General features: G+C 34.8%; 40 protein-coding genes and 1 pseudogene (1 of these 41 running past the window's edge). 19 read left to right on the top strand and 22 right to left on the bottom strand.

Annotation, left to right across the window (positions count from 1 at the left end; genetic code table 11):
• Both LUU93_RS19135 and LUU93_RS19130 read left to right on the top strand, forming a co-directional pair.
• Positions 1–1,186: the final stretch of a nitrate reductase gene (locus tag LUU93_RS19135; protein WP_232682753.1), read on the top strand. It extends 2,333 nt beyond the left edge of the window; only the last 1,186 of its 3,519 coding nucleotides appear in the window; its start codon lies beyond the left edge, outside the window; the stop codon is at positions 1,184–1,186.
• Positions 1,187–1,296: 110 nt separating this feature from the next.
• Positions 1,297–2,739, top strand: coding sequence for a rubredoxin (locus tag LUU93_RS19130; protein WP_232682752.1), 1,443 nt, complete (start codon positions 1,297–1,299; stop codon positions 2,737–2,739).
• An 11-nt stretch (positions 2,740–2,750) separates the two neighbouring features.
• Here the strand turns inward: LUU93_RS19130 and LUU93_RS21740 are convergent, their stop codons facing one another.
• Complete coding sequence (locus tag LUU93_RS21740) at positions 2,751–2,879, bottom strand: hypothetical protein (protein ID WP_255669558.1); 129 nt, start codon at positions 2,877–2,879, stop codon at positions 2,751–2,753.
• A gap of 295 nt (positions 2,880–3,174) precedes the next feature.
• Here LUU93_RS21740 and LUU93_RS19125 point away from each other — a divergent pair, with 295 nt between their 5' ends.
• The gene (locus LUU93_RS19125; protein ID WP_232682751.1) at positions 3,175–3,813 is read left to right on the top strand and encodes a hypothetical protein; all 639 of its coding nucleotides are present in this window, start codon (positions 3,175–3,177) and stop codon (positions 3,811–3,813) included.
• Positions 3,814–4,027: 214 nt separating this feature from the next.
• On the opposite strand, the gene moaA is transcribed toward LUU93_RS19125, so the two are convergent.
• The 17 genes from moaA to LUU93_RS19040 all read right to left on the bottom strand — a co-directional run bounded on the left by moaA (position 4,028) and on the right by LUU93_RS19040 (position 21,728).
• Complete coding sequence (gene moaA / locus LUU93_RS19120; protein ID WP_232682750.1) at positions 4,028–5,035, bottom strand: GTP 3',8-cyclase MoaA; 1,008 nt, start codon at positions 5,033–5,035, stop codon at positions 4,028–4,030.
• Entirely contained in the window at positions 5,022–5,936 is a 915-nt protein-coding gene (gene moaCB, locus LUU93_RS19115) for a bifunctional molybdenum cofactor biosynthesis protein MoaC/MoaB (protein WP_232682749.1), read from the bottom strand. Before moaCB ends, moaA begins: the two co-directional genes overlap by 14 nt.
• Before the next feature lie 9 nt (positions 5,937–5,945).
• Positions 5,946–6,377 carry a molybdenum cofactor biosynthesis protein MoaE gene (locus LUU93_RS19110; protein ID WP_007807486.1) on the bottom strand — a complete coding sequence of 144 codons (432 nt, stop codon included), beginning with the start codon at positions 6,375–6,377 and terminating at the stop codon, positions 5,946–5,948.
• A 232-nt stretch (positions 6,378–6,609) separates the two neighbouring features.
• On the bottom strand, positions 6,610–7,680 hold the full coding sequence (moeB, locus tag LUU93_RS19105; protein ID WP_232682748.1) for a HesA/MoeB/ThiF family protein: 1,071 nt from the start codon (positions 7,678–7,680) through the stop codon (positions 6,610–6,612).
• Positions 7,681–7,689: 9 nt separating this feature from the next.
• Positions 7,690–7,929, bottom strand: a complete 240-nt coding sequence (locus LUU93_RS19100) for a MoaD/ThiS family protein (RefSeq protein WP_232682747.1) — start codon at positions 7,927–7,929, stop codon at positions 7,690–7,692.
• A 2-nt stretch (positions 7,930–7,931) separates the two neighbouring features.
• The gene (cobA, locus tag LUU93_RS19095) at positions 7,932–8,720 is read right to left on the bottom strand and encodes a uroporphyrinogen-III C-methyltransferase (RefSeq protein ID WP_232682746.1); all 789 of its coding nucleotides are present in this window, start codon (positions 8,718–8,720) and stop codon (positions 7,932–7,934) included.
• 6 nt (positions 8,721–8,726) lie between these two features.
• Entirely contained in the window at positions 8,727–9,299 is a 573-nt protein-coding gene (locus LUU93_RS19090; RefSeq protein ID WP_232682745.1) for a molybdenum cofactor guanylyltransferase, read from the bottom strand.
• A gap of 216 nt (positions 9,300–9,515) precedes the next feature.
• On the bottom strand, positions 9,516–10,262 hold the full coding sequence (locus LUU93_RS19085) for a sulfite exporter TauE/SafE family protein (protein WP_232682744.1): 747 nt from the start codon (positions 10,260–10,262) through the stop codon (positions 9,516–9,518).
• 166 nt (positions 10,263–10,428) lie between these two features.
• Positions 10,429–11,601, bottom strand: coding sequence for a molybdopterin molybdotransferase MoeA (locus LUU93_RS19080; protein ID WP_232682743.1), 1,173 nt, complete (start codon positions 11,599–11,601; stop codon positions 10,429–10,431).
• Between the two features lie 162 nt (positions 11,602–11,763).
• On the bottom strand, positions 11,764–12,012 hold the full coding sequence (locus LUU93_RS19075; protein WP_053470284.1) for a DUF6755 family protein: 249 nt from the start codon (positions 12,010–12,012) through the stop codon (positions 11,764–11,766).
• A 25-nt stretch (positions 12,013–12,037) separates the two neighbouring features.
• A complete protein-coding gene (locus tag LUU93_RS19070) occupies positions 12,038–12,550 on the bottom strand; it encodes a QcrA and Rieske domain-containing protein (protein ID WP_232682741.1) in 513 nt (170 codons plus the stop codon).
• 9 nt (positions 12,551–12,559) lie between these two features.
• Positions 12,560–13,129, bottom strand: coding sequence for a 4Fe-4S dicluster domain-containing protein (locus LUU93_RS19065; protein WP_073484995.1), 570 nt, complete (start codon positions 13,127–13,129; stop codon positions 12,560–12,562).
• An 18-nt stretch (positions 13,130–13,147) separates the two neighbouring features.
• Positions 13,148–15,364, bottom strand: coding sequence for a molybdopterin oxidoreductase family protein (locus LUU93_RS19060; protein WP_232682740.1), 2,217 nt, complete (start codon positions 15,362–15,364; stop codon positions 13,148–13,150).
• 169 nt (positions 15,365–15,533) lie between these two features.
• A complete protein-coding gene (locus LUU93_RS19055) occupies positions 15,534–16,583 on the bottom strand; it encodes an MFS transporter (RefSeq protein ID WP_232682739.1) in 1,050 nt (349 codons plus the stop codon).
• A 29-nt stretch (positions 16,584–16,612) separates the two neighbouring features.
• Positions 16,613–18,205: a magnesium transporter MgtE N-terminal domain-containing protein gene (locus LUU93_RS19050; protein ID WP_232682738.1), complete on the bottom strand. Its 1,593-nt coding sequence runs from the start codon at positions 18,203–18,205 to the stop codon at positions 16,613–16,615.
• 19 nt (positions 18,206–18,224) lie between these two features.
• Positions 18,225–19,697, bottom strand: a complete 1,473-nt coding sequence (locus LUU93_RS19045) for an MFS transporter (protein ID WP_232682737.1) — start codon at positions 19,695–19,697, stop codon at positions 18,225–18,227.
• Positions 19,698–20,255: 558 nt separating this feature from the next.
• On the bottom strand, positions 20,256–21,728 hold the full coding sequence (locus tag LUU93_RS19040) for an MFS transporter (RefSeq protein WP_232682736.1): 1,473 nt from the start codon (positions 21,726–21,728) through the stop codon (positions 20,256–20,258).
• Between the two features lie 960 nt (positions 21,729–22,688).
• Here LUU93_RS19040 and LUU93_RS19035 point away from each other — a divergent pair.
• From LUU93_RS19035 to LUU93_RS18995, 9 genes and pseudogenes are all read left to right on the top strand, one after another.
• The gene (locus tag LUU93_RS19035; RefSeq protein ID WP_232682735.1) at positions 22,689–25,814 is read left to right on the top strand and encodes a SusC/RagA family TonB-linked outer membrane protein; all 3,126 of its coding nucleotides are present in this window, start codon (positions 22,689–22,691) and stop codon (positions 25,812–25,814) included.
• 18 nt (positions 25,815–25,832) lie between these two features.
• Entirely contained in the window at positions 25,833–27,305 is a 1,473-nt protein-coding gene (locus LUU93_RS19030) for a RagB/SusD family nutrient uptake outer membrane protein (RefSeq protein WP_232682734.1), read from the top strand.
• A 30-nt stretch (positions 27,306–27,335) separates the two neighbouring features.
• The gene (locus tag LUU93_RS19025) at positions 27,336–29,258 is read left to right on the top strand and encodes an arylsulfatase (protein ID WP_232682733.1); all 1,923 of its coding nucleotides are present in this window, start codon (positions 27,336–27,338) and stop codon (positions 29,256–29,258) included.
• A 351-nt stretch (positions 29,259–29,609) separates the two neighbouring features.
• Complete coding sequence (locus LUU93_RS19020) at positions 29,610–30,677, top strand: sterol desaturase family protein (protein WP_232682732.1); 1,068 nt, start codon at positions 29,610–29,612, stop codon at positions 30,675–30,677.
• Positions 30,678–31,150: 473 nt separating this feature from the next.
• A pseudogene (locus LUU93_RS19015) lies at positions 31,151–31,348 on the top strand (cysteine synthase A); the annotation flags it as partial.
• Positions 31,349–31,452: 104 nt separating this feature from the next.
• A complete protein-coding gene (locus LUU93_RS19010) occupies positions 31,453–32,373 on the top strand; it encodes a family 2A encapsulin nanocompartment shell protein (protein ID WP_232682731.1) in 921 nt (306 codons plus the stop codon).
• Complete coding sequence (locus LUU93_RS19005; RefSeq protein WP_232682730.1) at positions 32,357–34,291, top strand: family 2A encapsulin nanocompartment cargo protein cysteine desulfurase; 1,935 nt, start codon at positions 32,357–32,359, stop codon at positions 34,289–34,291. The genes LUU93_RS19010 and LUU93_RS19005 overlap by 17 nt, the downstream gene beginning before the upstream one ends.
• 328 nt (positions 34,292–34,619) lie before the next feature.
• Entirely contained in the window at positions 34,620–37,598 is a 2,979-nt protein-coding gene (locus LUU93_RS19000) for a SusC/RagA family TonB-linked outer membrane protein (RefSeq protein WP_232682729.1), read from the top strand.
• Positions 37,599–37,608: 10 nt separating this feature from the next.
• Entirely contained in the window at positions 37,609–39,003 is a 1,395-nt protein-coding gene (locus tag LUU93_RS18995; protein WP_232682728.1) for a RagB/SusD family nutrient uptake outer membrane protein, read from the top strand.
• A 158-nt stretch (positions 39,004–39,161) separates the two neighbouring features.
• Here LUU93_RS18995 and LUU93_RS18990 read toward each other — a convergent pair whose 3' ends face one another.
• From LUU93_RS18990 to rocD, 4 genes are all read right to left on the bottom strand, one after another.
• Positions 39,162–39,755 (bottom strand): hypothetical protein, encoded by a 594-nt coding sequence (locus LUU93_RS18990; protein ID WP_232682727.1) that lies wholly within the window; start codon positions 39,753–39,755, stop codon positions 39,162–39,164.
• A 28-nt stretch (positions 39,756–39,783) separates the two neighbouring features.
• Positions 39,784–46,701, bottom strand: coding sequence for an RHS repeat-associated core domain-containing protein (locus tag LUU93_RS18985; protein ID WP_232682725.1), 6,918 nt, complete (start codon positions 46,699–46,701; stop codon positions 39,784–39,786).
• Between the two features lie 7 nt (positions 46,702–46,708).
• Entirely contained in the window at positions 46,709–47,158 is a 450-nt protein-coding gene (locus tag LUU93_RS18980) for a T9SS type A sorting domain-containing protein (protein WP_232682724.1), read from the bottom strand.
• A 274-nt stretch (positions 47,159–47,432) separates the two neighbouring features.
• A complete protein-coding gene (rocD, locus tag LUU93_RS18975; protein ID WP_232682723.1) occupies positions 47,433–48,686 on the bottom strand; it encodes an ornithine--oxo-acid transaminase in 1,254 nt (417 codons plus the stop codon).
• 745 nt (positions 48,687–49,431) lie between these two features.
• On the opposite strand from rocD, the gene LUU93_RS18970 reads away from it, so the two are divergent.
• The 7 genes from LUU93_RS18970 (at position 49,432) to LUU93_RS18940 (ending at position 57,489) form a co-directional block, all read left to right on the top strand.
• A complete protein-coding gene (locus LUU93_RS18970; protein ID WP_232682722.1) occupies positions 49,432–49,884 on the top strand; it encodes an Lrp/AsnC family transcriptional regulator in 453 nt (150 codons plus the stop codon).
• A 19-nt stretch (positions 49,885–49,903) separates the two neighbouring features.
• On the top strand, positions 49,904–51,382 hold the full coding sequence (locus tag LUU93_RS18965; RefSeq protein WP_232682721.1) for a M20/M25/M40 family metallo-hydrolase: 1,479 nt from the start codon (positions 49,904–49,906) through the stop codon (positions 51,380–51,382).
• 13 nt (positions 51,383–51,395) lie between these two features.
• The gene (locus tag LUU93_RS18960; RefSeq protein WP_232682720.1) at positions 51,396–52,247 is read left to right on the top strand and encodes a cyanophycinase; all 852 of its coding nucleotides are present in this window, start codon (positions 51,396–51,398) and stop codon (positions 52,245–52,247) included.
• A 2-nt stretch (positions 52,248–52,249) separates the two neighbouring features.
• Positions 52,250–54,448, top strand: coding sequence for a penicillin acylase family protein (locus tag LUU93_RS18955; RefSeq protein ID WP_232682719.1), 2,199 nt, complete (start codon positions 52,250–52,252; stop codon positions 54,446–54,448).
• A 99-nt stretch (positions 54,449–54,547) separates the two neighbouring features.
• Positions 54,548–55,321, top strand: coding sequence for a dienelactone hydrolase family protein (locus tag LUU93_RS18950; protein WP_232682717.1), 774 nt, complete (start codon positions 54,548–54,550; stop codon positions 55,319–55,321).
• Between the two features lie 170 nt (positions 55,322–55,491).
• Positions 55,492–56,460, top strand: a complete 969-nt coding sequence (locus tag LUU93_RS18945; RefSeq protein ID WP_232682716.1) for a DUF3667 domain-containing protein — start codon at positions 55,492–55,494, stop codon at positions 56,458–56,460.
• 6 nt (positions 56,461–56,466) lie between these two features.
• The gene (locus LUU93_RS18940; protein WP_232682715.1) at positions 56,467–57,489 is read left to right on the top strand and encodes a M28 family peptidase; all 1,023 of its coding nucleotides are present in this window, start codon (positions 56,467–56,469) and stop codon (positions 57,487–57,489) included.
• The last annotated feature ends 182 nt before the right edge of the window (positions 57,490–57,671 follow it).

Here is a 57,671-nt window from a genome sequence, read left to right as displayed (position 1 = left end):
AGCCGGCGTTGCGATTGATAAAATAGATACAGCCAGCAAAATTATAAAAGACAGTTTAGGCGAAACGCATACTTTCGATTCCTTAATTCTGGCAACCGGAAGCCGTCCTTTTATTCCAGAAAATGCACAGCTTCATCTTCCTGGCCGTTTTACCGTAAGACGCAAAGAAGATGCAGATCGCTTGAAAAAACATTTAGACAGTACCAATCTTCCAGCCGAAGAGCAGCATGTTGTTATTATTGGAGGAGGTTTGCTAGGATTAGAATTGGCAGCTGCTTTAAAACATAAAAAAGTAAAAACAACCATAATTCAAAGAGCTTCCCGTTTAATGGAACGTCAGCTGGATTTAATTTCCAGTAAATTATTGGCCGAAGAGGTTCAGCTTCGTGATATTCAGATTTATTTTGATAATGAAGTCAGCACCGTTTTTGAAACCGATAATCCAAACGAAATTGAAATTGCACTGAAAAGCGGCAGGATCATTACCGCAAATGCAATTGTATATACTATCGGAACAATTCCAAACATAGAAATTGCCCGAGAAAGCGGTCTTTCCTGCGGACGCGGCGTAAAAGTAAATCAGTATCTCCAAACCTCAAATCCAGATATTTTTGCTATTGGAGAAATCGCCGAATTCAACAATAAACTATTCGGAATCACCTCTGCCGCTGAAGAACAAGCTGATATTCTGGCCAACTTTTTAGCAGGCGATATCAGCAGTTATTACAAAGGTTCGGTCTTAATGAATATTTTAAAACTCGAAGATTTAAATCTTTGCAGTATCGGCGATATTGAAATCCCGGAAAACGACGATTCATTTGAAGAAATTGTTTTTGCCGATTTGAAAAAACGTTATTACAAAAAATGCATCGTAAAGGATGATTTGCTTGTCGGAGCCATCTTAATGGGTGATAAAAGCGAGTTCGCCGAATTCAAAACGATGATCGAAAGCAAAATCGAATTATCAGACAAACGAAATTTACTTCTTCGTGGAAGTTCAACCGCAAAACCGGTTTTAGGAAAATTAGTCTGCTCCTGCAGTCAGGTTGGAGCCGGAAACATCGAAGAAACGATTAAAAGCGGTGTCAGCAATTTCACCGATTTATGTAAGAACACAGGCGCCGGCTTAGGCTGCGGAAGCTGTAAAACAGAAGTTAAAGAGATATTAGCGAAGTGTAAAGTTTAGTGGTCAGTGTTCAGAGTTTTAGTGATCAGTAAAAAACTGAATACGAAACCCGAACACTAAACACTGCAAACTGAACACTAAAAATTCTGAACACTGAACACTACAAAAAAATGGAATTGACAAGATTAATAGTAAAAGGAGGCGTTATTTCGCCGGGAGAGTTGAGAGAAGTTGTTAATATGGCAATGGATCAGGGTTTGGAATCTATTTCATTTGGCTCCAGACAGGATATTATTTTCCCGAAAGATTTTAAATCTTTGGATAAAAACGCTTTAGGAAAACATCATTTTGTTTATCCCGATCAAAAAAGTGGAAATAATATTGTTTCGTCTTATGTTTCGACTGATATTTTTAGAAATACAAATTGGCTTACCGGAAATAAATTCCTATATATATTGGAGCTTTTTAAAGAACAGCCAAAACTTAAAGTCAATATAAACGATCCGAAACAACAGCTGGTACCGTTGTTTACGGGACATTTAAACTTCATTGCTTCAGAACACGAAGATTATTGGTATTTATACATTCGTTTACCAAAATGGGAACGTATGGAAGTTTATCCCGTTCTGATTTACAGCTGGGATATTGCCAAATTCTATTACGAAATCGAAAAAATTACCGCCGAAGAATCTATCGGAATTGACTTGATTTTTAATTTGGTCAGCGAAGCTTTAGACACCAATAACAGAACAATTGACAAGCCTTTAAATATTCCGTTTTATCCGTTTCCTTATTATGAAGGAATGAATAGAATGGGAATCGATCAATACTGGCTTGGTCTTTATTGGCGAAATAACTTGTACGATCTTGATTTCCTGAAAGAAATGTGCGATTTATGTTTCGATTGTAAAATTGGGAAAATCTGTATTACGCCCTGGAAATCATTCATCATAAAAGGAATTCCAAAAGACCGAAAACTAGAATGGGAAAAATTCCTAGGCAAAAGAGGGATCAACGTGCGTCATTCTCTCTTAGAACTTAACTGGCATCTGCCTGTTGCAATGGAATGGGCTTTAAGTTTAAAAACTTTTTTAGTTCGAACGCTCGATCAATTTGATATTAGTACTTATGGTCTAACATTTGGATTATCAGAGTATAATCGCGACGGACATTATTTTACTTCAATTGTTGTTGAAAAAAACGAACTTCCAGCAGCTTTAGAATCAATTAAAATCCGTGATACTTATAATGTTTTGTTTGCGAAGAATTTCGACCCAAATACACGTGAATATATCGTTCATTCACAAGACATTGACAAACTTGAACTGCCAACTATTCTAATCGAATTAAGCCGAAAATATTTCGACGAACTCGGAAATACAGCGACAGAGACTACAGAAAACCAGCAGAAAAAAGAAAAACCACAGCAGGATATTTACCAATGCCAGGAATGCCTGACACTTTATAAATCAGAATACGGAGATGAAAGTCAAGGTATTCCAAAAGGTATTTTGTTTACAGATTTAGGCGAAAATTATTGCTGTTCCTTATGCGGAGCACCAAAAAGCAATTTCAAAATTCTGGACACGAGCGATAGCGAACTGACGAAGTAAATTGCAGAGAATTAAACATTTACCATAATAAAATTATTAGGGGCTAATCTCATTGTCCTTCTAAATCCTTTGTGCCAGTCCTGATAGCTATTCGGACTGACACAAAGGATTTTCTCTTCCATCGGGGTTATGGCAATCATTTTTTAAAAGAAATATCAGTAAAATGCATTTTACAGCCCGCCTTTTACATCTCACTTTTTACAATATTTCACATTTATACAGCAATTTCTTCTATTTTTTCATGTAGAATTGTTAAGAGATTTGAAGTTTAAATTTTATTAAAAAAACTAAACATTTCACTTTCAAATACTTAATGTTAAATTTTAACAAAAAACTTAACATTGGGAAACTTGTTTTATAGTTATCTTTACTTAACCATAAATTAACAATTTGATTACATTGTTATTAATAATCCTCATTTAAAAGCACATTTATATGGAAAACAAGAACGAAGAAATTACCCCAGAGAAAATTGATTCACCTACAACTGAAAATATTCAGCCAGCAGCAGAAAATGTAAAGGCTGTAAATGCAACACCAGTAAAAGCACCAGTTCGTAAAGCTGCTCCAGTTAAAACTACTGCAACGGCTAAACCTGCTGCAACAGCTGTAAAACCAGCAACTGCAACAAAAGCCCCGGCAGCATCTGTTACAAAAACAGCAGCAACTACACCAAAACCGGCGGTACGAAGAACTCCTGCTAAAAAAGTACTAACTCCAGCTATTAAACCCGAAGCAGTAAAAACAGTGGTTACAGAAACTGCTGTTACTAATGTAAAAAAAGAAAGCACAAATGAAGTAGTTAAAACTGAAGAAGCTGCTAAAAATAAATCTGACAAAAAAGAAAAGAAAGTGAAAGACAAAGAAAAGGACAAAGCGAAAAAGCAATTAGCTAAGAAAAAAGAGAAAGCTAAAAAAGACAAACAGAAAGAAAAAGCTAAAAAAGCAAAACTAAAAGCCGCAGCTAAGAAAAAAGAAAAAGCGAAAAAAGCTAAAGATAAAGCAAAAGCAAAAAAAATTGCAAAGAAGAAAGCGAAGTCTCAAAAAAAGGCAAAAGCTAAAAAGAAAAAATAATATCAAAGAAAGGTTTGACTTTAAAAGTTGAACCTTTTTTTGTTTTAACGCACAGTTTTGTCATTTCGACGAAGGAGAAATCGCACTAGAAGCTCCGCAAAGTGAAGAGCAAATCTTTGTCGATTTACGAGTGCGATTTCTCCTTCGTCGAAATGACAAGATTATGTGAAAAAAGGCTTCGACTTCGCTCAGCCTGACAATTAATAATTAACTCCTAACCCCCAATCGCAATCATACTACGATTGTCAAAATGTTTTTTCGGATCGTCCATTTCATCCATCGTAACCATTCCGGCACGGACTTTCTTTTTATTTTGAACAGATTGAGAAATCAAATTTGTAATTGATTCGCCATTTCTATAAGGCGTTAAAAGATCTGTTTCAGAATTGGAAAAAAGGCAGTTTTTTATTTTTCCATCGGCGGTTAAACGAATTCGGTTGCAGCTGTCACAAAACGGATTTGTAATCGAACTTATGATTCCGAAATCGCCTTGAAAACCTTTTATTTTATAATTTCTTGAAGTGAAGTTTTTTTCGTCTTCCAGTTTTAGAATTTCATCTTCTGCAAAAGTATCTCCAACCAAAGATAAAATCTCATTTTGAGAAACCATTTTGCTCCTGTCCCACTCGTTTCCGGCAAAAGGCATAAACTCAATAAACCTTACCGAAATAGGTAGAAACTGCGTTAGTTTAACGAAATCAACAATTTCGTTGTCGTTAAAACCTTTCATTAAAACTACATTTACTTTAACCTGAAAATCATTATTCAAAAGCAAATGCAGATTATCTACAACCTTCTCAAACTGATTTCTGAGCGTTATAGAATGAAATTTAGACGAAACCAAAGTATCTAAACTCAAATTGATTTTTTTGACTTTAAACTGTTTTAAAACATCTATATGACGATCTATTAAAATCCCGTTTGTAGTTATCGAAAGTGAAATATTTAAATCAGCTAATTTTGCGATTATCTCCGGAAAATCTTTTCGTAAAAGCGGTTCTCCACCCGTTAATCTTATTTTGTCAACACCATTTTGTACAAAAGTCTGGGCGATACCAAAAATCTCTTCAGCCGTCATTAAACTGGCTTTAGGGGAAAGCGCAATTCCGTCCGCCGGCATGCAGTACGTACAACGCAGGTTGCATTTTTCCAGCAGCGAAATACGCAGATAGTTGTGTCTGCGCCCAAAAACATCCGTCAAAATTGTGTTAGAGGCTGTCATGATTTTTTCCTTTTAAAATATGAAAGACGTGCATTACATGCGGAAAAACAGCGTCCATCGATTCTCTCGCTCCGTTTGTTGAGCCTGGCAGAGCCAAAACTAAACTTTTGCCCAAAGTTCCGGCTACAGTTCTTGAAAGCATTGCGTATGGCATTCTCTGCTGTCCGTAATCGCGAATTGCTTCTTCGATTCCCGGAATTCTGCTTTCTAAAATTGGTGATAAAGCTTCCGGCGTAACATCTCTTGGAGATAATCCCGTTCCGCCCGTAAAAATCACCAATTGATTATCTTTCGCGTAAGCTTTTGTTCTTTCCTGAATAATATCCAATTCATCAGGGATAATTTCATAATGAGAAGTTTCAACTCCGTAAGAATCTAATTTTTCCACAATAATTTTTCCAGATCTATCTTCTTTAGCTCCTGCAAAAATGGAATCAGAACAAACAAAAACCGCTGCTTTTATCGCATACGGAAATTTATTTTTAAAAGAAGATTTCCCGCCTTCTTTATTAATCAATTTGATGGTCGAAATTTCGATTTCTTTATCAATTGGTTTCAGCATATCGTACATTGTCAATGCGACAATCGACGCACCGTGCATGGCTTCAACCTCAACTCCGGTTTTATAAACGGTTTTTACATTGAAGATAATCTGAATTTGCAATCCTTCTATTTTATATTCAACCGATGTAAATTCAATTGGAAGCGGGTGACAATCCGGAATCGATAAATGCGTATTTTTTACTGCAAATAATCCAGCCGTTTTTGCCATTTCGAGCACATTTCCTTTCGGAACCAAATTGTTTACTACAGCATCAATTGTTTCTTGTCTGCTGACTTTTACAATTGCCGTTGCGGTTGCTTTTCTTAATGTACTTATTTTATGCGTAATATCTACCATTCTGTTTTATTAGGTATTTTGTTTCCAAGTAAATGTATCGTTTTCAAACATTTCTTTACCAAAAATCGGAACATCGGTTTTTATCCAGTTTACGATCGCTTCAGTTGCTTCATAAACTTGTTTGCGTCGCGTTGCCGAAACAAAGACAAACAAACAAATTTCGCCAGCTTTTACAACGCCTAAACTGTGGTAAATGTGCATACAGGTCAAATCGAATTTAGCGAAAGCTTTTTCACGAATCGTATGCAAAGCTTCGTTTGCCATATCAGTATAAGCGGAATAATCAATCGCCACGACTGTATTGTCGTGAATTACATCGGCACGAACTTGTCCTAAAAAGATGTTATGTGCGCCAATTGTGTGTTTCGATTGATGTTTAGCAATCGACTCCGCTATAAATTCAGGAGAAATTGGTCCTTCTACAAATACATTTTTACTCATTGTTTTTTAGTTTTTACTGTAGTTTTTTTTTGCCACAGATTATACTGATTAAAAGGGATTTTTCTTTTGCCACGACTCGAGCGATAGCGAACAGGCGAAGCAATTACACTAATTTCCACGAATTATTTTTTGATTTTTTTGAATAAAAAATTAGTGTAAATTGTCTAATTCGTGGCAAAAAACTTTACACCAGTAATTCAAAAAAAATCTTTTTAATCTGTGTAATCTGTGGCTATAAATTTATCTCTGTTGCTAATAATTGTTTCATCGCTAAAATACCGCCAGCAATACTTTTTACACTTTTAAATTGATGTTTTTGAAGCAATTCTACTGCGATTTTACTTCTAATTCCAGATTGACAGAAAATATAAATCGTTTGTTTTTTATTCAGTTTTTCAATTTCATTTTCTAAATGCTGCAACGGAATCTGGATTTGATTTTTTAAACTGATTTTTGGCAGTTCCTCTTCGTTTCTAACATCCAAAAATAAAACGGAATCTTTGTTTATTTCATGCAAAATCGATTCAAAACTTATTTCTTCAACTTCAAATTTATTATATTTTTCTTCGAATGATTCTCTGCTTATTAACTGAACATCACTTTTATCAAAATCATATTTTTGCTGTTCGTTGTTGAGAATATTATAAACTAATATTTTACCGCTTAAAACTTCTCCAATTCCTAAGATCATTTTTAAAACTTCATTTGCCTGAAACATTCCGATAATTCCAACCGAAATTCCAATTACTCCGGCATCTTCACAATTTAATGCGTTAATGTTTTTATCTGGATACAAACATCTGTATGTTGGCCCGTTTTGATAATTGAAAACCGAAACTTGTCCCTGAAACCTAAAAATAGAACCGTAAACCATTGGTTTATTAGTTGCTAAACAAGCATCGTTTATTAAATATTTAATCGAAATATTATCTGTTGCGTCCACAATAATATCATATTTTTCAAATAACGAAATGGCATTTTTACCCGATAATTTCTCAGCAAGAGCGTTGACTTTTACTAACGGATTCAATTCTGAAATCATCCGTTTTGCTTCTTCTGCTTTGGATTTCCCAACAGCCGAACTTTTGTAAATTACCTGACGATGTAAATTTGAAATTTCAATTGTATCATTATCTACAATCCCGATTTCACCAACTCCGGCTGCGGCTAAATAAGGCAGAATTGCCGCACCCAAACCTCCGGCACCAATAACCAAAACTTTAGATTTCGATAATTTATGCTGACCATCCTCTCCTATTTCAGGAAGAATCATTTGTCGGTTATATCGGTTTGATGCACTCATAAATTAATTTTATCCTCCGGCAAACGGTGGTAATAGCGCCACAATATCACTTATTTGCAAATTGTAATCTGCTGATTTTGAAACTATTTTTTGATTTACTGCTACGCTGAAAGAAAGCGATTCAAACTCATATTTTTCGTTTAAATCCTGCAATAGTTTTTGCAAAGACAATTCTTCGGAAAAAGATAATTTTTCGAATTCACATTTTGTCTTTTCGGCAACAGCTCCAAAATATTTAATCTCGATCATTTTTATAAATTTAAATTCTGAAAAATGAATTCATCTTCAAAATGTTCCTGAAAATAGGAAATCCAGCTTGAAGTATTTCTAACCACTTCGCCAATTACAATAATTGCGGGCGATGATATATTTTTTTCAGCAACCAATTTAGTGATTGTATTGATAGTTCCAATCACTTTTTGTTCTGAATTTTTTGTTCCGTTTTGAATAATGGCAATTGGTAAATCGTCATTTCTGTTTTCCTGATAAATCGAAATAATTTCTTCCAGTTTATGCATTCCCATCAAAATTACTACTGTTGCAGCCGACTTTGAAGCTAAATGAATATCCTTTGACAATTTATGTTCTGAAGTTGTTCCGGTAATAACCCAAAAACTTTCGGCTACTTTGCGTTGTGTCAGACTAATTCCAACCGAAGCAGGAACACCCAAAGCAGATGAAATTCCGGGAACAATGGCAGTTTCAATTCCAAATTCTTCTGCGAACTCGATTTCTTCGCTTCCTCTTCCAAAAACAAACGGATCCCCGCCTTTTAAACGCACCACATGTCCGTGACTTTTTGCCATTGAAACAATCAAATCGTTAATTTGATCTTGTGTGTAAGCATGGCATCCTAATCGTTTTCCAACAAAAATAATTTGTGCATTTGATGCATATTCTAATAATTCTTCGTTGACCAAAGCATCATACAAAACTACATCGGCACTTTTTAAAGCTTTTATGGCTTTCATCGTAATCAATTCAACGTCTCCTGGTCCTGCGCCAACAATCGTTAATTTTGGTGTTTTTAAGTTTTGCATAATCTTTTAACTTAAATTGATATTCAGATCATTTAATTCGTCGGCCGAATTAATATTGGTTAAAGGAAAGTTTTCACTTTCATCTATATTGATAATTTGATGCGGTACCTTTGCCAGTAAATCCATCATTTTTAATTCATCCGTTTCAATTGCCTTTTTTATAACTGGAAGGATTTTTTTTGAATAAATTCCAATTAAAGGATGCAGGCGGCTTTCTGAAGCAAAAATGGTAATTCCGGCTTCCTCAGTATGTTTTGAAATTAATTCTTTTAATAATTCTGTCGAAATCAATGGAATATCACAGCTCAAAATCAAATTAAATTCGGTTTTAGAATTAGATAACGCTGTATAAATTCCGCCTAAAGGTCCTTTATCTGAAACAATATCCGGCATTTTTTCATACGGCAGATAATCGTATTCTTTTGATGCCGTAATTAGTTTTATTTGCTCTGTAATAGGTAAAATTGCCTTAATTATATGTTCTATAAATGGTTTTTCCTGAAACAGCACTAATCCTTTTTCAGACTGCATTCTGGAGCTTTTTCCTCCGCAAAGAATAAATACTGTTAGTGTTTCCATGGTCTTTTTTGTTTCAGGTTTTATTATTTATTCTGCCACAGATTTCACAGATTAAAGTGATTATACACAAATTTTCGCAAATTTTTATTTGTAGAAGCCAAAAAAACTTCATTTAAATTTGTTTAATTCATTGCAAACAAAAATCCTTTCTAATCTGTGAAATCTGTGGCAAAAAATTCTGCGTACAGAACTTATGACTTCTATTTTATTATTATTTCAAGGAAAAATCAATTTAACGCTTGCCATCAAAATCACTGTTCCTAATACCATTTTTAATGTTTTGTTAGAGAAAGAACCGCTTCCGTAAAATCCTCCTAACATTCCTCCTACAACTGCAATTGGAACTAAGTAAAAACTTTCCATCGGGATTGTTTTTCCTCCTAAAAAGAAACCTAACATTCCGGCAGTTGAATTCACAAAAATGAATAAACTTGAAACTGCTGCCGATTCTTTTACTGATGCCCATCCTAAAAACAATAAAATCGGACTCAAAATAATTCCGCCGCCTATTCCTAACATTCCTGATAATAAACCTATTGCAAAACCAATTACCAATGCAATTGGAAGATTAATTTTTACTTCTTCTTTTTCTTTAAAATTAAATACTCCAAACAACCTCAACGCTGCAAAAACCAGCACAACTCCTAAAACAATTTTATAAATCGCATTATCTAAAGTTATAAAACCTCCAATAAATGCTGCCGGAATTGAGGCAATTGCAAACGGATAAAAGAGTTTGGGCTTGAAATAATTATTCTTATAATAAAACAAAAACGAAATACTCGAAACAAACAAATTCAACAGCAAAGCCGATGGTTTCATAATTGAAACCGGAAAAGCAAAAATGCTCATTAAAGCCAAATATCCCGATGCTCCGCCGTGCCCAACGCTTGAATATAAAAATGCAATTATAATTAAAGCAAAACTGAATAATAATATGTTTTCGGAACTTAAGATGTTCATTTTTTTTTGTTTGTTTCAGGTTTTCTTTGTTTAAAGTTGTCAAGCTATATGTTTTATATTACACACTGCTTTTCATCCTTAATACCAAAAAATCTATTTTCTATACTCTTTATTCTATTTTCTTATTCTAAAAATCTAAAATCTGAATTCTAAAATCTAAAATCCTCTAATCAATCGGCAATAACGTTACTAATTGTCCTTTTTTATATTCCTGAATATCTTCCGGAACAATAAGTAAACTATTTGCTACGGCAAAAGTGTTGAGCATTGCAGAACTTTGTCCGTCGAGTACTGTGACTTTTGTTTCGTCGTATTTTGCTTTTAAGAATAATGTTTTTCCAGTGCTGTTCTTAATATCCGAATTTAATTTTCGAACTACTTTTGTTTTATGAATTTCTGTAAATCCTAATTTATTTTTTATCGCCGGTGAAACGTAAATATAAAAATTCGTCAGCGATGAAGCTGGATTTCCTGGCAATGCAAAAACTAAAGTTTCATTTTTTGAGCCAAAGAACATAGGTTTTCCAGGTTTTTGATTGATTTTATAAAACAATTCCTGAACGCCGTTTTGCAATAATGCTTCTTTTACAAAATCATAATCTCCAACTGAAATTCCGCCGGAAATTAAAACAACATCGTATTTTTTCAGAATACTTTTAAGCGCATTTTTTGTCGCTTTTAAATTATCTTTTACTCTGTAAACTTTCGTTTTTTTGATTCCGATAGTTTCTAGTGCTGCTTCCAGCATAACCGAATTACTTTCGAAAATTTTTCCTTTTTTAAGTTTTTTTCCTGGTTGTACTAATTCGTTTCCGGTAACTAAAATGGCTGCTTTCGGTTTTTTGTAAACCTCAACTTCTGTAATTCCTAAACAAGCTAAAAATCCAATTGCTGCGGGCGTGATTAAAGTATTGGCTTCAAAAACTATATCCTCTTTTCTAATTTGTTCTCCTTTTGGGCGAACGTTAGAAAACTTCTCAGGCATTGTGGCAATCAAAATTGAATCTTTATTTGCCATTACATGTTCCTGCATTACGACTGTGTCAGCATTATCGGGAACAAAAGCACCTGTAAATATCCTAATTGCTTCTGTATTTTTCAGCTTTATGTTTGAATGATCTCCAGCCTGTGAAGTTCCAATAATATCATATTGATGTCGAATACTGTGCGTGAATGCATATCCATCCATTGCCGACTGGCGAAACGGCGGCATGTCGATTGGCGAAATTACTTTTTCTGCCAAAACATACCCTAACGCTTTGCTAACCGAGATTAGCTTTGTCGGCATTTTTTTGCTGTTTGCCTCAATAATCGCTATCGCATCTTCTACTTTAATCATTCGTGTTATTTTTGCAAGCAAAAAATACTTATTACAAATATAAGTATTTTTACTTAGTTAAATCAATTAAGTGCCTAAATTTTTTAAAAATATAAATTTAGCTTAATTCTTTTAAATACCGAGCGAAAAAATCAAATAGCTTTTAAAGTTGAAGTGTTTGATTTACTTTCTTTTAAAATTACCTTTTGGAAGGTAATATAACCATGCAAAACCAATAAAAAATAGTATTGCTGAAGCTATAAAGGCAGGAATTAATATTTCCTTATTATTTTCTAATGCATTATTTAAGGATGCATATAAAAGCCAGATTTGAATGCTGACATTTAAAATCAGAATAAAAATAAGTGTCGAAAGTATATTGTTCAGCTTATTAGGGTTAGCGCGGTTCTGGCTTCGTCTAAAAGTACTCATATCTATAAATTTAAATTATACAATCTTAGCTGTCTTTTTTCTCGATTAATGCTTTAACAAAAACAGCATTTTCTTTAAATACAACTTCTAACTGCGGTAAAGCTCTTGGCGGCGGACCTGCAATTACATCGCCTGTCATGGCATCAAATGAACCTTCGTGACAAGGACAATGTATAATTCCGGTTCCGGGTTTGTAAAATACGGAACACGAAAGATGCGTACATTTTTGCTCGTAGGCTCTAAATTCGCCGCTTTCTAAGTGAATTAATATATACGGAATTGTACTTCCTTCTAAAACAAAACCACGAGTTCCGCCCACAGGAACATCTTCCTTATTGCATATAAAATGTTCACCTTGCACTTCCTCTTTTGGCAATAAAAAAGCTTTTGCGGTTACGAATCCGCTTCCTACCATTAATCCGCCTGAAACAAAAGTCAGGAATTTAGCAAAATCGCGTCGGCTGACCTGAGTTGATTCCTGTTTTTTTATGGGGAAATCTTTTTTCCAGTTTTGATTTAAATTATCTTCTTTTGACATGATTCTGGTTTAATAAATTCTTAATTCGGTACTGCCTTTTGGCATCATAATATTGACTTTAGTTTTGACTTTTTCCTGTCCAAAAATAAAATTATTGATTGGCGTACTATTCGGTCTCATTTCTTCGATTTGTTCTCTTGTTCCGTAAAACAATGCACCGCTTGGACAAACTGTGGCGCACATTGGTTTTTTGCCTACGCTAGTTCTGTCATAACACATCGTGCATTTCATCATTAAATCGTATTCTTCGACTTTTTTCGGAACTCCAAAAGGACAAGCCATAACACAGTTCGAACATCCTATACATCTTTCGGTATTTGCAGTATGTACTATACCAAACTCATCTTGCGAAATTGCATCGGCCGGACATACATTGGCACAAACCGGATCTTCGCAGTGCATACAAACCTGAACTGTGGTTTGAATTGTCGACGAACGATCTACATAATTCACGCTAATTAAGGTTTGCTGGCCGTTGGTTTCACATTCGGCACAGGCCATTTCGCAGGCTTTACAGCCAATGCAGCGCTGCATATCTACAAAAAACTCTTCGTTTGTATTAAAATTGGTCAAATTCATAACTTCCTTTTTTATAGATTAAACACTTGCATACGCTTCAGATTCTTTGGCCGGCGGCGCTATTTTTCCCTGAGGATCTAATAAACAGGCACAGACTTTAAACTCCGGAATTTTAGAAATTGGATCTAAAGTTCCCGGCGTTAATTGATTCGCCGATTTATGTCCCGGCCAGTGATATGGGATAAAAACGGTATCTTTTCTAATGGTTTCTACAATATTTGCAGGAAAAGTTCCTTCGCCTCTTCTCGTTGCCACTCTTACTAATTCTCTTTGTTTGATTCTGTATTTTGCAGCTAATTCAGGATGAATTTCTAACATTGGTTCTGGAAACTGATCTACCAGTTTTCCAATTCGGCGTGTTTGGGTTCCGCTTAAATATTGTGAAACTACACGGCCTGTTGTTAATGTTATTGGATATTCTTCATCGGTAACTTCGCCCGGAAGTTTATAAGGTGCGGGATTAAAATGCGCTTTTCCGTCTGGGGTTTTAAACTTTTTATCTTCCCATAATCTTGGTGTTCCGGGATGATCTTCTGTTGGACAAGGCCAAAAAACGCCCATATTATCTTCTACTTTTTTATAGGTGATTCCGAAATAATCTGCTGTTCCGCCTTTTGAAGCGACACGCAGTTCGTTGAAAATTTGTTCGCTATTATCGTACGTGAATTTATCTTTTTCGCCCAAACGTTCTGCAATTTCTAATAAAATCGAAGTATCAGTTCGTGCTTCTCCCGGAGGCGTAACCGCTTGCCTGATTCTGATCACTCTTCCTTCTGCAGAAGTTGTTGTTCCTTCTTCTTCTTCCTGTAAAGATCCTGCCAAAACAATATCGGCATGCCTTGCAGTTTCATTCAAAAAGAAATCGATACAAACATAAAATTCTAATTTTTCTAGTGCCGAACGTACATAATTATTGTTTGGGAGTGAAACCAGCGGATTGAAGCAAATCGAAATTAATCCTTTGATTTCATCTCTATGAATGGCTTCTATAATTTCATAAGCGGTGAGTCCTTTTCCGGGTAAATCTTTTTCATCGATTCCCCAAACTTCAGAAATGTATTTTCTATGTTCGGGATTTTCAATATCTCTGTTTCCAGGCAATTGATCGCATTTATGTCCATGTTCTCTTCCACCCTGACCGTTTCCTTGTCCGGTAATTGTTCCGTAACCGCAATAAGGTTTACCTATTCTTCCTGTTGCTAAAACGAGATTGATACAGCCTAAAACATTATCAACACCTTTTGAATGATGTTCGATTCCGCGCGCGTGCAGTAAAAAGCTTGTTTTAGCTTTTCCCCATAACTCGGCGGCGGCTTTAATTTTTTCTTTGTCAATTCCGGTCACTTCTTCTGCCCATTCCAAAGTATAATCTTTAACAGCATCGATTGTTTCCTGAAATCCTGATGTATAATTATCAATAAAATCATGATCTAGCATGTCGTGATCTACCAAATATTTCAGCATTGCGCCATATAAAGCAGAATCTGTTCCGGGTTTTACATCGAGATGAATATCGGCAGTTCTTGCCAGCGGAATCATTCTTGGATCGATTACAATTAATTTTGCTCCGCGATCTCTTGCTTTCCAAATCCAATGTGTTAGGGTTGGGAAAGTTTCGCTGATGTTTGCTCCCGTAACTATAATTACTTCGGCATATTCTAAATCAGAATAATTGTTTGAAGCACGGTCTAAACCAAATGCTTTTTTATTTCCGGCTCCGGCACTTACCATACAAAGTCTTCCGTTATAATCGAGGTTTCTTGTTTTTAAAGCAACACGGGCAAATTTTCCAACTAAATAACTTTTTTCATTGGTTAATGAAACTCCAGATAACATGGAGAATGCATGTTTTCCGTATTTTTCCTGAATGCGTTTTATTTCAGAAATAGTTTTATCCATGGCATCATCCCATGAAACTTTTTCAAACCCTTTTCCTTCTACTCTTTGTATCGGATGTAAAAGTCGGTCTGGGTGATTATTTTGAAGATATCTTTGAACACCTTTTGGACACAAACGTCCTTCGTTAAACGGAAATTCCATCCACGGTTCAAAACCTACTACTTTATTTTCTTTCACTAATAACTGAATTCCGCACTGCATTCCGCAAAAACAGCAATGTGTTTTTACAACATCATCTGGTTCGTCTCTTCCATCGTAACCATCTACAGGCGCATAATTTAAATGCGGACCAAATGCTTCAATTATTTTTTCAGTTGATACGGGTAGTTTTGCCATGTCTAATTTTTGTTTGTTTTGTTTCAAGTTTCATGTTTCAAGTTTGCTCATAGAACGTGAAACTTGAAACCTCAAACTTGAAACTTTTATAATTTTATTTGTTTTGTTTTAGGTCTCACGTTCTGTGCGGAACTTGAAACCTGAAACCTGAAACTTGAAACCTTTATAATTATCCAAATAAATTTCCGCCTTCTTGTCTGGCTTTTAAGTGTGCTTGTGCCAGGCGGGATCTTTTTCCTTCTGGGCTTAAATCGAGGTGAGAAGTTCCGTCTTCGTGGGTAAAATCAAAACCTAGTTCTTTGGTTACGATTTTTAAATCATTGATATGAAGCTGGGTTGCAAATTCTTCTCCGGTATGAGGGCAGACTGCCATTCCTTTTTTGATTCCTTCCTGCTTGTAAATATGTGCTCCTATTTGCGCCGGACGCTGAATGATATGGAAGAATTTTCCAAACGGAATCCAAATCAAAAACATAATTACGGTTACGGCATGAATTACGGCAAGAAAATCATATGCAAAACCTTTCATGAATTGATAGGAATATGTTAAACATAATCCTGTAACTGAAATCGCGATTAATAAAATTAAGGGCAATAAATCGCCTTCAAAAGTCTGTGTTGCAATTAATCCGGGGTTGGTTAACCTTCTTCTTAAATAATAAACAGAACCTATTATTACTAACCATGATGACCAGTTTAAGGCATGGAAAATCAGAAAAGCCAGAAATGAATTTATTTGAAAATCCATCATTTTAAATCCGAAGAAATGTGCTTCGTAAATGGAAATTGAATTTGGTGCGAGCGTAAAGTGAATCCATCCAAATGTTAGCGGAATTGTTATGGCAAAAGCCGATAAACATCCTATTGCTATACAAAAATGGGCAAACCAGCGCCATTTGCTTCTTGGGTATATAAACTTTTGAACGACAATGTTTTGAACGGATTCTTTCCCCAGAAACCATAAATGCGAAATTATTTTTCCAGTAAAAAGAAATTTAAGACTTCTTTTAAAATACATCCACGTTGGAGGTCTTTGCAGCCAAACGGTATACCGATACACGATTCCGAAGAAGGCGAAAACGGTTCCGAATAAATAGGTAACTAATGCTGCATCAAAGTTTTGTAATTGTCTTGATCCGTAAAACACCAATATAATTGTAAGTATAGAAACTAGTGTTGCAACAAGTAAGGCTTTGGTATTGTATGTTTTATCTTTCATCCTTAATTTTTAATTTAATGATTACTTTTTTAACTTGGTTTCTCGCAATTTTTACGATTGTAGAACCACCAATTGATACCTGTAGCTAATATAGTGAAAAAACAAACACCAATAAAAAATTGATTTACAGTACCATTAGCAGAAATATTATTTCCTATTAGTTTAGAAAATATAAAAGGTCCAAATGCGGCAATTGCAGCTGTCCAGCCAATAACTCCAGCTGCCTGACGCTGATTTTCGGCAAAAATAATTGGGTATTGTCTAAAAGTTCCTGCGTTTCCAATTCCGGTAAAGAAGAACATTCCCAGAATTACGGCTACAAAAAGTGGAAACTGATCCATGCTTGTTGGCGCAACTAATCCTTGTGTTACCAAAATTACAGCTCCGGCTAAAATTCCTAAACCTGTTATGGTTGTTAAGATGGCCCCGCCCACTTTATCTGCCACAAAACCAAAAGCAATTCGGCTGGCTGAACCAATTAGCGGCCCGTAAAATGCATATACTAACGGATCTGGTGCATTTGGAAAATCTCCGTATAAAAATTTAATCATTAAAGGAAAAGCTGCCGAAAGTCCTGCAAAAGTTCCAAAAGTCATTACATAAGTAATCGTGCAGTACCAAGTGTGTTTATTTGAAAATATATCCAGCTGTTCTTTGATAGAGGCTTTCATTGGTATACTTCTCAAATAAAACCAGCTTACAATGGCTAAAAGAATTAAAAATGGTGCAAACCAAAATGCCGCTGACTGCAAATAAATTGGTGTATTTTTAACGGCGGTATTTTCCAGATTGATTTGATTTAATATTTTTTCTGCCAGTTTTGGGTTTGCATTGGCGATTGCTTTTGCCTTTGCTTTTACAGGCAATGAAGTAAAAACAATTGTTTTATCTGTAGAATGTACCGCTGTACTTACTGAATCAACTACGTTTTGTTTTACGTTAGAAAGTATTTTGGTTTGTATTTCTGCATCAAGTGATGCAAAAACCTCTTTTTGTTTTTCTACAGTAGAGTTTTGAAAAACAGTTACAACTTCTTTAGAATCTACACTTGTAAATACGGTTGACGCTCCATAAATCCCGACACTAATTATCAGCGGCGTTACAAATTGTGCTATCGAAACACCAAAATTTCCTATGCCCGCCTGAATTCCCAGTGCTGTTCCTTTTAATCTTTTTGGAAAAAACAGGCTTGTGCTTGGCATGTAAGATGAAAAATCACCTCCTCCAAAACCTGTTGTAAATGCTAAAACAGCAAATACCCAAAAAGGTGTATTTACATCCATAACGGCAAAACCAATTCCGATTACGGGAATTAATTTAATTGCTGTTGCAAAAGAAACGACGTGACGTGTTCCAAATATGGGTAATATAAAAGTGTGAATTATTCGAAGAAATCCGGCTGCTAATCCAGGAATTGCCGTTAACCAAAAAAGCTGATCTTTTGAAAAATTAAATCCCAAGCCGGGTAATTTAACGGCTATTACGCTCATCATAAACCAAGAGGCAAATGATAAGATTAATGTTAATGTTGTTATTGTTAATGTTCTCCATGCAATTTTACTTCCGCCAGAGTTCCAAAATCCTTCATCTTCCGGTTCCCATTTGTCTAACCAAGTTTTCATTATTTCTATTTTTATTAAATTATTTGTCTTCAATTTCTCTTGTAAACTCCGGTGATTTACTTCTCATGGCATTAATAATCGTTCTGTGCATCCATAGCAGACAAAGCACTGAAACTATAAAAATGAATATCCATGAACTCGTCCAAAGTCCTGTATAGTTGAGAAGATATCCAAAGATTATGGGGCCGAAGAATCCGCCGAGCCCGCCAATTAAACCTACCATTCCGCCAACAACCCCAACTTCATTTGGGAAATATTCGGGAATATGTTTATAGACGGCAGCTTTTCCAATTCCCCACGAAATACCAATTAGAATTACCAAAACCAGATACACCCAAAGATTGGCGCTGAAATTAATTTGTGTAATTCCTTTTGCCAGTAATTCTTTCTTTTTGACTTCCTGATTTTGTTTTACAATAATTTCCTGCCATGATTTTTTTACTGGAAAAACAGATTCCTTGTTTGTTTCTGAATCTTCCTTAGTATTGATTTGATGCGTTTTGTTGTTTACAATTATTTTATCTGCCGAAACTTCTGTTACAACTCCATTATTCATTGACAAAACGCCTGGGCCTGCGGTGTAGATTTCCATTTTTGGAAACATTAATAAAAAGCTGATGGCTATTGATGATCCTAAAACCCAATACATTACTTTTCTGGCTCCAAATTTATCTGAGAGATAGCCGCCAAAAGCCCTGATAACTCCAGATGGTAAACTAAAAAGTGTTGCAAACATTCCGCCCATAACTAATGTCGTGCTGTACACATTCATGAAATTGGGAAGAAGCCATTGTGAATACGCCACAAAAAATCCGAAGACTAAAAAGTAGTAAGCACCAAAACGCCAAACACGCACGTTTTTAAGCGGAGACATTAATTGTGAGATTGTTTTTGAAACTCCGGGATTGGTTTTATTTTTTGCAAAAACAATAAAAAAGATTCCTATGATTACCAGCGTAATGGCATAAATTACAGGAAGCATTTTCCAGCCATTTATTGGGTCTTTTTCAGATAAATAATTCAATAAAGTTGGTGCAATAAAAGTGGTAATTGCGGCTCCGGCATTTCCCATTCCGAAGATTCCTAAAGCTCGTCCCTGCCATTCTTTTGGATACCAGATTGAGGTATAACCAATTCCGACTGCGAAACTTGTTCCGACCAATCCAAAGAAAAAGCTCAGCAAAGCAAAACTTAAAAACGAACTGGCAAAAGGCAGTAAAAAAAGTGGAATTGAGCATAATAAAAGTAAAATTGAGAAAACGATTTTACCACCGTATTTGTCTGTTAAAATCCCGATTGGAAGTCTGAAAATTGAACCTGAAAGAATTGGAATTCCTAACAGCCATCCGGTTTGGACTACTGTAAAATTGAAAATTCCTTTATCTGTTAAATAAGTTATTAAAACTCCGTTTAATGTCCAGCAGGCAAAACATATTGTAAAAGCGAGAGTATTTAAAAATAAAATTCGGTGGGATTGAGATAAACTGCTCATAAAACTTTAATCAATTTTTGACTTAATTGAGGTATAGTTCCTCAATTATCAAAACAAAATTAAAGCGACACTTTCTTATAAAGAATGATATATATCATGTGAAAAAGATATTTTTATCTTTAATAGTATTACAACTTAAGCTACTGGAAATAAGCTTTACATTTTAATCGAATAAAAAAGAGACACTCAAAAGTAAAGACAGCTCTTTATTATAATTGACCCATTGGGTATAATTATTTTTAAACGCATAGAAACATAGATTTAACACTCTCAAAAAAGGCGTTTCACTTATTTAAAACACATCCCGATAGCTATCGGGACTATGTGTTAGAAACATGTTTCTTTTTATATTCTTTTATACACATAAACCTATGTTTCTATGTGTTAAATGATTTTTTTTAATTACACCCAACGGGTTATAATTATTTCTTTGTTTTTAATGTAAACTTAACTACCAATGAAATGTTCCTACGGAACAACGTAATATGTAAAATAAAAAAAGCTGCTCCAACTTTTGAGACAGCCTCTTTTGTAAACTTTGAATTATAAATATGAAACTTAATTTTTTCGATCCATATCTTTTGCATATTCCGGTGATTTCTCTTTCATGAGATTTACTACGATACGATGCATCCAAATCAAACAAATTAAGGATATCGCTAAAATAAACATCCAGGAACTGGTCCAGAAACCAGTAAAACTTAAAAGATAACCAAAAATGATTGGGCCGAAAAATCCGCCGAGACCGCCAAGAAGGCCAACCATTCCGCCAATAACACCTACTTCATTTGGGAAATAATCGGGAATGTGTTTGTAAACCGCAGCGGCGCCAATACCCCATGCAGCACCAATCAAAATAACCAGAACGAGATATACCCACATATTGGCTTCAAAATGAATTTGTGTGATTCCTTCTGCCAGTAAATCTTTCTTTTGAATCTGCTGATTTTGTTCGACAACAACTTCCTGCCATGATTTTTTAGATGGAAAATATTTATTATGTTCCGCATTTTTATCTTCCTGCGCAATTTGATACGTTTTACCCCCTGCTACAACTTCATTTTCTGAAACTTTGGTGACGGTTCCGGCTTTTGAAGCTACAAGTCCGGAGCCTGAAGTTGTGATATCCATTTTTGGGAACATCAATAAAAAGCTGAGAACAACAGAGGAACTTAAAACCCAATACATCACTTTTCGAGCTCCAAATCTATCCGATAAAAATCCGCCGTAAGCTCTTATTACGCCTGACGGAAGACTAAATAAAGCCGCAAAAAGTCCGCCCATAACTAAAGTAGTATGATATACATTTAAAAAATTGGGAAGCAGCCATTGTGAAAAAGCTACAAACGAACCAAAAACGAGAAAATAATATAATCCAAATCGCCAGACTCTGGCACTTTGAAGCGGTTTTAATAATTGGCCGACAGTTTTAGACTGTGCTTCTATTTTTTTATTTTTTGTAAAAATTAAAAATACGATTCCCATTAAAAGTAAAGCACTTCCGTAAATTACAGGCAGCCATTTCCAGCCGTTTTCAGGATCAGTTTCAGAGAAATTGGTCAATAATGTCGGGGCAAGAAAAGTGGTAAGTGCAGCGCCGGAGCTTCCCATTCCGAAAATTCCCAAAGCTCTTCCCTGCCATTCTTTTGGATAATAAATCGAAGTATAACCCACACCAATTGCAAAACTGGTCCCAACCATCCCGAATAAAAAGCTTAAAATGGCAAAGGCCCAGAAACTATCTGCAAATGGTAATAGAAAAAGCGGAATTGAGGATAAAATCAATAAGCAGGAAAAAACAGGTTTTCCGCCAAATTTATCAGTTAAGATTCCCATGGGCAAACGCATAATTGAACCCGTTAAAATTGGAATCCCAAGCAGCCATCCAATTTCGACTACACTCCATTCAAAAATTCCCCTGTCGTTTAAAAAAGTAACTAATACGCCGTTTAACGTCCAGCAGGCAAAACAAACCATAAAGGCTAACGTATTGAAAAAAAGAATGCGGTGTGATTGTGAAAGATCTGCCATAGAAAATACTTTTTAGTAATTAATGATTAAAAACTTATTGTGTATAACTCCGATGTTTTGGCGAATAAAATTTCAGTCTGTTTGTATATGGATATATTAAAATTAAGAAAAAAACCTATTAAAACATTAATTATTAATCTTTTAAACTCTAAAAGTAGTTTTTATAAATCTGAAGTATTTTTCTAATTTTTTGAATTGAAGTGCTTTTCAAGACATTTTTGAGTGTTTTTTAAATGCTTAAAAAGTAATTTAAGGCATTAAAAACTAGCAAATTAAATGAAAAATATTACAATTTATTATTACGCAAAAAATATTTTTAACATTTTAAAAAATAAAAAACAACAACTAAAACACTTGTAATCAATCTTTTAAAAATAAAATAAAAATAATTTAATTGATTTATTTGCATCGTTTTAAAAAAAACTTTACTAATTTTTTGGTTTTTATTATATTAAAATTAACTTTGTCTATAGGATTAGTAGAGTTAATAAAATAATATTCGAAACCAAAGAACTATATTTTGAAAACAACCGAAAGCATATCGTATTATATTCTTCCAAAAAATGATACTTATAACAATTGTTGTTATATGTGCTTCTGTTGCTAATTACCAACGCAATCCGTTCGTTATTAGATTAAATTTTAAGTCTAAAAAACGAAATCTCAATTTCACCGCCAAGATTACTTTTATTGAAAATACAATCATCTAATTGATGCATAAAACTGCAGCAAAAGGATTTTGGATATACCTAATATTTTAAAAGAAAACAATTAACCAACTAAAAAATAACTAAAATGAAAACAATGCAAACCTGCTGCTATAAATAAAAAAAGCCATTTCTGCGGCAACAGAAATGGCAAGGCTTAAAGAACATTTATCACTAAATCAAGGAAACAATCAGAGTGCTGAAAATTCAGCTCTCAGGGTGCCTTGTTAATTACTTAAACCATTACAAAGAAATGAAAAAAAATATAAACCTCATTTTATGGGTTACAATTTTGTTAACATCCCTGCAATTTAAGGCACAAAATACAACACCGCTTATTCAGTCTAAACTCGACGGAACTGTAGTAGATGACATTACAAATCAGCCTATTATAGGAGCATCAGTAACAATTAAAGGTACAACTCACGGTGTACAGACAGATGCTGAAGGAAAATTTTATTTTCAAACGGGCCAGAAATTTCCTTACACTCTAATCGTAAGCTACATTGGGTATAAAAAACTGGAAGTTATAGTTGAGAAAAATCCGGTTACGATTCATTTAAAAGAAGAAAGACAAGAACTGGACGAATTAGTTGTTGTGGGTTACGGAACTCAAAAGAGAAAAGACATTACTGGTTCTGTAGCTTCTGTTCCAAAAGCAAATCTATCTCAGGTAACTTCATCAGCAGATAACTTATTACGAGGCGCTGTTGCCGGTGTAGTAGTTACACAAAGTTCTGGTCGTCCGGGTGCCTCTTCAAGTGTGCGTATTCGTGGAGGAAACTCTATTACGGCGGGTAATGAACCTTTGTATGTTGTTGACGGAATTTTAATTTACAATGATAACTCAAACAGTTCTGCAGGAGTTTCTAACGCCGGAGCAAGTTTAAACGTATTATCAACCATAAACCCTGCTGATATTGAATCTATCGAAGTTCTTAAAGATGCTTCTGCAACTGCAATTTATGGTTCTCGTGGTGCAAATGGAGTTGTTATTATTACCACTAAAAAAGGAACAAAAGGACAGGATAATATTTCTTACCAGGGTTATTTTGGATTCCAAAATATTTCTAAAAAACTTCATGTAATGAATGCCAGTCAATGGGCAAGTTTGCGAAATGATGTTCAGGCAAGTATTGGTCAGGCTCCTTCTTTTTCGGCTGAACAGATCGAAGCTTTTAAAACTTCCGGAAGCTACGACTGGCAGGATGCAGCGTTTAGAACTGCTGCTCCTGTTCAAAACCATCAATTGTCTTTTTCAGGTGGTGACGAAAGATCACGATATGCCGTTTCTGCCGGATACTTTGATCAGGAAGGTATTGTTTTAGGATCTGATTTTAGACGTATCTCTCTTCGTATCAATTACGAAAGAAACTATTCTCAAAACTTTAAATTTGGTATCAATGCCAATTATAGTAATTCACTTTCAAATGGTGTAGCCAATAACGGCAGCGGCGGAAGAAATCCAAACCCTCTAGTAAGTGTTTTACTGACTGCTCCTGTAGTGCCAATTAGAAACGAAGATGGAACTTATAATGTAAAAAATAATATTTACGCTACTTCTGTAAATGGTTATGTTCCAAATCCTATTAATGATTTGGAAAATACTATTAACGAAACTAAAATCAACAGGATTCTAACCAGTTTATTTGGAGAATACAAAATCACTAAAAAACTAACGGCTAAAGTGGCTGTAAGCGGCGACGTTATCAATACAAAACAAAACTATTATGCGCCTGCAAATACTACAAATGGTGCAGGAACAAAAGGTTCAGCATCTGTTGGGGATAGATTGGTAAGTTCTGTATTGAATGAAAATACTTTAAATTATAATACCAACTTTGGTGAAAACCATAAGTTCTCAGTTTTAGGAGGTTATACACTTCAATATACGCAAGGTGAAGTGGTTACAGCCGGAGCTAATACATTTGTAAATGATGCCAATACGTATAATGCACTTCAGGATGGTGTTGCGGTAAAACCTGCTAGTGATGCGTTTGAAAGTGTTTTAAAATCATGGCTGGCGAGAGTTAACTACTCTTATAAAGGAAAATACAACTTTACACTTTCTGCCCGTGCGGATGGATCTTCAAGATTTGGTTCTGAGTCACTTTGGGGCTATTTCCCTTCAGCAGGTTTCTCATGGAATATTACTGATGAAGAGTTTGCAAACAACATTAAAGGTGTAACTGAGGCTAAACTTAGACTTACTGCCGGAACAACAGGAAATCAAGAGATTGGAAACTATTTAGCTTTAGCTCAAATGGGATCTGTAAACTATTCTTTTGGAGGAACAATTTACACTGGACTTGCTCCTACCCGATTGGCAAATCCTGATTTGAAATGGGAAAAAACAAACCAGTATAATGTTGGTTTAGATTTATCATTATTAGACAGAAAAATCAATTTTGTTTTTGATGTGTATTACAAAAAAACAAACGATTTATTAATTAGCGTTCCGGTGCCGTTAACTTCTGGATATGCGAGTGTACTTCAAAATATTGGGGGTGTCGAAAATAAAGGTATCGAGATTGGTTTAACGACTGAAAACCTAAAAACAGAAAATTTCTCATGGAACTCTAATGTTGTTTTCTCTGCTAACAGAAATAAAGTTGTAGCTATAGGAAACGGAGTAAATCAGTTTTTCCCTGTAGTACCAAACGGTTCTTTATTGCAGCAGCAGCCAGTTACAGTAAAAGTTGGGTTACCATTAGGAACTTTTTGGGGATACAGAACAAATGGAATTTTCCAAACTCAGGAAGAAGTGAATACACAGCCAAAAATCAACAGTTTAGCGAACACAAAAGTGGGAGACAGAAAATATGTTGATACAAACGGAGACGGTGTAATTACTGCTCTTGATAAAGGAGATTTAGGTTCATCGCAGCCAAAATTTGTTGGAAGTTTCAGCAACACGATTTCATACAATGATTTTGATTTAAATTTCTCTTTCCAAGGTTCTTACGGAGGAAAAATCTTCAACGCTTTAAATCAACAATTAGAAATTTCAACTCTTGGAACAAATGCTAATGTGACTTTAGAAGATCGCTGGACGCCAACAAACCCAAGTAATGAAATTCCAAGAGCAACAAGTTCTCCGTTAGGAATTGTTTCTGAGCGTTATGTTGAAGATGCTTCTTTCTTACGATTAAAATTAATCACACTTGGTTATACTTTACCTAAAAGCGTTTCTAAAAAACTGGGCGCAAAAAGCGTGAAATTCTATGTTTCTGCAGAAAACCTAATTACATGGACAAAATACTCTGGTTATGATCCGGAGGTAAGTTCATACGAACAAAACAACTTATATCCGGGAATTGATTTTGGTTCTTATCCAAACTCAAAAACATTCATATCGGGCTTGAACGTAACTTTCTAAGTAAAAAAATATATCAAAATGAAAAAGATTATAATAACATTCCTTTTAAGTGCCGGACTATTGGTATCGTGCACAGATCTGGAGGTAACACCAACCTCTTTTGTAACCGAAGATAATTATTTCATCACCCAGGATGATGCCGTTGCGAGTGTAACTGCGGTTTATGCTTCATTAAGCCTTGATCCGGGAGAGCAGAGTTTATTTGGTAGAAACCTTTATTTTTTAACTGACATGGCTACAGATTATGCGGCAGCAGGAGTTTCGGCTACAAACCCGCAGGTTAGAGCTTTGAGCAGTTTAACGCACGATGCTACTTCAGACCGTGTTCAGGTGGCGTGGAGACAAATTTATGCCGGTATCAACAGAGCCAATGTTTCTATTGATAATATCCCAAAAGTATCTGGATCTGAAGTGGTAAAAACAAGATTAATCAATGAAGCTAAGTTTATCCGCGGATTACTTTATTTTCAGGCAGTTCGTCTTTGGGGCGGAGTTCCAATTGTTTTGCACGAACCAACTTCTATTCAGTTAGAAAGTTTAAAATCAAGAAGAGAATCTGTAGATAATGTGTATGCGCAAATTATTTCAGATTTAACTGCTGCCGAAAGCTTACCTGCAGTTTATACTGCTGCAGATGCCGGACGTGCGACTTCTGGAGCTGCAAAAGCTATTTTGGCAAAAGTATATTTGACCAGAAAAGATTATGCAAATGCTATTTTAAAAGCAAGAGAAGTAATCAATGGCGGGTATGGTTATGCTTTATTCGAAAATTTTCAGGACATTTTTACAAAAACGAAAAAGAACGGAAAAGAGCATATTTTCTCTGTTCAGTTTGAGCCAAACCAAGCAGGAAACGGATCAAGTGGAAGTACTTTTCAGGCCACATCTTTTACAGGATTTACTGCAACTGAACCTGCCGATATTATCTCAGACGTATCTTTATTTTATGATATTTATGAAGCTGGAGATACGCGTAGAGATGTAAGTTATGCTAAACAGCTGCTTAACCCAACAACCGGAACGCTTTATACTTTCCCTAAACCAATCTTTAAAAAATATCTGGATTTAACCAATTTGGCAACTCCGGCAAACGTAGCGATCAATTTCCCTTTAATTCGTTATGCAGACATCTTATTATCATTGGCAGAAGCCATAAATGAGCAAGGTGCACCAACTGCAGAAGCTTATGAATTGATTAACCAAGTAAGAAGAAGAGCTTACGGAAAACCTATTAACACTCCAGATACTACTGTAGATTTAGCTGGATTAAACCAAACCACTTTTAGAGCTGCTATTCAGGAAGAACGCAAAAAAGAGTTTGTTCAGGAAGGACAACGCTGGTTTGACTTAGTTCGCTGGGGAACATTGGTTACAGAAATCAAAAAAGTTACAGCTAAAAACTCAGTATCTGAAAAAAACAATCTCTATCCGATTCCACAGAGTGAAAGAAATATTGACCCAGTTGGTTTACCGCAAAACCCTGGATATTAACTATAAAAATAATCCAAAAAACTATTAAAGATGAAAAATTTTAAAAATAACTTTACAATCAAAAGCTCTGGAAAAGGGCTTTTGATTACAGCATTGCTAGCTGTACAATTTGGCTTTGCACAAGATACTCAAGAGTTCAAAGGAACAATTGGTAAAACATTAGCCGATTCTAAAGAATATTGGCCAGATCCTGTAAAAGCGCCAAAAGGTGCGCCAAATATTGTCTGGATTTTACTGGATGATGTTGGATTTGGGGCTGCAAGTGTTTTTGGAGGTTTAATTCAAACGCCAACTTTTGAAACTCTGGCTAATAACGGTTTACGTTATACCAACTTTCATACAACAGCAATTTGTGCTCCTACCCGTGCCGCTTTATTAACGGGAAGAAATTCTGGAAGAGTGCATGAAAGCGGATTTTCGCACACTATTTTATCGGCTGGATTTCCTGGCTGGGACGGAAGAATTCCATCTGATAAAGGAACAATTGCAGAGATTTTACGTGAAAACGGATACAACACTTTTGCAGTTGGTAAATATGGTGTAACTCCAGATGAAGATGCTACAGACGCCGGACCGTTTGACAGATGGCCAACCGGAAAAGGTTTCGATCATTTCTACGGATTCCTTGGTTCACAAACAGATCAATACAATCCTGATTTAGTGGAAGATCAGGCACATGTTAAACCAGACGGACGTCACTTAAATGAATTAATTACAGACAAAGCAATCAGCTATATTCAAAAACAGCAAAAAGCGGCACCTGGAAAACCATTCTTTTTATACTATGCGCCGGGAGCTGTTCATGCACCTCATCAGGTTGCTGAAAAATGGATCGAACCTTACAAAGGAAAATTTGACGAAGGTTATGATGTATACCGTGAAAAAGTATTAGCAAACCAAAAGAAATTAGGTGTTGTTCCTGCTAATGCCGTATTACCAGAACGCAATGCCCTTATTACAGATTGGAAAAAATTAACTCCGGATGAAAAGAAAGTATACGCAAGATTCATGGAAGCTTACGCCGGATTCCTGACTTATACAGATGCTGAAGTTGGAAGAGTGGTTAATTATCTAAAAGAAAGCGGGCAGCTTGATAATACTTTGATTTTTGTTGCCATTGGTGATAACGGAGCCAGTAAAGAAGGAACTTTACAAGGAACGATTAACCAAAGCTTATTTTCTCAAGGAAAAACAGAAGCAGAAAATCTTCAAAGCAATTTAAATAATATTGGAGAAATTGGAACTGCAAAAGGTTTAAACACAAACTATCCGTTAGGATGGGCGCAGGCAACAAACGTTCCTTTCAAAAACTGGAAACAAGATGCACATTCTGAAGGCGGAACTCGTAATCCGTTAATTGTTTTTTATCCAAACGGAATTAAAGACAAAGGCGGAATTAGAAATCAATATAGCCACGTAACAGATTTACTGCCAACAACATTAGCAATTGCAGGGATCAAAGCTCCGGAATATATCAAAGGAATTAAACAAGATATTATTCAGGGGTCTTCTTTTCAGGCTTCTTTAGATAATCCAAAAGCAGAATCTTTACACAAAGTTCAGTACTACTATATCTTTGGGAACAGAGCTATTTATAAAGATGGATGGAAAGCGGCTGCAGCACATTTACCAGATTCATTTGCTGTAAAACAATCAATAGGCAAAAACGAAAAACCTGCTGCAAGCAATTTTAATACTGATGTTTGGGAGTTATACAACTTAAACGAAGATTTTAACGAACGCAACAACCTTGCTAAAAAATATCCTGAAAAACTGGCTGAACTTCAAAAATTATTTGACGAACAGGCAAAAGAAAACAATGTTTACCCATTGATTGACTGGCAGGATGTTTACAACAGAAGAATTCATAATACAGGAGCTGACAAAGGTAAAACGCTGCAAGATTTAGTAAAACAAGTAACTAAACCTGCAGATACAGAAACTGCAAAATAATGATTCCCACAACCTGCAAGGTTTTTAAAACCTTGTAGTTTTTTTAACGCCATTAAAATCTTCATTTGATTTTGACGGTTTGGAAAATCATACCTACAAGGTTTTAAAAACCTTGCAGGATAAATCAAAAAGTAATGAAAAATAAAAAACAAAACTCTACTACATCCATAGAATTAACAGTTAAATTATTTATTTTCACATTAACATATTAAAATTCAAAAAGGTATGAAACGAGTAGATTATGAAATCATAGGAAAAAAAATTGTCGTTGGGGCAATTGTATTTTTAGTTCCGCTGGTAATTTTAGCCGGAGGTTTAGCATTAATTAATCAAATTTTAAAATAAGAAATCATGGCAATAGTTCAACAAGAAAAACTAAAAAGAGATTTAAGTATCAGTTTATTAATATACAGTTTGCCTGTAGTGGCAATTTTCCTGTATTTTAAATTAACAGGCGGAGCGGTAAGCGAATCGCATATTGCACTTCCTTCATTTTTAGAATTTGCACAACCTGTTTTTGCCAACATCAAAACGTGGGGATTAACCGTGTTTATGATTGTTTTAGGAATAATTGAGTTTGCAGCAGGTCTTTATGACGATCAATGGACAGGTGAAGAACGCAAAATTGATATTGTTTCATTTCTGGCGCCTAAATTAATTTTACCTCCGGTAATTGCTTTTTTCAGTTTAACAGCTTTACCCTATTTATTACCAAATTTAGCAAACACACTTTCATGGGTTCCGTTTTGGGGAGGTTTTTTCCTAATCGCAATTGCCGATGATTTAACACAATATTGGTACCATCGTTTGCACCATCAGGTTCCGTTTTTATGGCGTTTTCACAGAACGCACCACTCTGCTCCCTACATGGGAATGGCAATGGCTTCAAGACAGAACTTTATTTATACTATTTTCTTTTCTCAAATTTATTTAACGGCTACTTTAACATATTTAGGTTTAGGATTACCTGCTTTATTTGTTTTAGTTATTAAAAGTTTCATCACTTTGGGAGCACATTCAAGTATTGCGTGGGACAAACCGTTTTATAAATACAAAGTTTTACATCCAATTGCATGGATTTTAGAACGCTTGATTTCTACTCCGGCAACGCACCACGCACATCACGCCGATACAAGCGGTGACGGCGTTGGGCATTTTAAAGGAAATTTCGGAAACATGTTTTTCATCTGGGATGTCATCTTTGGAACGGGTTTAATCACTCGTAAATTCCCCGAATCTTACGGAACAAAATCATACAAACAGGAAGAATGGTACGCACAATTTTTATGGCCGATATTCAAATCTAAAAAAGAAGGAAGTCCTCTTGCCGAAGGCGTAATATCACTTCCAATAAAGGCCAAACCTACAGGAAATGTAGTAGAAACTGCTGAACAAACTCCGGTTTTAGAGCAGGCTTAATCTTAAAAAGTAATAAAAAATATAAAGTACGGCAATGTATTCGAATCAACCTTGTAGGTAATAAATAATGAATTGTCTCCAGCTTCAGCTGGAGGTTCAAAATTTGAAATGTAAAAGGCTTTAGCCAAACTTTTTATTCGGCTAAAGCCTTTTTATCCACAAATCTGTTACCTCCAGCTGAAGCTGGAGGCAATTCAAAACAGGAATGTTTGAAAAAAAATAAGCCCTACCCCTGCAAGGTTTTCAAAACCTTGTAGATTTATTATTAGACATTCTAAATTAATTAAGAATACCTACAAGGTTTTGGAAACCTTGCAGGAAATGAATAATGAATCGCCTCCAGCTTCAGCTGGAGGTTCAAAATTTGCAATATGGAAGGCTTTAGCCAAACTTCTTATTTGGCTAAAGCCTTTTTTACCTACAAACCTGTTACTCCAGCTGAAGCTGGAGGCAATTCAAATAAAATCTTTGAAAAAAATGACGCTTTTTCATTTGCAAAAAAATTAACTAAAGAAGAAGCGATTTTTGGAGGTATTTCGACCGGAGCGGCATTAGCAGCAGTTTCAAAAAAATTAAAAAACATTCCCGAAGATGCCGTAATCCTAACTTTTAATTATGATACCGGAAAGCGATATCTTTCTGTAGAGGAATTATTCGATTTTTTCTCCTAACAAATTACAAATCAAAAGCTTATAATTGAATAAAAACCCATAAATTTAATTCAATAAAGCTAGAAAAATTTTAATCAAAATTATAACCGAAAAACCTTAAAATTATGGCAGATTTACAAAAACAACAGACCGCATTAGGCGATGTTGCAGCAAGACAATTAGCGATCGCAACACGTACCGTTCCTCAAATTGGAACTATAACCCCACGCTGGTTAACGCATCTTTTACATTGGACACCAGTAGAATCGGGAGTTTTTCGTTTAAATAAAGTAAAAAACGCAAATCACATCGAAGTTGATTGTTCTGCACGCGACGAAAGAATTTTACCGAATACTTTTGTCGATTATATCGAGAATCCAAGAGAGTACAATCTGGCCGCAGTTCAAACCATTGTGGAAGTTCATACCCGTGTTTCTGATTTATACAGCAAACCATACAACCAGATCTCAGAGCAGCTTCGTTTGGCTATCGAAACAATTAAAGAACGTCAGGAAAGCGAATTAATCAATAACAAAGATTATGGCTTATTAAGTAACGTTGCCCCTTCTCAAATTATAAAAACGAGAACCGGTGCACCAACTCCTGACGATTTGGATGAATTATTGACAAAAGTCTGGAAAGAACCCGGATTTTTCCTTTTGCATCCTTTGGCAATTGCTGCTTTCGGACGCGAATGTACCCGTCGTGGTGTTCCGCCGCCGACAACTTCTTTATTTGGATCTCAGTTTTTAACCTGGAGAGGAATTCCGCTAATTCCATCTGATAAATTACCAATCGTAAAAGGAAAATCAAAAATTATTCTTTTAAGAACTGGTGAAAGCCGTCAAGGTGTAATCGGTTTAATTCAGCCTGGTTTACAAGGCGAACAATCTCCTGGATTATCAGTTCGTTTTATGGGAATTAATGAAAAAGCCATTGCTTCTTATTTAGTATCTCTTTATTGTTCTTTGGCTATTTTAGTAGATGATGCTATTGCTGTTTTAGAAGATGTAGAAATAGGAAAGTATCATGAGTACAAATATTAACAACAACGGTTTACCAAACATCGACGATTTGCAAAATTTAGCAAACGAGTTGTTCAAAGCTTTACCTAATGAATTTCCAAAAGAAATATCATTAAGTCCGGATAAAGCTGAACACCCGCGTGCGACAAAAATTGCAGAAACGATATTGCATACCGGAAACCTGGATCAGTTTGGCCAGATTCCCGCAGCAAATCCGTCGAATCTCCCGCCTGCGCCGCCTGCATTTAGTGGCTTTGGAGCTTCTCCTTCTGCATTAAATCATGGAAATACAGGAGCTTTTGCTTTATATCCAAATGCCGGAGCAGGATTTGATCCTCAGAACAAAAATTCGTCGTCAGGAGTTCAGGAAAACCATGATTTAAATATCAATGATCCGCATACCGGATTTCATGATGTTAATTTGAAAAATGGAAATCCCGCTCAATTGAATGAAGAATCTGTTTTTTCGCCGTTGTCATTAAACAATCAATATCTGCCATTTCAAACAGAAAATTCTTCTTTTGAAATTGAACTGCAGGCTGCTTTATCATTTGTCGATACACAGTTTAAAAAGCGGGAAGATTTTCCTTTAGGCGGAAATGAAACAACATCATCCTACTATTTTTTAGATCAGAATCCTTTTGCTTTTGATAAAAGGAGTACGGATATAATTGTTGGAAATTCTTTCGATTATAAAGAAATTAATCTTTTTAAAGGACATCCTTTTGATGCAGCTTCAGTAAAAAAAGATTTCCCGATTCTAAAAGAAACTGTAAACGGCAAGCCATTAGTTTGGTTTGATAATGCGGCAACAACGCAGAAACCGCAATCAGTAATTGATAGAATTGCGTATTTCTACAAGCATGAAAATTCAAACATTCATCGGGCGGCACATGAACTGGCAGCCCGTGCATCTGATGCGTATGAGGCTGCTCGTGAAAAAGTAAAAGCATTTTTGAATGCCAGTTCTGCAAACGAAATTGTATTTGTAAGAGGTGCAACAGAAGGAATAAATCTGGTGGCTTCAACCTGGGGCGATCAAAATTTAAATTCCGGAGACGAGATAATTGTGAGTAATCTGGAGCATCATGCGAATATTGTTCCGTGGAAACGCCTTGCTGATAAAAAAGGCTTGAAACTAAGAGTAATTCCTGTTGATGATGACGGACAAATTTTGCTTGACGAATATGCAAAACTGCTCAATTCAAAAACACGTTTGGTTGCTTTTACACAAGTTTCAAATGCATTAGGAACAATAACTCCTGCAAAGAAAATAGTGGAAATGGCACATGCTGCCGGAGCAAAAGTCTTAATCGACGGCGCACAATCGGTTTCGCACATGAAAGTTGATGTTCAGCAATTAAATTCAGATTGGCTGGTTTTCTCAGGACATAAATTATTTGGCCCAACGGGAATTGGAGTTTTATACGGAAAAGAAGATTTACTAAACGAAATGCAGCCGTATCAATCTGGCGGAAACATGATTCAGGACGTAACTTTTGAGGAAATAAAATACCACAAAGCTCCAAATCGTTTTGAAGCCGGAACCGGAAATATTGCCGATGCCATTGGACTTGGTGCGGCAGTCGATTATGTAACCAAATTAGGAATTGAAGCCATTGGTCAGTACGAGCATAATTTGTTAGAATATGCAACAAGACTTTTAAAAGAAATTCCGGGTGTACGATTGATTGGAACTGCAAAAGATAAAGCCAGCGTATTGTCTTTTAATTTACAAGGCTATTCAAACGATCAGGTTGGGCAGGCTTTAAACAACGAAGGTGTTGCAGTGCGTACCGGACATCATTGTGCACAGCCTATTTTACGTCGAATGGGAGTTGAAACAACCGTTCGTCCGTCATTGGCATTTTATAATACAACCGAGGATGTCGATACTTTTATTAAAACCATTTGGGAACTTAAAAAAGTCAGATTCTAAAATAATAAGAGCCTCTTCTCAAAACATATAATTACTTTTTTTGATATTTTAAGTAATTATACCCTGAAAGCGATTGTTATAAAACAATCGCTTTTTTATTAAAACTGTTTTTTTTACTGCTAAAAAATCAACGTTTTTTTTAATAAAAATATTCTGCCTTACATTTTTATCAAAAAATCAAAGATTTTTCACAAAAAACCAATAAACGCGTATACAAAAGTTATCAATATCACAAAACATAGCTTAATTGTTATTTTCAATGTTAAAAACGTATTAAAAATTAACATTAAATTAAGATATTTGAGAGACTAATTTAAACGAAATGAATATGAAAATTAAATTAAAACATTTTTTGTGGCTATTTTTACTATTTGTGCAAATAGCTGCGGCACAAGAATCGATTTCCGGAAAAGTAACAGATAAAAAAGGGCTGCCAATTCCCGGAGCTAATATTGTAGTACAAGGGAAAAATATCAGTGCTCAAACTGATTTTGACGGTTTATTTAAAATTGCCGCAAAAAAAGGAGAAATACTTGTTGTAAGCTACGTAAGTTATAAAACGGTAGAAGTTCCTGCTTCTAACAATATTACAGTTGAGCTGGTTGAGGTTCAAAATGAACTTGAAGCTGTAGTTGTTGTGGGTTACGGAACGCAGTCTAAAAAGAACTTAACAGATAATATCGCCCGTGTAACGGCAAAAGATATTAAGCAGATTCCGGTTGCAAACGTACAGAATGCTTTAGTTGGTAAACTGGCAGGGGTTCAAATTACGCAGACAAATGGTAAAGTTGACGGCGGCATTAATATTCGTGTACGCGGTGCGGCTAGTATTAGTGCCGGAACTCAGCCTCTGTATGTTCTTGACGGAATTCCGTTAATTAATGATGATGAATCAAGCAATGGCGCACCAACAAATCCATTGCTTACTTTAAGTACCAATGAAATTGAATCTATAGACGTTTTAAAAGATGCATCTTCGGCAGCAATTTATGGTGCACGCGGCGCAAACGGAGTTGTTTTAATTACAACTAAAAAAGGCCGTGAAGGGAAAGGAACTTTCACCGTAAATCTTTCGCAGGGAGTTAGTGAAGCTACACACAAAAGAAAATTTTTGAATGCAAAACAATATGTTGAATTAATGTTGGAAGCTGGAAGAAATGCTCAGGATTTAGAATCTGTTGAAGATGAGTTAGAATATCTATCTCAGGGAACGGATTGGAGAAATGGTGAAGTCGATACAAACTGGATGGAAATTGCCTTAAGAACGGGTTATACTACAGATGCTGATTTTTCTGCTTCTGGAGGAGATGAAAAAACAAAGTATTTCTTTTCTGGTGCTTACAACAACACAACTGGTATTGTGGACAGTAATACGTTAGAAAGATTTACAGCGAGAACAAACGTATCTCATAAAGTTACAGATCGTTTAACACTAGGAATGAACCTTGGTTTTTCAAGATCTTTAATTCACAGAGTTCAAGATGATAATTCATTTTCTTCTCCCTTACAATCTGTTGCACAGGCACCTATTTCGCAAGCAAGGTTAGACGATGGAACTGCAAACCCAAATACAGAATATTCTAACTACCTTTTGGCAAAAGATAATACGTTTTGGAAAACTATTATGCGCAGGCTTACAGGTAAAGTGTTTGCTGAATTTAGAATACTTTCTTCTTTAAAGTTTAATTCTGATTTCTCATACGATCTTTTATCTCAGACTGAGGATTACTGGCAAGGTAAAGATGCTCCTTTTATGGCAACTGACGGAGCTGTATTTGCAACCTCTGTAAATACAGAAAATTATGTTTCGAGTAACTATTTTACATTTGATAAAACATTTGCAGAAAAACACACATTTAATGTTGTTGCCGGTATGGAATTCAATAAATACAACAGAAGATATCAGGATGTAAACAGTATTTATTTCTCTAGCGATGATTTTCAAACTGTCGACGGTGGTGCCGAAGTAAATGAAGGCCATGGAAGTGAAACGGATTATGCTTTCGTTTCTCAATTTGGAAGATTGAATTATTCTTATATGAATAAATATCTTTTAAAAGCAAGTATCCGTCGTGATGGTTCATCCCGTTTTGGAAAAAATGAACGTTTTGGGGTTTTCCCTGCATTCTCTGCCGGATGGATTATTTCTCAAGAAGAATTTTTAAAGGATAGTAAAGTTATTTCCTATTTAAAATTAAAAGGAAGCTGGGGTAAATTAGGAAATGCCGAAATCGGGAATTTTGCTTCACGTCAGCTTTATAGACCAAATCCTTATAACTTAAAATCAGGACTTACTTTCGATCAGCCTGGAAATAATGATTTGACTTGGGAAAAATCAGCTCAGACTGATTTTGGCTTTGAAATTGGCTTCATAGACCGAATTACGCTTGAAGCAGATTATTACCAAAAAGATACTGACGGATTGCTTTTTGAAGTTCCGTTACCAATAAGTTCCGGAGCTGCTTCTATCAATAAAAATATTGGAAAAATAAGAAGCAATGGTTTTGAGTTTACTTTGAACACAAAAAATATTGATACAGAAAATTTTAAATGGAATACGAGCTTTAACCTAACAACAAACGAATCAAAGGTAAAATCGCTTCCAAACAACAATACTGATATCATTACTTTTTACAATATTAACAGAGTTGGAGAAAATATTTCTTCTTTTTATTTAGTTGAATATGCTGGTGTTGATCCTGAAAATGGAGATGCTTTATTTTATAAAAACACTAAAAATCCTGATGGAACAATCGATCACTCAACAACAAATACTTATAGTGAAGCACAACGCATTATTGCAGGAAACCCATTTCCTACTTTAATGTCTGGTTTAACAAATACTATTCTTTACAAAGGTTTTGATTTTACCTTTACATTTCAGGGAGAATGGGGTGCCAGCATTTATAATTCAGCTGGAATCTATCAATCATCAGCTGCTGATGTTTTTGACAATCAAACTACAGATCAGTTAAGACGCTGGCAGAAAAAAGATGACATTACAGATGTACCTCAGGCAAGATATGGCGGCGGAAACGGATCTCAAGATTCTACACGTTATTTGGACAAAGCGGATTTTGTCCGTTTAAGAAACTTAACTTTTGGCTATACACTACCAAAAGACGTATTGAAAGATTTAGGAATGAGCAGTTTAAGAGTTTATTTTACAGCTGTTAACCTATTTACTTTTACAAACTACGAAGGAAACGATCCTGAAGCTAGAAGAGATGATGGCGGGATTGGAGAAGATTTCTATTCAGCACCTCCAGCGAGAACAACTGCAATTGGTGTAAACTTTAATTTTTAAAAAGAAAAAGATGAAAGCAAATAAACTAATCCTATTTATATTTTTCGCTGCGTTTTTTACAAGTTGCGAAAATGAATTAGACATAGAACCGAAACAGAGAGAAGACGCTAACACAACTTTAAACACAGAAGGCGGTGTAACCAATGTATTAACCGGAACTTATGCCCTTGCAGCAAATGGAAACGCTTATGGCGGCAGGGTTTTATTATATGCCGATTTACTTGGCGTAACGGGTGAATTAAGTACTACTGACTTAAGATGGCGCGGTACATTTGGAGAATTAACACAAATGTACAATAAACTAATGGTTTCTGACAACGTAATAATTGAAGGAACTTATGCAAGATTGTATGAAATTATAAATGCATCAAATACGGTTATCGAAAATATCGACAAAGTAAAAGATCCCGACAGACGAGCAGTAATGATTGGCGAAGCCAGTTTTTTAAGGTCATTAGCTTATTTTGATTTAGTTCGCTTTTTTGCAAAACCTTACGTTAGCGGACAAACAAATAATCAATTAGGAGTTGTTATAAGACCAAATGCAATTTACGATTTTAGTGTAGACCTTTCAAAAGAAAGAAGTACAGTTGAAGAAGTATATCAGGTTATAGTAGATGGTTTAAACCTTGCTTACAATAACTTACCTGAAGATAATGGTTTTTATGCTGACAAATATGCTGCACAAGCTTTATTAGCAAGAGTGTATTTACAACAAGGCAGATACAATTTAGCCAGAGATGCAGCAGATGATGTTATTGAAAACAGCGGACATGCATTATCTCAAAACTATGCAGCCGCTTTTAATCATGATACAGATCAAATTGAAGATGTATTTGCAATTCAAATCACAAAACAAACTGGTGTAAATGATGTTGTAACTTTTTATGCTTCTGAAGGTAATGGAGGACGCGGTGGAGATTTTACCATAAGAGATGCTTATCTGGAAAAATTCAGTGATCCTGATGACAGAGCTGATTTTATTTACGAGAATGAAGACAATGGCAGAATTTTAACTTCTAAATATACAGATCAGTTTGCTGATGTTGGAATTATACGTCTGGCAGAAATGTATTTAATTAGAGCTGAAGGGAATTTTGAAGAAGGAACTGCTATTGGGAATACACCACTTGATGATATCAATATTATTCGTGGCAGAGTACATGCAGATGCTTTAACTTCGGTAACAATTGATGATATTTTATTAGAAAGAGAATTAGAACTAGGAATGGAAGGTTTTTTAATTCATGATATTAAAAGAACAAAACAATCTATTTTAACTAGAGATGCTAAAGGTCAGCCAAGATTACTAGCTTATGACGCAAATCCATTAGTTTTCCCAATTCCATTAAAAGAAACGGATGCTAATAAAAAGATCACACAAAATCCGGGATATGGAATATAAAGTGACGATTTTTTGTTAAGCCTAAAAAAACCATTCGTCCTCACGAATGGTTTTTTAGTTGTTGTAAAAAAAATACTATAAAAAAATGTGCAAAATCAGAGACATATTTATACTTCTTTTCATTAGAATGTATAATAAACTATGAGGGCTTTATTTTATCAAAACTTTTTTACAGAACGTGGAAATTTATTTAAAACTCCATTTAAACTATCTGCTTTCTTTAAGTTTTTTTCCATACCGATTCCTTCTCTATTTAATAATCTCAAATAATTGATACTACCAAAATCATTATTGCCACCTCCCAATTTTAAAAAATACAACAAATAGTTTTTTTGATCTTGATTTAATTTTTCAAGATTCTTTAGATATAATACTAAACTAGTTTCTGTACCATCATACTGAAAATCTTTTCCCGTATAAAATTCTATTAAATTATTGAATACAGTTGTACAATGTTTATACTTCTTATATTTTTCTACAATTATTAAAGAATATGGTAAAAGTTCTTCAACTCTTGAATTATTATAAGAATAATAAAGCTCTAGCTCTCCAAACGAACGATCATTTCCATAATATTTAACATTATATTTATTGTCTTTAATTCTGTCTTCTTTAAAATATTTTGATTTTTTAAAGTTTTCTTTATTAGAATCAATAATTCTAATATCTTTATCTTTATCTTTTTCTTTTTCTTGACAACATATAATTAGTGATAAACAACAAATGATTATTAATAATTTCAAATTTTTCATGTAGAATTTACTTTAGTTATACTTTGAACTATTTCTTTTTAACTTGATTAAGATATCTACCATCTTGATATTTATTAAAACCAGCACCATCATGTCTTACTTTATTTGCTTTCGTATAAAATACCCTACCATCTGATCCCCAATTGTGAGAAGCACTATAAATGGTTAATCCTGAGTTTTGTTTTGTTAATACTCGTGATATATTATTTTGAAACTCTAAACTACCCGAATAACATGCCTTTAAAACCATGGTTAAACTATTTGTTTTTCCACTTACAAAATCTCGCCACATAGCACTATCAGATTTCAAAACATTAGAAACTCCCATATTTTGATTGTAATTAAAAATATCAAAAAGTCCCTGATGGTTAGCATGTCCATATACTGTTAATTCTCCTAGACGCAACGGTTCCGATTCTGCTCTACTAAATAATGATGTATCTCCTCTCGGAAAATAATTTAAACTTTCGCTGTCTATATTACCATTTTCATCTTTATGATATCTTCTCGTACTTAAGCCTGTACCATTTGGGTCTCCACTTTCATGAAAAGAATGATTTAATACACTTACAAATAATCCTGTAACTGCGCCCTGCCAAAAATTACCGCCTGTAAGGGCTGCCCCAGCACCCCCTGAAACGGTACCAAAGGCAATTGTACCAAACCCATTATTCAGACCCGTCGCCCCGCTGATTCCTTGATGCATTGTTTCAGTTGTAACATTATCTACCGTTTCTGAGCTCATTCCTCCACCCCATGCACTTGACGCGATACTACTTAAAGCTCCTGCTGCAAAACCGCTCCAGAATTTACCTCCTGAAATAGCAGTCATACCACCTTGAAAAGTTCCATGTGCCGCTGCCTGAAAGGCAGCTTGCGAGTAGAAATTACTAAACAAACTTCCTGCTGCACTTCCAATACCAAACGTTACAGCAGATGTCGCAGCTCCAATAAAAGTTGCTTTCACTAAACCGCCAATACTAAAAGGGACATCAGCTACTAATGCTGTTATAGTGTATGTTAACGCTGCAATAGCTGCCCCAATACCAACTACTGCTAAAAATCCAATTTCCGCATATTCCCCGCTTGGATCTGTATACTTTAACGGATTATTTAATACATAACCATATTTATTGTAATTCTGTGTATTATAAGGCTCTTGTATATAATTATCCGGCTGCAAGAACCTATGTAGTTTTGGGTCATATAAACGGCCGTTCATATGTATAAGCCCAATACTCTGCAGATGTTCATGGCCTGTATATCCTCTGTCTAAAACGGTTAAACCAGATAAAATATTACCTGCTCCGTCCTGAACTTTTACAATATTACCCCAGGCATCAAATAACCTCTTTTCTACAACTGCTCCAGACTGGTCTGAAACAGCTGTGATTGTTCCCTGATAATCCCTGTGTAAATATAAATAATTCTGTGTGGTTCCGTCACTTTTTAACACTACTGGAGCACTGTATCCATCACCGCCTATGTAAATCACAAACTCAACAGTACCGGTAACAATATTGTGTTTCACCTCCATGGTGCCGTCTGCTGAATAATGCTTACGGAAGGTCCTTAAGAGTTTATCGCTTTGCTGGCCTCCATAAAACATTGAGCTTCTGTCATTACCGTCATTATAAGTAAAACTTATTTTATCTACTCCGGTTTCTTCAATCTGTACCGGACTTTTAAAGGTATTGTAGGTTATATTCAAGGCTCTTACTGCTGTAGCAGCATCACTTGTTTTACGTATCTGCACATCATCAAACCAGATATTTCCCTGTCCGTTGTTATCTAAACGCAGACGGATTTTTTTAATGTTAGCCGGAACTGAAAATGTTTTAGTAACCTGTGTCCAGCTTCCTGTTACATTTGATACTACAGTATTATAGCTCAAGACCCCTTGTGCATCTTTCATTACAAGAACAAGTTCTGCCTGTGGGCTGCTGCTGTATACCCATGCAGAATAAGTATAATCTGTTGTCGCAGTATTATTGATATCTGCCCATTTATCAGAATACACATACTGCTCTGATGTAAGGGCATTTGCTAGTTTTAAAGAATTTTTACCTGTATGGGCTGCCGTAACATTATCATAACTGTAAAACACAGTCGCAGGCGATCTTTCTGTTCCCCATCCTGTGCGGTCTTCCATACTGTCATTAAAGATTCCTTCTCTGTTCCCATAATATCCTACAGCTTCCTGAGTTGGGGTTATAGCTTTATTCTGATAGGTTTTAGCCGTATCATACTCATAAGTCCCGACACTGTTTTGGGTAATCCTTCCTTTATCGTCATAAACCTGTGTTTCCTGAATACCCAGTCCGTTTGTATATTCTGTTAAACGGTCTAAACCATCATATTTATAGGTTTCATTTCGACTGAATAAGCTGTTGGTACGGCTGTTCAGGTTTCCTCTCTTTATTTCAAAATCAGTATTCAGGGTCATGATATTGACAGCCGTCGGACTTGTTTTATCATGTTTAATCTGCTTAACATAACCATATTGATCGTATGTATTGGTTATCCCTATACCGTTGCCAAAAGCTGCTGTCAAGAGCTGGCCCCTCTCATTTAAACTGTTAGTCTGCCATAAAACCTGCTGGGTAGCGTCATCCAAAATCTGCCATGGGAAACCATTTTGATAAGTGTTTTTTACGGTTTTAGAACTTGTTTTACCTGAAGCAGTCGCTGTAGAAGTTTCTTTCTCTACTCTTCCTAGACTATCATAAGCTAATTGTTTAACAAAAACAGCATAAGGGGTTGTTTCGGTAGTTTTATACAATCTCTTAAGTGTATCATACTCATAAACATTTGTAGTTGTTTTTGTTTCAATATTGTCTACATAAGTACTGCTTGTTATTTGGTTCAAAGTATTGTAGGCGTAGGTAGTTTTACTGTTAGTAAGTGTTCCTGCAATTGTTTTTTCAGTGGTTTTACCTGCCGCATCATATACCAACGAAGTGGTTCCGTTTGGAGTTGTTTCCGTTTTCAGCTGGCCAAAAGCATCGTAGCTGTACGTATAAACTCCGGCACTAGGGTCTTCCATTCTGATCTTATTGCCCCATCCGTCAATATCTATTTTTACTTTGTTCCCCTGATAATCGGATTCTTTTAACTGGCCATTTGCAAAATAAGTAAAATTAATCGTCCCTCCCGGATCTGTAGTCTGGACTTTATTACCCAAAGCATCTACAGTTGCTGTGGTAACTTTACCATCATCTGTACTGGTGGTGGTTAAAACGGAATAAGATAAAGTTTGTATTTTTCCGGTTGGAGCTGTAATTTTTGTCGGCCTCATCAGGTAATCATACTCATAACTGGTCCACAAACTTGGTGTTGAGAAATACGGCTCGCTTTCTTTTTGTTTCCTTCCTAAACCATCATATACAACCTGCTTGGTCACCATGGTATTGGCAGCAAATCCTTTTGCAGAATTCTTAACTGCTCGTCCTATAACATCATATTCAACTACTGTTTTGGCATCCAGGTTATTCGTAGTTGTTGTTGTATACCCTCCTGTTCCTAATTTTGCGTATACAATTGTTGTAGAAATAGGCGTAGTAGAAGAACCAGTAATTGTAGTGTTGGTTAATTTTCCCCAGTTATCATAAATAAAATCGCTGACAACTCCCATATAATCTGTTGACTTTGTTACCTGCCCCAGATTGTTATAAACATAGTTGGTAATGAATCCCTGATGGTCCGTTTTTTTAACTACAAAACGTTTTCCAGCATCGTATTCATCGGTAATAGTTCTTGCTGCCGGAACCGGTGCAGGGGCTCCTGGAGCTGAAACTGTTTTGGTCAGCAGGTTGCCAAGTCCGTCATAAGTCATATCTTCTACTAAAGCGTAGGTATTATGGCCTTTCTTTTCGGTTTTGGTTAAATTAAATCCGCTATACGTATAAGCTTCCTCAGAGGTACGTGTGTCCCCTGAAACCGCATTATTAGCTAATGTATTTACTTTTTTAGGTCTTCCGATATAATATGCACTGCCCGCGCCTGTGGGATTATTATCATATTGCGAATCTGTTGTGACTGATCCCTGAAGTGTTGATACATTGTATTGTTTAGAAACACTTTTTGTTTCCAGACCGTAATAACTGGCTGAAGTTACGGTACCATCATAAGTATAGGTGTTTTCAGATTTTATACCCGACAAAGCATCAACGGTTGTCTGTGAATCTAACAATACATTATAAACTTTTGATGCTGGATTGGTGTACGTTGAAAAAACATTGGTTTTAGTTGACACTAATCCCGTAGGTACAGCATCAAAAACCGTTAAAGGATTGGTACTTGTCCAGGTGATAGTATTCGCGCCTCTTAATGCAGTATCATTATACTGTGTCGTCCAAAGTTTAGTATCTGGAGCAGATAAATACCAGCTGCTTCGAGTGGTTCTTGTAAAACCTACAGTTCCATAATTATAGTTTGAAACATATCCTCTATACCTAAAATCCTGATATTTAGAAACCCCATTTATGGTTGCTGTTAATTTAGAGACTAAATAACTTTCAGTGTTTCTTATAACTTCTATATTAGGATAAGTCACAGCATCTGCAGAAGAATAAAAATCTGTAGAAGCACTTCCTAAACCTCCACCAACTGCCTCCATTGGCAGGTAATCAATAGTCTGCTTAATATTACCGTTTGATTCCGTTACAGATTTTAACCTGTTTTCGGTATCGACATTTTTGTTAAATTGATAATATTCAATTTTAGTATAATGGCCGCGCACTAAAACCAAATCGGTATTACCTCCATCGTACCTATAATTAGAAGTAAGAGGAATTGGAATATCAGGTGAGTTTGAAGTAAAAACAGTAGAGTCATAGGCTAAAGCAAAGCCCGATCCGCCAACTTTACCAATATTATTTGAAAAACCTGTTACCTGCCACTGAGTATCATGATTATTTATACTCCAGTCATCTTTATAATATTTTCTCCAGACACGTACTAAATCAGATTTACCATCCTTATTTATGTCCATCGCAAAATAACTGCTGAAATGTCTCTGGGTATTATAAGTACTGCCCGTATCAGGCCAGTATTCTACAATATCAAGAAATTCTTTTACGAAAAATTCTCCTCCGGCAGGATTAGGATTACTGTAGTAAATGTTCCATTGAACTGCATTCGCCGCTCCTTCGCTGGTTGGAATCATAATATCAGTTTTTCCATCCCCATTAAAATCTCCTAAAAGCAATTGCTTTGTGTTTGAATATTGATCTAATGTTCCTGAGCCAATAATTTCTAATTGTACCCATGGAGCAGCAACAAGCTGTTTAAAGCCTACTATTTTATAGGTCTTATTTCCACTAATTACTAAAATATCTGATTTCCCATCTCCATTCCAATCAGCAACCATTCTTTTATCCCCTTTTAAATTACTAGCAAGAGTAGTTCCAATGTTTGCATAACCAATCGTCCCTAAAGTAATAGAACTAGAAGGATTAAGATCTAACAAACGACAGATATTCGGTGTAGAACCTACAGTTTCCTCAAATACACAATCTCTTTTTGTTGGATCTTCAGAATTATAATTTCTATATTCTGAATACCCTAAAATCAATAATTCAGAAATACCATCACCATTAAAATCTCCTTCAATGTATTCATTGTGTTTTTTTACAAATCCATCGTCAGTACATCTATTAGGAACACAATTAGAATTACATTCTCCAGAATTTGGTATATCAATAGTTTTAGTATAATCCAATAATAAAGCATTATTGTTCAAGCTAAAAACTCCAAACGTAAGACTATTTAATTCATCATTTTGCAGATTTAAAATAGAATTAAACTGATTGATTTTACTATTTTTGAGAGTAGTTATAGTGGATTTATACAATGATGAGAGTCCTGATATATTTATCGGATTTTGCCCACTATCGTTTTTAAACAAATTATTGTATAAATTTCCAACCGCTGTAAAATCTAATCGCCCATCCCCATCAAAATCTCCTGCCAGATCAACTCCGTTAAAATCAAGGTTATTAACATATTCTTTTTCTGTTCTTTGTGGTGTAGACGGGCTAGTATTATATTCAAAAACTACAGGATTTGATTGTTCATTAAAACCGTTAAGTTCCTGTATACTAGTTAATCTCTCGTAACCTAAAACAGTATCAAAAGTGTGAGATAGTGTATATGTCCTAAAATATGTATTATTAGCAATTACCTGAATATTTTCTAGTATTTTAGTTGCATATATCGCTACACCTTTTAAATAATCTCTTTCAACACGTCTTGCATCTCTATAAGTAAAAGTAATTTTATTTTGAGCTGCAATTCCTGCCACTGCATTTCCACTAAAAGCAATATTATCAATATATAACTGATTTGTACTATTATAAGTAACCGTTTTGTAATTGTAATCAATAAAATTACCGTATACATCTTCAAAGTGAACTATATACCATGAATTCACAGAAACTGAATTCTGTAAACTTCCTGATCCTTTAGAACCATACCAGCTTCTTGAACCATCAGGGGCTGTTACAATAAAATAAGTTGTAGTACCTTCAATTTTTAATTCGATTCTGGTATTGCTTTTATATTCCGTTTCGTAAGTAGAATTTGCAGCCCAATACATTCCTGTTTTCAGTAATAGTCTTTGTCCATCCAGAGCTAATTTATCATCAGCGTCAAAATCGACACCATCAACATAGCCATCAATATCACGACGGGTAGCTATCCTGCTGATTGTTGAAATACTATTAATACTCCAGCCTTGTCCAGCAATACCACCCCTTACGCCACTGCTATAATTAAGATTTATTGTAGGAGCAACCCCTTTTATACTAGGTGAAACTGCAATTGGTAAAGTATAAGTTGCAGTGCCAGAAGCGGAAATTTGCAATTCACCTTTTGTATCTGTAAAATTTTGAGAAAAACCTAAAGAAGTGAAAATAAGTAAAATGAATAAGTAGAATTGTTTCATAATAACTTTATTGTTTAATTATTTTGATTGATTTTTGGTCTCCATTTTTGTAGTTTAAAACAATTATATAGACACCTATTGAATATCCTTGAAAAGAAATATTCAAAGAATTAACACTTTCTATTTTAGAGTATGATTTTAATGTCTGACCATTCAATCCATATATTATTACTGAAGAGACTTTATTATCGTTTATTAATTCCCATTTAAGATATAATTCTTCTTTCACAGGATTGGGATAATAAGAAATTAAATCTTCTGGAAAGAATTTTTGCAGATCTTCCTCTACAACTGCTTCGATTTCTTTAATATCTCTGGCTGGCTTTGAGGTGCAACCACTAAGGCATAAAACCCGGCTTAACTGATTTCCAGCTGTATCATATGTGAATGTAATTTTTTGTTGCGCATTAGATAAAGCGTAAACTGCAAATAGAACAAACGTAAAAAGATGCTTCATATAATTTATTTTATAAACATTTGTTAAAAAAATGCAAATAAACGAAATTAAAATTGTAATACAATACTTATTTATTACATTTATTAAGTTAAAAAAACATTTAGAAAATAACTTTATTGAAAACATGGACTATATAAGCTTTTTCAAATAATAAAAAATTAACTTTTATTTAAATTCTGTTATATTAAATAAAAGTTACAGTTTTTATTAAAAAATAAAAACAGCTGCAAAATCTTGCAGCTGTTTTATATATTTTAATTTTTACGAAAGTCTTTTACGATTTAAATTCATTTAAAGATTTCTCAATAATTTCAAGACATTCTTTAATTTGATCTTCAGTCATTACTAATGGCGGAGCAAATCTAATTTTGTTTCCGTGTGTAGGTTTTGCCAATAATCCGTTGTCTCTAAATTTAAGGCAGATTTCCCATGCTAAATCAGAATCTTCACCGCTGTTAATTACAATGGCATTCAAAAGACCTTTACCGCGAACAAGCGTAATTAAGTTATTTCTTTCAGCAATTTCGTTTAAACCTTTTCTTAAAATAACTCCTAAACGTTCTGCATTTTCAGCCAGTTTTTCTTCTTTAACAACTTCAAGAGCCGCAATGGCAACCGCCGCCGCAACAGGATTTCCTCCAAAAGTAGATCCGTGCTGACCCGGTTTAATAACATTCATAATTTCGTTGTTACACAAAACTGCCGAAACAGGATAAACACCGCCAGAAATTGCTTTTCCTAAAATCAAAATATCAGGCTGCACATTTTCGTGGTGAACCGCTAATAATTTTCCAGTACGTGCAATTCCGGTTTGAACTTCATCTGCAATAAATAAAACATTATGTTTCTCACACAATGCTTTTGCTTTTGCCAAATATCCTTCTGACGGAACATAAACTCCAGCTTCGCCCTGAATTGGTTCAACCAAAAATCCCGCTATGTTTTTTGATGATTCTAAAGCTTTTTCAAGAGCTTCAAGATTATCGTATTCAATTTTTATAAATCCATCTGTAAATGGTCCAAAGTTTTTACGAGCCGTTTCATCATTTGAAAATGAAATAATTGTAGTGGTTCTTCCGTGAAAATTGTTTTCACAAACAATTACCTGCGCCTGATTTTCAGGAATTCCTTTTACTTCATATGCCCATTTTCTACAAACTTTCAAAGCAGTTTCAACCGCTTCGGCACCAGTATTCATTGGCAGTACTTTATCAAAGCCAAAATATTTCGTTACGTATTCTTCGTAATTTCCTAATTTATCATTGTAAAAAGCACGAGAAGTCAGCGTTAGTGTCTGCGCCTGATCTACCATTGCTTTTACAATTTTAGGATGACAGTGTCCTTGATTTACTGCAGAATAAGCCGATAAAAAATCGTAGTATTTTTTCCCGTCAACATCCCATACATAAACTCCTTCTCCTCTTTCTAAAACCACAGGAAGCGGATGATAATTATGAGCTCCGTATTTATTCTCTTTTTCAATCAAAATTTCTGATTTTGACGAAAGTGCGTTTTCTGTATGTGTCATGATATTTAACTTTAAAAAAGCAAAAGTAATAAATTTTCTAAATCCACAAGCTTAAAAAGTATATTTTGACTTCATATTAACGATTACAAAGTCAAAATAGGTGTTTTTAAAACAATATAGAATCAAATTTAATTTTTAGAAATTTTGACTTTATAATCTTTTATTAAAAAAAATGGCTACTTTTATGGTTATATAGTGTAGTCCCTACGGGACTAATTGCTGGGGACGATATATTTAATGCTACCGATATTTTATCTCTACGAGATACCTTTGAAATGATGGATAAATGTTTAAAAAAGGGTAATATCATCAATAATTCATAATGAATTATGGAAAATAAAATCAATAGCAGCGCAACTCCGTTAGGAGTTAAATATCGGTAGGGAAAAGAATAAGACAACGATAAAATGTCCCGTAGGGACTATACAGTAAAACACGAATTTATTTCAAACAAAATATTTTGAAAATAAACGTTTAGCAGCACAACTCCGTTAGAAGTTAGATATCGGTAGAAATCAAAGAATAAGACAACGTTAAAATGTCCCATAAGGACTATACAGTAAAACAAGAATTTATTTCAAATAAAGATTAAAAAAATGAAACGTTTAGCAGCTTAACTCCATAGGAGTTACAGATCGGTAGAAAAAAAATAATTTAATCACGTTAAAATGTCCCATCGGGACATCTGAAAAAACATATTTATTTTCAAAAACAAAATTTGAAAAAACAAAATTAACATTACGAAATGGATAATTTAGACGAATTTGATATCAATATAATTAAAGAATTAGAAAAAGACGGAAGAATGGCTTTTTCTGCCATTGCTGCCAATTTGAAAATATCAAATACAATGGTACACCAGCGCATTAACCGATTAATAGAACAAGGAATAATTGGCGGTATAAAACCTATTATTCAGGAGAAAAAAATTGGGTTCGACTGGGCATCTTTTACCGGAATTACTTTAAACAAAGATTCTGATTCTGACAGAATTATCGAAGAATTAAAAAATATTCCCGAAATTACTGAATGTTATTATGTAACGGGTTCATTTACGCTTTACATCAAAATTGTGGCAAAGAATCATGAACACATGCGAAGAATTCTTTACGAGAAAATCGACAATATTCCCGGAATCGCCAAAACCGATTCTATTATTGAATTGGGCTGTGCTTTTAAAAGAAATATCATTTTATAATTAATTTATCTGGTGAAATATGCGTTTACGAATACTAATCTTTTTTGCATTATTCTTTTGTAAATCAATACTTGTTTCGCAAACGACGGTTTCAAATCCTGTAAAAAGTGATTTTGCAGAAGCATTATCTGTTTTAGCTTCTGATTATATGGAAGGCCGAAAAGCCAATCAAAAAGGCGGTTATATAGCCGCCACTTATATAGCATCTGCGATGTACTCTTATAAACTGAAACCCTATAATAAAAACGGAAAATCCTTTTTTCAGGAATTTAAAATTCAGGAACATTCCGTAAAAAAAGCCACTTTAGAAATCAAAAAGGGAAATGCAGAAACCATTTCTCTATCTTCTGAAAAAGATTTTGAAGTTACTCCAATTTCGCAATCCATTCAGAAAAAAGAAGCCGAAGTAGTTTTTGCCGGTTATGGTTTAAATATATCAAAAGAAAACTACGACGATTACAAAAACCTTAATGTAAAAAACAAAATCGTTGTTATTTTTAGCGGATTTCCAAACGATAACGACAGCACTTCTCCAGCATATAAAAAATTCAAAAACATATTTCCCGAAGAAAATGATTTAGAGGAAACCAAACTAAAAACTGCCATTAGTAACGGTGCGATTGCATTGATTATTATTGATACGAAAGAAAATTTTAAACCTGAAACCGCTAAAGAAAACGAAGTTTTTCATTCTTTAGAAAACTCAAAATCAGAAGCAATTCCCGTTTTTAGAATTAGTAAAGTAACTGCAGAAAGTCTTTTTTCAGGAACTTCTATTTCAACAAAAAAAGAGTTCACTTCTACTCTATTAAAAAATGTAAAAATCAATTTTTCGATAGAATTACAATCTGAAACATTTCCAGTTCAAAATGTTTTAGGGTTTATTCCCGGAAAAGACACAACAAAAACAATTATCGTTGGTGCGCATTACGATCATTTAGGAATTAAAAATGATTCTATTTATAATGGTGCAGATGATAATGCTTCTGGAACATCTGGAATGCTGGCTTTGGCAAAAAACTGGTCAGAATCTAAAATACAGCCTAAATATAATATTCTCTTCGCATCCTGGACTGCCGAAGAAATGGGACTTCTAGGAAGTGAATATTTTGCTCAGAATTTAAAAAATCAAAAAATACTTCTCTGTATCAATATGGATATGATTTCGAGAAGTGCGTCTGAAGATAAAACCCATCGAATTCTTAGCATCGGAACCCAAAAAGAAACAGAATACTTAAAGAAAATTGCCAGCGAAAGCAACGCTAAACTTCAAAATCCGTTTACTTTAGATTTATGGGAAACTAACGGACATTCCGGAAGCGATTATGCTTCGTTTACCGCAAAAGGAATTCCGATTATGACATTTTTCAGCGGCTTTCACGATGACTATCATACGCCGCGAGACATAGCTTCAAAAGTAGATTTAGATAAAATACAGGATGTTTTATTTATTGTCAACAATTCTCTTTTAAAATTCATTGAAAATCAGCCAAACTAAACCAAGATAAACCATGAAAAATAAGCTTCTTATCAAATCGTTTACAATTCTGTCTTTGCTATTAACAAGCTGTTTTGTTCAGGCGCAAAATCCAAAGGGAAAATTATTTATTATTGGCGGCGGCGATCGTTCTGATGATTTAATGAAACAGGTTTTAGATGCAGCAGAATTGGGCAAAAAAGATTATATCGTGGTTTTACCAATGTCTAGCGAAGAACCGGACAGTTCGTTTATATTTTTTAAAACACAAATGGTAAAACTGACATCAAACCCAATTGTGATGCTGAATTTCAACAAAGAAACAGCACAAAACAAAACCCTGACAGATTCAGTTCAAAAAGCAAAATTGATTTTTATAAGCGGCGGCGATCAAACCCGTTTTATGAAAGTTGTTCATAATACTCCCATAAAAACGGCAATCTTAAAAGCGTACGAAAACGGAAGTACAATTTCTGGAACAAGCGCCGGAGCAGCCGTAATGTCTGAAAAAATGATTACCGGAAACCAAAAATTACAAAAAGAGTATACAGGAACTTTTTCTGTTATTAAATACGATAATCTCGAAACTGATGAAGGTTTGGGCTTATTAAAAACGGTTGTTATCGATCAGCATTTTTTAAAGAGAAACCGTTACAATCGTTTGCTTTCTGCATTGATTGAATTTCCTGATTTAACCGGAATTGGAATTGACGAAGCAACCGCTATTATTGTTAGAAATAACAAAGTAGAAGTTGCAGGAGAAAGTGAAGTGATTGTTTTCAAAAATCCAAAAGGTATTGTAAAAGCTAAAAAAGACAATCTCATTTCGATTGAAAAATTAGAAATGAGCATTTATACGGCCGGGCAAAAATTTAATATCAAATAAACATGTTTCAGTATTCTAAAATCTTAAAAATAACTTTTTTTATCTGTTTCAGTTTTCAACTTTCGGCACAAAAAATCAGCACAAAAGAAATTAGCCGATTAGAAAAACTGGCTGAAAAAGTTACTATAATCCGTGATAATTGGGGAATTCCGCACGTTTACGGAAAAACCGATGCCGATGCTGTTTTTGGTTTATTATATGCGCAATGCGAAGACGATTTTAAAAGAATCGAAATGAATTATATAGAAAAATTAGGTCGACTTGCTGAAATTAAAGGCGAATCGGTTTTATACAATGATTTAGAAATTAAACTTTTAATTGATGTTGATGAAACAAAAGCAGATTATAAAAAAGCACCTGACTGGCTTAAAAAACTTTTGAACAGTTATGCCGATGCCATCAATTTTTATCTCTACAAACATCCCGAAGTAAAACCTGCACTTTTAACACATTTTGAACCGTGGTTTCCATTGCTTTGGACTGACGGAAGTATTGGCGCCATTAGTACCGCAGATCTTTCAACTGGAGAATTAAAAGCTTTTTACTCTGGAAATACTGATAAAGTGGCGTATGTAGAAAGGGAAAAATATGTGCAGACAGGCTCAAATGGTTTTGCCTTTGCTCCATCAAAAACTGAAAGTGGGAATTCGATTTTATACATTAATCCGCATACAACATTTTATTTCAGGCCCGAAGTACAAATTTCAAGCGAAGAAGGTTTAAATGTTTATGGCGCCGTAACCTGGGGGCAGTTTTTTATTTATCAGGGTTTTAATAAAAATTGCGGCTGGATGCATACTTCTTCAAATGTTGATGTTGCCGATATGTACGCCGAAAAAATCACCAATAAAAATGGAAAATTTTTCTACGAATTTGATTCTAAACTTTTACCCGTTATTGAAAAAGAAATCACGATAAAATATCTGGAAAAAGGAAAACTAGTTCCAAAGAAATTCAAAACCTACGCTACGAATAACGGTCCAATTATGGCCAAACGTGATGGAAAATGGATTAGTTTAAAATCGAATAATCGCTCGATGACAAGTTTGATTCAGAGCTGGGTTAGAACAAAAGCGACTAATTTTGATGATTACAAAAAAGCAATGGATTTAAAAGCCAATACTTCTAATAATACGGTTTATGCTGACAGCAAAGGAAATATTGCGTATTGGCACGGCAATTTTATTCCAATTCGGGATAAAAATTTAAATTGGGCAAAAGTTATTGACGGCTCAATTTCTGAAACACAATGGAAAGGATTGCATGATGTTAATGAAACAGTTCATTTGTATAATCCAGTAAATGGCTGGCTTCAAAACTGTAACTCTACTCCATTTTCTGTCGCAGGAAATAATAGTCCGAAAAAAGAAAATTATATTCCATATATGGCACCGGACGGTGAAAATTTTAGAGGTGTAAATGCTGTTAGAATTTTCAGTAACAACGAAAAATATACTTTAGACAAAGTTATCGCCAATGGTTATGATACTAAATTGTCCATTTTTGAAATATTAATTCCGAGCTTAATTGATGCATTCGAAAAAAATATAAAACCGGAATCTGTTGAATATTCGGAATTAGCAGAACCTATTTCGATTCTGAAAAACTGGGATTATTATGCCAAAGAAAATTCTGCTGCTACAACTTTAGCCGTTGAATGGGCATATAAATTAGACCCAATTATTCAGAAAGCTTATATTGATGAAGGAGAATTAGATCAGGTTGAAAACACTAAAAACTTTGCAAAAAATGCTGTTGCATCGCAAATGATTCCGCAGCTGCAAACAGTTATAAAAGAACTTAACTCAAAATGGAGAACTTGGAAAACCGCCTGGGGCGAAGTCAATCGTTTTCAGCGTTCAAGCGGCGAAATTGATTTAAAATATGATGATACTAAACCAAGTTTACCAATTGGTTATGGTCCCGGTTCCTGGGGAAGTTTACCTTCTTTTAAAGCTAATTATCAAAATAATTCTAAAAAACGATACGGCTACAATGGAAACAGTTTTGTGTGCGCTGTTGAATTTGGACCAAAAATAAAAGCAAAATCATTACTTGCCGGCGGAAACAGCGGCGATGCCAATTCAAAGCATTTTACAGATCAGGCAGAAATGTATAGAAACGGGCAATTTAAAGATGTTTTGTTTTATAAAGAAGACGTTCTTAAAAATGCCGAACGAACCTATCATCCCGGAAAATAATTTTGGTTGATAAAATGTGTTAAATAAACCTCGTGAAATAGCTTGCGAGGTTTTTTTGTAACATAATATTTCTGATATTTGTTAAAAATTGTAAAAAAAATGAAAAATTTAGCCACCCTTATTTTTGCCGCAATATTGTTTTCAACTACTATGAATGCACAATTAAAACCCGTAAAATATGCTGAAGGAAGCCAGACATTGAATGGTTTATTTATAAAATCTGCTAAAAAGAGCGCTAACAATCCCGGAATCTTGCTGTTACCAGCCTGGTTAGGAATCGATAATGCTTCAAAAGGAATTGCTGAAGAGTTATCAAAACTAGGTTACCATGTTTTTATCGCTGATATTTATGGAGAAGGAAATTATCCTAAAAATACATCTGAAGCGGGAAAACAAGCCGGTTTTTATAAAACAAATTACGAAGCTTATCAAAAACGAATCAATGCAGCTTTGCAGGAATTAGTAAAATCGGGGGCAAATGCTGATAATATTGCAGCTATTGGATATTGTTTTGGAGGAACCGGAGTTCTTGAAGCGGTTCGCGGACATCTTAACGTAAAAGGAATTGCTTCATTTCATGGCGGTTTAGGTAAAGATGCAGCCAGAAAAACCGAACCAACTTCAGTTAAAGTTTTAATTTGTCACGGAGCTGATGATCCTTTTGTTCCAAAAGAAGAAATTGCCTCTTTTCAACAGGAAATGCGTGATGCAAAAGCCGACTGGCAAATGATTTATTATGCAAATTCTGTACACTCTTTTACAAATCCTGAAGCCGGAAATGACAATTCAAAAGGCGCTGCTTACAATGCCGTTGCTGCAAAAAGATCATTTGAACATTTACAGCTTTTTTTAAACGAAGTTCTTAAAAAATAACACCTTTTATGGCACACGGATGATACTGATTAAACGAGTTTGCACTGATTATAATAAAATTAATTCGTGAAAATTCGTGTAATTCGTAGCAAAAATCATTGTAAACCCGTTTAACCCGTATAATCAGCGGGCAAACCAATAACCAAAATCAAATCAACCAAAAATAACCAATGTCACATAACAAAATTAGAGAAGACAAAACCTGTTTAAACTGCAGGTATGTTGTTGAACAAAAATTTTGTCCAAACTGCGGACAGGAAAATTCAGATTCCAGAAAAACGTTTCATCATTTGTTTATTCATTTCTTTGAAGATTTAACGCATTATGAAAATGCTTTTTGGAAAACAATACGCAACCTTCTTTTTAAGCCGGCAACACTGACAAAAGAATATCTTTCAGGAAAAAGATTGTCTTATCTGGCGCCCGTTCGTCTTTATATTTTTATCAGTTTTATTACTTTTCTTTTAATTGCCATATTTCCAAGTAAAGTAGGCGATCAGATCAGTAAAGGTGAAAAAGAAATTTCTACAAAACTCATTAATCAGGATAAAGATGGTGTTAAAAGTAAGTACAAAACCCATTTTGAATTAAAAACGATGAAAGAAATCGATTCGATTCAAAAGTATGGTAAGGAAGATGAAAAACTCTCAGAGCTTGAATACTGGTTATATGAAAAATCAGTTCATGTTACAGAGAATAATACCAAAAGAGAAATTGTAACAAAATTCATTGAATCCTTTTTCCATAATATTCCCAAAATCCTGTTTATAATCATGCCGTTTTTCGCTTTCTTTCTATGGATTTTCCATAACAAAAAGAAATGGTATTATTTTGATCACGGGATTTTTACACTGCATTATTTCTCGTTTTTACTGCTCATTTTCCTCATTATGTTTATTGTAGAAAGAGTCGTTGGATTATTTGGAGAGGACAGCCCGATTAGTTTTATTGCCAGTATAGTTAATGTTGCAGGCACAATTTGGATGTGTTATTATTTTTATCCTGCACACCATCGTTTTTATGGAGAAAGCAGAATTGTATCGTTTGTTAAAAGCGTCATATTATTCTTTATTAACTTCTTTTTTATTCTATTTTTACTAACATTTTATGTTTTATACACATTTATCAATTTACACTAATATTAAATGAAAAAAATTGTAATTCTATTATTAATTGCCTCAGCATTTTCATGTAAAAATGCACAGTCAGTTATATCTAAAGATAATTCGGACCCAACGAAATACGTGAAACTTATCTCTGAAAAAGATCTAAAAAAAATGCTATATATTGTTGCTTCAGATGAAATGCAGGGTCGTGAAACTGGATCTGCAGGACAGAAAAAAGCTGGTCTTTATATGATTGAGCAATACAAAAAAAACGGTGTATCGTTCCCAAAAGGTGCATCGGATTATTACCAGCATATTCCTGCATCATATTTAAATGCAAAACGCAATCAAAATTTACCTGATTCTGAAAATATCTGGGCTTACATCGAAGGTTCTGAAAAACCAAATGAAGTTTTGGTAATTTCTGCTCACTACGATCACGTTGGAATTAAAGACGGCGAAGTGTATAACGGAGCTGACGATGATGGTTCCGGAACTGTTGCTGTTATCGAAATGGCAAAAGCTTTCGCGAAAGCAAAAAAGCAAGGCCACGGACCAAAACGTTCTATCTTGTTTTTACACGTAACTGGTGAAGAACATGGTTTACACGGGTCTCGTTTTTATTCTGAGAATCCTTTATTTCCAATTGCTAATACTATTTCAGATATCAACATTGACATGATCGGACGTCGCGATGTTGAACATGCTAATACGAACAATTATGTGTATGTAATTGGTGCTGACAGATTATCATCTGACTTACACAATGCGGTTGTGGCTCAAAATGAAAAATACATCAAAATGGACTTAGATTTTAAATTTAATGATCCAGCAGATCCAAATCATTTTTACGAGCGTTCTGACCACTATAACTTCGCAAAACACGGTATTCCGGCAATTTTCTTCTTCAACGGAGTTCACGAAGATTACCACGGTAAAGGCGACGAACCTCAAAAAATCGAATACGATGCTTTAACTAAAAGAACAAAACTGGCTTTTGTACTGGCTTGGGATTTAGCAAATAGAGAGAATAGACCAGTGGTTGATAAACCGATTAAGTAATAAGTTACAAAGGAGCAAAGTTACAAAGTGACAGAGGTTTTTTGAATCTTCAATCATAAAAAAAGAGGCTGTCTCAAAAGGACAGCTTCTTTTTTTTGGTAAAAACAAGATTGTCCACTAAAAACATTAATTCAGGTTTTTCGGATTCCACTTTCAAGATAATTTTTTATTTCTTGCTGATT

The sequence above is a fragment of the Flavobacterium soyae genome (genome assembly GCF_021245985.1).
GTDB classification, from domain to species: domain Bacteria; phylum Bacteroidota; class Bacteroidia; order Flavobacteriales; family Flavobacteriaceae; genus Flavobacterium; species Flavobacterium soyae.
This window is presented reverse-complemented; position numbering and strand designations above follow the sequence as displayed.

Coding starts and splice junctions, on each gene's coding strand:
- LUU93_RS19130 (WP_232682752.1), top strand. CDS start 1,297: ATGGAATTGACAAGATTAATAGTAAAAGGAGGCGTTATTTCGCCGGGA.
- LUU93_RS21740 (WP_255669558.1), bottom strand. CDS start 2,879: ATGATTGCCATAACCCCGATGGAAGAGAAAATCCTTTGTGTCAGTCCG.
- LUU93_RS19125 (WP_232682751.1), top strand. CDS start 3,175: ATGGAAAACAAGAACGAAGAAATTACCCCAGAGAAAATTGATTCACCT.
- moaA (WP_232682750.1), bottom strand. CDS start 5,035: ATGACAGCCTCTAACACAATTTTGACGGATGTTTTTGGGCGCAGACAC.
- moaCB (WP_232682749.1), bottom strand. CDS start 5,936: ATGGTAGATATTACGCATAAAATAAGTACATTAAGAAAAGCAACCGCA.
- LUU93_RS19110 (WP_007807486.1), bottom strand. CDS start 6,377: ATGAGTAAAAATGTATTTGTAGAAGGACCAATTTCTCCTGAATTTATA.
- moeB (WP_232682748.1), bottom strand. CDS start 7,680: ATGAGTGCATCAAACCGATATAACCGACAAATGATTCTTCCTGAAATA.
- LUU93_RS19100 (WP_232682747.1), bottom strand. CDS start 7,929: ATGATCGAGATTAAATATTTTGGAGCTGTTGCCGAAAAGACAAAATGT.
- cobA (WP_232682746.1), bottom strand. CDS start 8,720: ATGCAAAACTTAAAAACACCAAAATTAACGATTGTTGGCGCAGGACCA.
- LUU93_RS19090 (WP_232682745.1), bottom strand. CDS start 9,299: ATGGAAACACTAACAGTATTTATTCTTTGCGGAGGAAAAAGCTCCAGA.
- LUU93_RS19085 (WP_232682744.1), bottom strand. CDS start 10,262: ATGAACATCTTAAGTTCCGAAAACATATTATTATTCAGTTTTGCTTTA.
- LUU93_RS19080 (WP_232682743.1), bottom strand. CDS start 11,601: ATGATTAAAGTAGAAGATGCGATAGCGATTATTGAGGCAAACAGCAAA.
- LUU93_RS19075 (WP_053470284.1), bottom strand. CDS start 12,012: ATGAGTACTTTTAGACGAAGCCAGAACCGCGCTAACCCTAATAAGCTG.
- LUU93_RS19070 (WP_232682741.1), bottom strand. CDS start 12,550: ATGTCAAAAGAAGATAATTTAAATCAAAACTGGAAAAAAGATTTCCCC.
- LUU93_RS19065 (WP_073484995.1), bottom strand. CDS start 13,129: ATGAATTTGACCAATTTTAATACAAACGAAGAGTTTTTTGTAGATATG.
- LUU93_RS19060 (WP_232682740.1), bottom strand. CDS start 15,364: ATGGCAAAACTACCCGTATCAACTGAAAAAATAATTGAAGCATTTGGT.
- LUU93_RS19055 (WP_232682739.1), bottom strand. CDS start 16,583: ATGAAAGATAAAACATACAATACCAAAGCCTTACTTGTTGCAACACTA.
- LUU93_RS19050 (WP_232682738.1), bottom strand. CDS start 18,205: ATGAAAACTTGGTTAGACAAATGGGAACCGGAAGATGAAGGATTTTGG.
- LUU93_RS19045 (WP_232682737.1), bottom strand. CDS start 19,697: ATGAGCAGTTTATCTCAATCCCACCGAATTTTATTTTTAAATACTCTC.
- LUU93_RS19040 (WP_232682736.1), bottom strand. CDS start 21,728: ATGGCAGATCTTTCACAATCACACCGCATTCTTTTTTTCAATACGTTA.
- LUU93_RS19035 (WP_232682735.1), top strand. CDS start 22,689: ATGAAAAAAAATATAAACCTCATTTTATGGGTTACAATTTTGTTAACA.
- LUU93_RS19030 (WP_232682734.1), top strand. CDS start 25,833: ATGAAAAAGATTATAATAACATTCCTTTTAAGTGCCGGACTATTGGTA.
- LUU93_RS19025 (WP_232682733.1), top strand. CDS start 27,336: ATGAAAAATTTTAAAAATAACTTTACAATCAAAAGCTCTGGAAAAGGG.
- LUU93_RS19020 (WP_232682732.1), top strand. CDS start 29,610: ATGGCAATAGTTCAACAAGAAAAACTAAAAAGAGATTTAAGTATCAGT.
- LUU93_RS19010 (WP_232682731.1), top strand. CDS start 31,453: ATGGCAGATTTACAAAAACAACAGACCGCATTAGGCGATGTTGCAGCA.
- LUU93_RS19005 (WP_232682730.1), top strand. CDS start 32,357: ATGAGTACAAATATTAACAACAACGGTTTACCAAACATCGACGATTTG.
- LUU93_RS19000 (WP_232682729.1), top strand. CDS start 34,620: ATGAAAATTAAATTAAAACATTTTTTGTGGCTATTTTTACTATTTGTG.
- LUU93_RS18995 (WP_232682728.1), top strand. CDS start 37,609: ATGAAAGCAAATAAACTAATCCTATTTATATTTTTCGCTGCGTTTTTT.
- LUU93_RS18990 (WP_232682727.1), bottom strand. CDS start 39,755: ATGAAAAATTTGAAATTATTAATAATCATTTGTTGTTTATCACTAATT.
- LUU93_RS18985 (WP_232682725.1), bottom strand. CDS start 46,701: ATGAAACAATTCTACTTATTCATTTTACTTATTTTCACTTCTTTAGGT.
- LUU93_RS18980 (WP_232682724.1), bottom strand. CDS start 47,158: ATGAAGCATCTTTTTACGTTTGTTCTATTTGCAGTTTACGCTTTATCT.
- rocD (WP_232682723.1), bottom strand. CDS start 48,686: ATGACACATACAGAAAACGCACTTTCGTCAAAATCAGAAATTTTGATT.
- LUU93_RS18970 (WP_232682722.1), top strand. CDS start 49,432: ATGGATAATTTAGACGAATTTGATATCAATATAATTAAAGAATTAGAA.
- LUU93_RS18965 (WP_232682721.1), top strand. CDS start 49,904: ATGCGTTTACGAATACTAATCTTTTTTGCATTATTCTTTTGTAAATCA.
- LUU93_RS18960 (WP_232682720.1), top strand. CDS start 51,396: ATGAAAAATAAGCTTCTTATCAAATCGTTTACAATTCTGTCTTTGCTA.
- LUU93_RS18955 (WP_232682719.1), top strand. CDS start 52,250: ATGTTTCAGTATTCTAAAATCTTAAAAATAACTTTTTTTATCTGTTTC.
- LUU93_RS18950 (WP_232682717.1), top strand. CDS start 54,548: ATGAAAAATTTAGCCACCCTTATTTTTGCCGCAATATTGTTTTCAACT.
- LUU93_RS18945 (WP_232682716.1), top strand. CDS start 55,492: ATGTCACATAACAAAATTAGAGAAGACAAAACCTGTTTAAACTGCAGG.
- LUU93_RS18940 (WP_232682715.1), top strand. CDS start 56,467: ATGAAAAAAATTGTAATTCTATTATTAATTGCCTCAGCATTTTCATGT.